This window comes from Stenotrophomonas sp. YJH_SMC_73, from assembly GCF_059370155.1.
The window spans coordinates 113059-170729 of the sequence record NZ_JCAFTJ010000010.1 but is presented as its reverse complement, the minus strand read 5'-3'; the positions used below and the strand labels follow the sequence as shown (position 1 = coordinate 170729).

The following is a 57671-nucleotide window of genomic DNA, read 5'->3' as shown; positions in this document are numbered from 1 at the left end:
CAGGTCTCGGCGGTCTCGCACGGTTCGTCCACCACCCGCTTCAACGGCATCAACATCATCAACACCGCGCGCAGTCTCGGCGCTTGAGCCACCCATCCTTCGACATGGAGAGCAGCCTTGCAAAGACGTGACTTCCTGGCCCTGACCGGGCTTACCGCGGGCGGGCTGATCGTGCCCTCCTTCTTCGGCAAGGTGATCGCCGCCGAGCAGCTGCAGTCCAGCCTCGACCCGGCATTGAAGAAGCGCCTGGCCGACGCGGCGCTGCAGGCGGCGCGCAGCGCCGGTGCCACCTACTGCGACGTGCGCATCGGCCGCTACCTGCGGCAGTTCGTGATCACCCGCGAGGACAAGGTGCAGAACGTGGTGAACACCGAGTCCACCGGCGTGGGCATCCGCGTGATCGTCAACGGCGCCTGGGGCTTTGCCGCCACCAACGCACTGGGTACCGCCGACGTGGCCAGGGCCGCGCAGCAGGCGGCGGCCATCGCCAAGGCCAATGCCGGCGTGCAGACCGCACCGGTGCAGCTGGCCAAGGCGCCGGGCGTGGGTGAGGTGAGCTGGCGCACGCCGATCCGCAAGAATGCGATGGAGGTGCCGATCAAGGACAAGGTCGGCCTGCTGCTGGACGTCAACGCTGCCGCAATGGGCGCTGGTGCCAGCTTCGTCAACTCGATGCTGTTCCTGGTCAACGAGCAGAAGTACTTTGCTTCCACCGATGGTTCCTATATCGACCAGGACGTGCACCGCATCTGGGCGCCGATGACGGTCACCGCCATCGACAAGAGCAGCGGCAAGTTCCGCACCCGTTCGGGCCTGTCCTCGCCGATGGGCCTGGGCTACGAGTACCTGGACGGCGCCGCCGCCGGCAAGGTGGTCAGCCCGAATGGCGTGGTCAACTACAGTTCTTCCTACGACATGAAGGAAGACGCCATCGCCGCCGCCCGGCAGGCGCAGGAAAAGCTGAAGGCCCCGTCGGTGAAGCCGGGCAAGTACGATCTGGTGCTCGATCCGTCGCATACCTGGCTGACCATCCACGAGTCGATCGGCCACCCGCTGGAACTGGACCGCGTGCTCGGCTACGAAGCCAACTACGCCGGCACCAGCTTCGCCACCCTGGACAAGCGCGAACAGCATTTCCAGTACGGCAGCGAGCTGGTCAACATCTTCGCCGACAAGACCCAGCCCGGCAGCCTCGGCGCGGTGGCATACGACGATGAAGGCGTGAAGTGCAAGCGCTGGGACCTGATCAGCAACGGCAAGCTGGTGGACTACCAGACCATCCGCGACCAGGCCCACATCCTCGGCAAGACCGAGTCCGACGGCTGCTGCTATGCCGACTCGTGGTCCAGCGTGCAGTTCCAGCGCATGGCCAACGTGTCGATGGCACCGGGCAAGACGCCGCTGAGCGTGCCGGACCTGATCAAGGACGTGGAGAACGGCATCTACATCATCGGTGATGGTTCGTTCTCGATCGACCAGCAGCGCTACAACGCGCAGTTCGGCGGCCAGCTGTTCTACGAGATCAAGAACGGCCAGATCACCCGCATGCTGGAAGACGTGGCCTACCAGATCCGCACGCCGGAGTTCTGGAACGCCTGCACCGCCGTGGCCGACGAACGCGACTACCGCCTGGGCGGTTCGTTCTTCGACGGCAAGGGCCAGCCCGGACAGGTCTCGGCGGTCTCGCACGGCTCGTCCACCGCGCGCTTCAACGGCATCAACGTCATCAACACCGCACGCAGCCTCGGCTGACCGGTCAGGAGCCCTTACACCATGAGTATCTTCACCGAAGCCCAGGCCAAGGCCATCCTCGACAAGGTCATCGCCCTGTCCAAGGCCGACGAGTGCACCGCCGTGCTGGCCGGCGCGATCAGCGGCAACATCCGCTTCGCGCTGAACAATGTCTCCACCAGTGGCATCGTCGACAACACCGAACTGGCAGTCACCGTCGCCTTCGGCAAGCGCGTCGGCACCGCCTCGATCAACGAGTTCGACGATGCCGCGCTGGAACGCGTGGTGCGCCGTGCCGAAGACCTGGCCCGCCTGGCCCCGGAGAACCCGGAGTTCATGCCGGCCATCGGCAAGCAGAGCTACCGCGCCAGCCCCACCTTCAGCGAATCCACTGCTGCCATCGATCCGGCGTTCCGTGCCAAGGTCGCCGCCGATTCGATCGCCCCGTGCCGTGGTCACGGCCTGATCGCCGCCGGCTTCCTCGAGGACGGCCAGGGCTTCCAGGCCACCGCCAACAGCAACGGCAACTTCGCCTACCAGCGCACCACCAACTTCGATTACACCTGCACCGTGCGCACTGAAGATGGCCGCGGCTCGGGCTGGGTCGGCCGTAACCTGAAGGATGCGGCCGACTTCAAGGCCGACCAGGACATCCGCATCGCCATGCGCAAGGCCACCGAGTCGGCCGAAGCCAAGGCGCTGGAACCGGGCAAGTACACGGTGATCCTGGAGCCGGCCGCAGCGGCAGGCCTGATCAGCTTCATGATGAACTTCTTCAGTGCGCGCTCGGCCGATGAAGGCCGCAGCTTCCTGTCGAAGAAGGGTGGTGGCAACAAGCTGGGCGAGCAGGTCTACGACCCGCGCGTGACCATGATCGCCGATCCGTGGCATCCGGACGCACCGGTGCTGCCGTGGGACAACGAAGGCCTGCCGCGCGAGCGCATGGCCATCATCGAGAACGGCAAGATCGCCAACCTGGACTACTCGCGCTTCTGGGCGCAGAAGCAGGGCAAGACCGCCAAGGCCTCGCCGGGCAACCTGCTGATGAGCGGTGGCGACAAAAGCACCGCCGAGCTGGTGCGTGGCACCCAGAAGGGCATCCTGGTCACGCGTACCTGGTACATCCGCATGGTCGATCCGCAGACGGTGCTGCTGACCGGCCTCACCCGCGACGGCACCTTCTACATCGAGAACGGCCAGATCAAGCACCCGGTGAAGAACTTCCGCTTCAACGAGTCGCCGGTGATCATGCTCAACAACATCGAAGAGCTGGGCAAGCCGGTGCGTGTGGCCGGTGATGAGTCCAGCTACGTGATGATGATCCCGCCGATGAAGCTGCGCGATTTCACCTTCACCTCGCTGTCCGACGCCGTCTGATGGATCGCCGGGCCTGCCTGCGCTGGTTGGCCGCTGCCGCTTCGGCGGCGGCGCTGCCGGCCTGGGCACAGGCAGGCCCGCGCAGTTCGCGCTACGACTTCTGGTTCACCCGCCTGCAGTACGACTCCGGTGACTGGGACGTGGACGCGCGCATGCCGTCCAACCTGATCACCTCGCTGATCGACTACACCTCGCTGCGCGTGGACCCGCAGGAGCACGTGGTGGCACTGGCCGACCCGCGCATGCTGGAAGCGCCGTTCTGCTACCTGGCCGGCCACACGCTGGTGGAGTTCAATGCCGCCGAGCGGCAGAACTTCGTGCGCTATGTGCGCAATGGCGGCTTCGTCTTCGTCGACGACTGCAACCACGATATCGATGGGCTGTTCGCCACCTCGTTCGAGGCACAGATGGGCCGCCTGTTTGGTCCCAGGGCACTGCAGAAGCTGCCCAACAGCCACCCGCTGTACCGCAGCTTCTTCCGTTTCCCCGATGGCCCGCCGGCCACCAGCTTCGAACTCAACGGCTGGGGCGACGACCTGGTGCACGACTACCTGAAGGGCATCGAGATCGATGGCCGCCTGGGGCTGCTCTACAGCAACAAGGACTACGGCTGCGAGTGGGACTACGACTGGCGCAACAAGCGTTTCCTGGCCGAAGACAACACCCGCTTCGGCGTCAACATCGTGATGTACGCGTTGAACAATTGATAGGACCGGCACGCCCATGACTTCCCCCGACCTCGATTCCCTGTTGCCACGCCTGGATGCGCTGCGCGCCGCGCTTGCACGCGCCGTGGTGGGCCAGCACACCGTGGTCGAGCAGCTGCTGATCGGCCTGCTGGCCGGCGGCCACTGCCTGCTGGAAGGCGCGCCCGGGCTCGGCAAAACCTTGCTGGTGCGCTCGCTCGGGCAGGCGCTGGAACTGCAGTTCCGGCGCGTGCAGTTCACCCCCGACCTGATGCCCAGCGACATCCTCGGCACCGAACTGCTGGAGGAAGACCACGGCACCGGCCATCGCCATTTCCGTTTCCAGCAGGGCCCGATCTTCACCCACCTGCTGTTGGCAGACGAACTCAACCGCACCCCGCCCAAGACCCAGGCCGCACTGCTGGAAGCGATGCAGGAACGCACGGTCAGCTACGCCGGCACCACCTACGCACTGCCGGCGCCGTTCTTCGTGCTGGCCACACAGAACCCGATCGAGCAGGCGGGTACTTACCCGCTGCCGGAAGCGCAGCTGGACCGCTTCCTGCTGCACGTGCTGGTGGATTACCCCAGCGAGGACGAGGAGCGGCAGATCCTGGAACAGACCACCGGCGGCGCCAACGACGCGGTGCCGAAGGTGATGGATGCAGAGGCGGTGATCGCGCTGCAGGCCGCCGTACGCCAGGTGCATGTCAGCCCGGATGTGCTGGCCTGGATCACCCGCCTGGTGCGCGCCAGCCGCCCAGGCGAAGGCGCACCCGCCGCGATCAACCAGTGGGTGAAGTGGGGCGCGGGTCCGCGCGCCGGGCAGTCGCTGGTGCTGGCGGCAAAAGCGCGCGCATTGCTGCAGGGCCGCTTTGCCGCCACCCGCGAGGATGTGCAGGCGCTGGCCGCGCCGGTGATGCGCCATCGCCTGCTGCTGTCGTTCGCCGCCGAGGCCGAGCAGAAGCGTGCCGACGACGTGGTCGCCGCCCTGCTGCAGGCCGTGCCGTTCCCGGGTTGAGCCACGCGTGAACGCCGGTACCCCGCTGACCTTGCCACCGGAACTGCGTGCGCGCCTGCGCACGCTCCGCGTGCGGCCACGCCTGGCCAGCGGCGCCAGTGGCATCGGCCAGCACGCCAGCCGCAGCCGCGGTGCCGGCCTCGAATTCGCCCAGTACCGTGCCTACGAACCAGGCGATGAGCTGCGCCAGATCGACTGGAAGCTGTATGCACGCTCGGACCGCTTCTTCGTGCGCGAATCCGAACGCGAAAGCCCGATCACGGTCTGGCTGCTGCTTGATGCCACCGCCTCGGCCGGCCAGGCCGATCGCGCGGCACCGCAGCGCACCCGCCTGGACCACATGCGCGGTGTGGCCGCCTGCGTGGTGGAACTGGCCCTGCAGCAGGGCGACCGTTTCGGCCTGCTGGCGATCAATGGCGATGGACTGCAGTTGGTGCCCGCAGCGAACGGCGCACGCCAGCGTGATCGCGTGCACCTGCAACTGCATGCGCTGCAGGCGCGTGGCGGCTGGCCTGTGGCCGATCGCCTGCGCCCGCTGTGGGAGCGCGTGCGCCCGGGCGACCTGCTGCTGGCGATCGGCGACGGTTTTGACGAGGCCGGCATTGTGCTGCTGGAACAACTGGCCAGCGCACGCCGCGAAGTGGCACTGCTGCAGATCCTCACCGCCGACGAGCGTGACTTCCCGTTCGGCGCAGGCCATCGCTTCCGCGATCCGGAGACCGGCGAGGAACTGCTGGGCGATGGCGCGGCGATCCGCACCGACTACCTGCAACGCTTCGCTGACGCACGCAACGCATTGCAGTCGCGCCTGCAGGCCAGCGGCATCGCCAGTGCCACTGGCTGGCTCGACCAGCCGCTGGACCAACCACTGCAGGCACTGTTTGGCCGCAGGGGCGGCGCATGACCCTGCTGTTCCCGTTGGGCCTGGCCGCGCTCGCTGCAGGGTTGCTGCCGCTGCTGATCCACCTCGCCCGCCGCCATCCGTACACACCGCTGGATTTCGCCGCGCTGCGCTGGCTGCGTGCACAGATCCGGCCGCGCCAGCGCATCCGCTTCGATGACTGGCCGTTGCTGCTGGTGCGCCTGCTGTTGCTTGCCGCGTTGGCCTTGCTGCTGGCACGACCTGCATTGACCGGGCCTGCGCCAGCCCCCACTGCGTGGACGGTCGTAGCCCCAGGGCTGGACGCGACCGCACTACGCGGCACCGCCGAAGCGGGCAACTGGCATTGGCTGGCGCCCGGCTTCCCGGCCATTGATGAAGTGCCACCCGCGTCCACGGCTTCCCTGCCCAGCCTGCTGCGCGAACTGGACGCACAGCTGCCTGCGGGCACCGCATTGACCGTGCACGTCCCCGATCGCCTGCCCGGCCTGGACGGCACACGCCTGCAGCTGTCGCGCAAGGTGCAGTGGCGTCCGCAGCCGATACCGGTGAGTGAGCAACCGAGTGCCGCAACGTTGCCGCGCCTGCGCGTGCACAGCGATGCTTCGGCCGCCGTCCAGCACTGGTTGAATGCACTGCAGCGCGCGTGGGGCAGGCAGGCGCCGCTCGCGCCTCTGGTGGCGGATGCGCTGCCCGAACGCGGCGAGATCGGCGTGTGGAGCCGCACTGGCGCACTGCCGGCGAACTGGCAGACGTGGCTGCAGGACGGCGGACGTGTAGTGACTGCCGGCAAGCCTGCCGCCGAGGCCAGCATCCTGCTGCGCAACACCGAGGGCTCCCCGCTGCTGTGGCAGCAACGCATCGGCCACGGTGTCCTGCTGTCTCTGCCCGGCGACTGGGATGCCTCAGGCAACGCTGCGCTGCGCGATCCGCAGTTGCCACGCGCGCTGCTGCTGGCTCTGCAGCCGCATCCGCTGCCACGCCTCGGCGATGCCCAGGACCAGGCCCCCCGCCAGGCAGCACTGCCTGCGGCAACGCCGCCGCTGCGCAAGCTCACCCCGTGGTTGCTGCTGGCCATCGTGCTGCTGTTCGCGCTGGAACGCTGGATGGCCAGCAGTCATCGACGCAGGGGGCCCGCATGAACACCCTGCAGCTCGCCTGGCAGCACGCGCGCCGCCGCCGTGCGCTCGTCACCCTGCTGCTGGGCCTGCCGTGGGCGCTGGCCGCAACGGTGCTGGCGCTGCGCCTGGCGGGCTTCGATATCGCCTGCGTGATCGGCACCATCGGCCTGCTTGCCTGCGCAGCGCTCGCCATGGCACGCTCCCGCCAGCTGGACCCGCAGTGGTTGCAGCGCCAGCTCGATGGCAGCGGCGCCAGTGAGGACAGTGCCGACCTGCTGTTTGCCGATGCGCTTACCCTCAATCCGCTGCAGCAGCGCCAGCGCGCGCATGTGCTGGCCACGCTGGAACGCGCGATGCCGGAACTGCGTCCGCGCTGGCCGCGTGGAGCATTGGCGCTGTGCTGGATCGCAGGCCTGGCCATCGTTGCGCTGGCATTCGGCTGGCCACGTTCCAGCCCCGGCTCCGCGCCGGCCCGTGCGTCGGCGCCTGGCAGCACGGCTGCCGCGGGCCCACTGCACCTGCAGTCCACCCGCATGCGCATCGACGCGCCGGCCTATACCGGCCAAGCCACGCTCACCCAGAACGCACTGGATGCCAAGGTCGCCGCCGACAGCCGGCTGTCGTGGTCGTTGCGCTTCGATCGCGCACCGGACAAGGCATGGCTGCAGTTCCACGATGGTCGCCGGTTGCCGCTGAACGAACACGATGGCCAGTGGCAGGCACAGGATGTGGCGCGCACGCCGGTGCTGTACCGCGTGGTGAGCGAGCCGGCGTTGGCCGGAACCGACCTGCATCGTCTGGACGTGGTCGCCGACCGCGCGCCCGGCGTACGCGTGCTGGAGCCGGCCGCCAGCCTGGTGCTGGGCACGCCCGGGCAACGCCAGTGGTCGTTGCGCTTCGAGGCCACCGACGACTATGGCGTAGCCGCGCAGGCAACGCTGTCGATCACCACCACCCAGGGCAGCGGTGAGAACATCACCTTCGTGAAACGCAGCGTGACGCTTGCCGGCAGCGGCGAAGCCACCGCGCGGCGTTTCGCCCACACGCTTGATCTGGCTGCGCTGGGCGCGCAACCGGGCAACGATGTCATCGCCCAGCTGGAAGTGCGCGACAACCACGCGCCAACACCGCAGACCGGGCGCAGCAGCAGCGTGATCCTGCGCCTGCCCAGCGCCGAGGTTGCACTCGGTGCCGAACTGGAAGGCCGCATCAAGAAGACCCTGCCGGCCTATTTCCGCAGCCAGCGGCAGCTCATCATCGATGCCGAAGCGCTGATCCGGCAGCGACGCAGCCTCGCCGCCGAGGACTTCGTGAAACGCAGCGATGCGATCGGTGTCGACCAGCGCATCCTGCGCCTACGCTATGGCCAGTTCCTGGGCGAAGAAAGCGAAGGTGCACCGAAGCCACCGCCGACCAGCGACCTGCCCACCAGCGATGCGCCGACCGCAGACGGCCACGACGACGAACACGATCACGACCATGGCGCCGAGGCCGGTGCGCACGACGCGCATGGCCACGACCACGGCGGCAAGGCGGCCAGTGCCGATGCGCCACCGGTGTTCGGCAGCGCCACCGATGTGCTGTCGGAGTACGGCCACACCCACGACCATGCCGAGGCCGCGACCCTGCTCGACCCACAGACCCGCGCCACGCTGAAGGCCGCGCTGGACCAGATGTGGTCGGCCGAAGGCGAGCTGCGCCAGGGCCGTCCGGAGCAGGCACTGCCGTTCGCCTACAAGGCACTGGGGTTCATCAAGCAGGTGCAGCAGGCCGAACGCATCTATCTGGCGCGGGTGGGGCCGGAGCTGCCGCCGATCGATGAAGGCCGCCGGCTGGGTGGCGATCGCGCTGGGCTGGCCAGCCGTGAACTGCCGTTGGCCGCCCGCACCCCGCCCGATCCGGCCATCGTCGAAGCGTGGCAGCGCCTCGGCGATGACACCAGCGTGCCCGACCTCGACGCACTCGCCAGCTGGCAGCAGCGCAATGCCGCCTACCTGCCCGACGCACTCGATCTGGCTGCCGCCATCGAGCAGCTGCGCATCGAACCCGGCTGCCGCGACTGCCGCCAGCGCCTGCGCGCACAGGTATGGCGCGCGCTGCAGCGACCCCTGCCGCAGGCAATGCGGCGCAACGCCGCCGATGCGATGGGGCAGCGGTACCTTGATGCGCTGGAGGTGCAGCCATGAACGCCTCCGCTGTGAACCTGTGGATTGCGCTGGCACTCGTCCTGATCGTGGTCATCGCCAGCGTGCGCCAGCTGCGTGGCAATGCCGCGCGTCGTGGCCGCCAGTGGATCGTGAATGCGCTGCAGCTGATCGCTGCCACGCTGCTGTACTTCTGCCTGGTCCCGCCCACCGGCCAGCAACCCGCGGTCGGCCTGGTCGTGCTGGGAATCGATGCCGACAAGGCCGGCGCGCTGCCGGCCAGCGCAGGCCCGCGGCTGCTGTTGCCTGAGGCTGCCGATGTGCCTGGGGGCCAGCGCGTGCCGGACCTGGCCACGGCGCTGCGCCAGCATCCGGCTTCCACGCTGACGCTGGTCGGTGCCGGCCTGGTCGCGCGTGACCGCGACGCGGTACTGCCACGCGACGTGCGCTGGCAGCCGGTAGCTCCGACGCGCGGGTGGATCGCGCTGCAGCCACCCGCCGACACCGCGCCCGGCGCACGCTTCGACGTGCATGCACAGGCGCGCGGCGTCGCCAAGGCCAAGGCGGAACTGCTTGACCCCGCCGACAGCGTGGTCGATCGCGTGGACGTTGCCGAGGACGGTCACGTGCAGCTCAGCGGCATCGCCCGCGCCGAGGGCCGCAGCGTGTTCCAGCTGCGCCTGCTCGATGCCGGCGGTCATGTGGTGGACAGCGCGCCGGTACCGCAGCAGACCCTGCCGGCGGCACCGCTGCGCATGCTGGTGCGTGCCAGTGCGCCGGGCCCGGAGCTGAAGTACCTGCGCCGCTGGGCCGCCGATACCGGCATCCGCGTGCAGGTACAGGCCGATACCGGGGCAGGTGTCAGCGTGGGGGATGGCGCGGTCGCGCTGGATGCAGCGTCACTCGCGCGCAGCGATCTGTTGCTGCTGGACGAGCGCAGCCTGACCGCATTGAGTGCCGGCCAGCTGGCTGCCGTGCGGCAGGCGTTGCGTGACGGCCTTGGCGTTCTGTTGCGCAGTGCAGGCGCACCTGCAGCCGGCGCGCGCCAGCGCCTCCGCGATCTGGGCCTGCCAGTGCAGGGCGATGGCAGCAGCCACGCCCTCGAACTTCCCGGCGATGGCGACAGCGCGGTCCTCGCCGCACGACGCGGCCCGCTCGCCGCCGGAACGCTGCCGACCGGCTACGGCGAGGAGGCTGACCGCAGCTCGCACAGTGCGCCCCTGCCCGCGCTGGAAGCACTGGCGCTGCAGGCGCCAGGCAGCAACGCCCTGCTGCGGGATGGGTCGGGCAAGGCCGTCGGCGGCTGGCGCGCTGCCGGCAAGGGTCGCATCGGCCTGCTGCCGATCACCGACAGCTGGCGCTGGGTGCTGGCCGGACGCGATGATCGCCACGGTGAACTCTGGAGCAGCGTCGTCGCCACGCTGGCGCGCGCGCAGGGCAGCGGTGATGCGCTGTGGTCGCCGCAGACGCTCGGCTGGGCGGGCGAACGGCAGGCGCTGTGCGGCGTGCAGGCGCCACTGCAGGTCTTCAACGCGCGCGGAGACAGCGTGCCCCTGATCGTTGACGGCGCAACGTCGACCCTGCGCTGCGCCGGCTGGTGGCCGCGCGAGGCGGGTTGGCAGCGCCTGCAGCACGGCGACACCACGGTCTGGCGCTATGTGTTCGACCCGAAGGCCGCACCTGCACTGCACCAGCAGGCGATGATCGATGCAACCACGCGGGCGTTGGCCGTCAGCGGGCCGACGAACACGGCGATGATGCAGCCCGTGCCGGGCTCGCGCTGGCCCTGGTGGCTGGCGTTCACGGTGTGCGCTTCGCTGCTGTGGTGGCTGGAGCGGCGGCGCTGACCCTGGGTCGGATCCCTTTCGCCCACGAAAGGGCTCTGACCCCTCCGTCATGCGGCCTTCAGCGTTTCCCCGCGCGCCGGTAAACGCCGTTGAAGCGCACGTTCATGCCACCGCATTCGCTGTTGTCGGCCACGATCAGCACCTCGCCCAGCGAGTGCACGCGCACCCGGCACGTGTCCTCGACGAACTCGACATCAGCACCACGCGGCGTCGCGCGCGCTTCCACCTGGCCCATGTTCGGGCCATACGGGCGCTGTTCCGGCGTGGGGTTGGCAGAGGGCCAGTAGGCGTCGCCATCCACATGCAGTTGTCCACCCTGCACGGTGATGCGCAGGCCGTTGTCGCCGTCTTTCCAGTGGCCCACCCAGTCCTGCAGCGTTGGCACGGCCACCGGCAACGGCTGCAGCTTGCTGCGGTCCACCCAGCCGGCGCTGCCACCCACCTTGTTCGGGAAGAACGCACAGCGGTAGCGGCCAAGGTCGCGACCGGTCACCACCGTATCGCCGTTGACCACATAGCTGCGCTGGCGGCAGGCCGGTTCGCCCTTGGCGGGGCACCCGTCCATGTCGCCGAGCAGATACAGGCGCGGTGCGTCGACCACCCGCGCCAGCGCGAACCGGCTCTGTTCGGAGGGGAACGCGCCATTGCGGCACGCGCCATCACCGGCGATGCCGGCAGCAAAGGCAGACGCGGGCAGCAATGCAGCCAGCAGGCAGAACGAACGCAGGAACATGGCAGCGCTATCGGTTGAGGAACCGGCAGGATATACCGGCCTACTTCACCGGCGGTGCATCACCGGCATCCTGCTGCTGGGAGAACCGCAGCGCACGCTGCCGCTGTTCGGCACTGAGCTCAGGCGGTGGCCGGGCGATGGCGGACTGGATCTGGTCGGGGCCACCGGTGAGCTTGTTCAGGCCCCGGCCCGCCGCCAGCACGCCCTTGACCACGCCCATCATGATGTAGCCGCCGCCCATGCTGACCTGCTCCGGTGACGGTGGCTCGCTCCAGTCGCGGCTGAAGCGGTTGTCGCCGAACTTCACCGGGTTCTTGAAGCGGTACAGGTCCAGCGGCTCGTCGTCGGGCTTGAGTGCACGCACCTCGCCGAGGGTGGTGACGTTGTCCTGCGGCAGGGCGGTGGAGATCGGCGCGGTGGCTGCTGCCGGGGCATCAGCAGGGGGAACGGGTGCAGGATCGGGCACCGACACCGGCGCGGCCTGCTGCGCCTGCGCGATGCCGGCCAGCAGCATGCCGGCCAGGAGTGCTCCCTGCGTTCCACGTCGTGCCACAGCCATCCGCCCTGTTGGTTGCGTCCAGCGCCCAAGGATACGGATGCCGGCTTCAGATTTCGTTGCTGCACTGGCAGCTGTTCAGCCAGGGGAGATGCGGCGGCGCCACGGGACGCGAGCACTGAACGGTTCACGCCCTCCGTGTGCGATGTCTCACATCCTGAGACGTGGATGTGGTGCCATGTGACCCCTCGCAATCCGTCCCGGCTCCACTTTCCATGGCTTACGAACTCGCCAAGCGCACCGCCGATGCCGAGCAGAAGCTCGCCACCCGCGATGGCCTGCCCGCCCGTGACGGCGCCCTGCTCAGCGCGCGCCTGCAGCGCCGCTACCAGGACCGCATCACCGGCAGCTTTGCCATTCCCGGCCGCGAGGGCCGCTATGCCCCCATTCCCGATGCGGTACCGCCGGCCCTGGCCGCGGCCCTGAAGGCACGCGGCATCGAGCAGCTCTACAGCCACCAGGCCGAGGCCTGGGAGGCCAGCCAGCGTGGTGAGCACGTGGCCATCGTCACCCCCACCGCCAGCGGCAAGTCGCTGTGCTACACCCTGCCCGTGGTCAGCGCGGCGATGCAGGACAAGGCCAAGGCGCTGTACCTGTTCCCGACCAAGGCGCTGGCACAGGACCAGGTGGCCGAGCTGCTGGAACTCAACCGTGCCGGCGATCTGGGCGTCAAGGCCTTCACCTTCGATGGCGATACCCCGGGTGATGCGCGCCAGGCGATCCGCCTGCATGGCGACATCGTGGTGTCCAACCCGGACATGCTGCACCAGGCGATCCTGCCGCATCACACCAAGTGGGCGCAGTTCTTCGAGAACCTGCGCTACATCGTCATCGACGAAGTACACACCTACCGCGGCGTGTTCGGCAGCCACGTCACCAACGTGCTGCGCCGGCTCAAGCGCATCTGCGCGTTCTACGGCGTGCAACCGCAGTTCATCCTGTGCTCGGCCACCATCGGCAATCCGCAGGCGCATGCCGAGGCGTTGATCGAGGCACCGGTCACCGCGATCACCGAATCCGGTGCGCCCAGCGGACCGAAACAGGTACTGCTGTGGAACCCGCCGGTGATCAATCCGGACCTGGGCCTGCGCGCCTCGGCACGCTCGCAGAGCAACCGCATCGCGCGCATCGCGATCAAGTCCGGGCTGAAGACCCTGGTGTTCGCGCAGACCCGGTTGATGGTCGAAGTGCTGACCAAGTACCTGAAGGACATCTTCGACCACGACCCGCGCAAGCCGCCGCGCATCCGCGCCTACCGTGGCGGCTACCTGCCCACCGAGCGCCGCGAGACCGAGCGTGCGATGCGCGCCGGCAACATCGACGGCATCGTCAGCACGTCGGCGCTGGAACTGGGCGTGGATATCGGCAGCCTGGACGTGGTCATTCTCAACGGCTATCCCGGCAGCGTGGCCGCCACCTGGCAGCGCTTCGGCCGCGCCGGTCGCCGCCAGCAGCCGGCGCTGGGGGTGATGGTGGCCAGCTCGCAGCCGCTGGACCAGTACGTGGTGCGGCATCCGGACTTCTTCGCCGAGGCCTCGCCCGAACATGCACGCATTGCACCTGACCAGCCGCTGATCCTGTTCGACCACATCCGCTGCGCAGCCTTCGAACTGCCGTTCCGGGTTGGCGATGGCTTCGGCCCGATCGATCCGGAAGTGTTCCTGGAAGCGCTGGCCGAAACCGAAGTCATCCACCGCGAAGGCGAGCGCTGGGAATGGATCGCCGACAGCTATCCGGCCAACGCGGTGAGCCTGCGCGCGGTGGCCGACGGCAACTTCGTGGTGGTCGACCGCAGCGACGGCCGCCAGCAGATCATCGCCGAGGTCGATTATTCCGCCGCCGCACTTACCCTGTACGAAGGCGCCATCCACATGGTGCAGTCCACGCCCTACCAGGTGGAGACGCTGGACTGGGACGGCCGCAAGGCCTATGTCACCCGCACGCATGTGGATTACTACACCGACAGCATCGACTTCACCAAGCTCAAGGTGCTGGACCGTTTCGACGGTGGCGTGGCCGGCCGTGGCGATTCGCACCATGGCGAAGTGCACGTGGTGCGTCGCGTGGCCGGCTACAAGAAGATCCGCTATTACACCCACGAGAACATCGGCTATGGGCCGGTTAACCTGCCCGACCAGGAACTGCACACCACTGCGGTGTGGTGGCAGCTGCCGCAGGCGCTGCTGCTGCGCGCGTTCGCCAGCAAGCAGGATGCGCTGGATGGCTTCCTTGGCGCCGCGTATGCCCTGCACATCGTCGCCACCGTGGCGGTGATGGCCGATGCGCGCGATCTGCAGAAGTCAGTCGGCAACGGCGATGGTGCCTGGTTCGCGATCGCCGACCAGAGCGGCCGTGGCCAGCTGCGCGGCAGCGAAGGCGACCCTGGCGCGGTGGAGCTGCTGCAGGAGTTCGTGCCGACCGTTTATCTGTACGACAACTTTCCTGGCGGCGTTGGCCTGAGCGAGCCGCTGTGGCAGCGCCAGGCCGAGCTGGTGCAGCGCGCGCGCGAACTGGTGCAGCGTTGCGACTGCAAGGCCGGTTGCCCGGCCTGTGTCGGCCCGGTGCTGGCTGCACAGGAGGAAGATGAAACCTCGCCGCGCGCGCTGGCGCTGCGCGTGCTCGACCTGTTCGACGCAGAAGCCTGCCAGCACGTGCGCGACCTGGTGGTGACCACGCGCGAGCCGATGGAGCTGCTGGCACCGTGAGCCTGAGCCTGGACAAGCTGCGCCTGCTGCGGAAGCAGGCCGGCGACCCGAAAGCAGTCACGCCGGTGGCACCCGAACCGCCCCCCCCGGCGCCGGCCCCGGTAGCCGCCAACGATGCACGGCAGCCACCGGCGGAGCGCTCGGTGTTCGCCTGGGTCGAACAGGAAATCCGCCACAAGCCGACCGGCGCTGCCGCGCCTGTGACGGCCGCCGCACCGTTGCGTCGACCGGAAGTGGGCAGCCTGCACCGCCTGCTCGGCCTGCGCTCGCGTGGTGGAGCCGCACCGGCACGCGCCAGTGCCCAGGATCGCCAGCTCCCCGGCGAGGAAATCGCGCCGGGACTGTTCCTGATCGAGTCGCTGCAGCCGCAATCGATTCCCGCGGAACCGCTTTCCCTGGCTTTCGCCAGGCGCGAGCACGAGCACGTCGCCGCGCGCGACCTGCTGTTCTTCGATACCGAGACCACCGGCCTGGCCGGCGGCACTGGCACCCGCGCCTTCATGATCGGCGCCGCCGACTGGCATGTGTGCCCGCAGCGTGGCGAAGGCCTGCGCATCCGCCAGTTGCTGATGTCGACGATGGCCGCCGAGGACGCGATGCTGGCCACCTTCGCGCGCTGGCTGCAGCCGTCCACCGTGTTCTGCAGCTACAACGGGCGCAGCTACGATGCGCCGCTGCTGAAGACGCGCTACCGGCTGGCCCGCCAGCGTTGCCCGATCAGCGCGCTGGATCACGTCGACCTGCTCTACCCGACCCGCCGCCGCTATCGCGGCACGTGGGAGAACTGCAAGCTGTCCACCATTGAGCGCCAGCTGCTGCGCGTGGTGCGCGAGGATGACCTGCCTGGCTCCGAAGCCCCGGGCGCATGGCTGCGTTTCCTGCGCGGCGGCGATGCGGTGAACCTGCGTCGGGTGGCCGACCACAACCATCAGGACGTGGTCACCCTGGCCCTGCTGCTGCAGCGACTGGTGCGCGAGGAGCAGCGCGAGCGCGAAACACTGGCGCTGGTCGGGCAGTAATGGCCAAGGGCCGCGTTGACATGCCCTGACGGTGGCAGCGGTGACACTGCCGCCACCATCCACGCCTGGAGCCCGACGATGCGCCTCAATCCGCTTGCCCTGCTCGCCATCCTGCCGCTGGCCGCCTGCAGCCACGCCGGCAGCAGCACCACCCACGATGCCGCACCGGCACCGGTGGCCGATGCCGCCCACGAATGCAGGCCGGAAGCGCTGGAAGCCTTCACCGGCAAGACCGCCGACGAGGCCACCATCAAGAAACTGGTCGCCGATAGCGGTGCCCGCAACGCGCGCGTGGTCAAGCCGGGCATGGCGGTAACCATGGACTTCCGCCAGGACCGCGTGACGGTGCAGGTGGACGGTCAGAACCGGATCGAGCGCGCCAGCTGCGGTTGATCAACCCAGTGGGTGCCGGCCACTGGCCGGCACCCCACATTGCCGGCCAGCGGCCGGCACTATCAGTCAGAGTCGCTCGGCCTTGCCGCTGGCCAGTGCGCGCGCGATCACCTGCTGCGCCTGCCGCGACGCCTGCTCATGCACGCGTGCCTGACGCTCACCCAACGCAGCCTGGCGGCTGGCCAGTTCAGACTGCTGGCTGGCCAGGCGCTGCATGCCGCGGGTGTGGGTGGCCCGCGCGGTTTCGTTGTCCACTTCCTGCATCGCACGACGTGCCTCTGCAGCAGCCTCACGTGCAGCCTCACGTGCAATGGCCGCATCGTTGGTCGCGCCCCGCGCCGCCTTCGCCGCTTCTGCCGCCGCTTCGCGGTTGATGTCATGCGCGGCCACCGCGCTGCGCGCAGCCTCGGCAGCGGCCAGTGCCATGCGGCGCGCCTCCTCGCCCTGCAGGCGGCCCATCTCGCCCATCTGCCTGCCGAGTTCGCCCTGCTGGCGACCCAGCGCACTCTGTTGGCGGCCCAGTTCGCTCTGCTGGCGGCCCAGATCCGCCGCGCCGCTGTAGGCACGCTGCAGGCTCTGGATCATCATCGGGTCTCGCACCACGTAGCGCTTGTCGCCCTTGCGGAACCACAGCGCCGGGCCCTTGCCGAGCTGTCTGCGGGCCACCGTCACGTCGTCCATGCCGCCGTTGGCGAAGGTCGAATCGCCATCTACCAGCACGAAGGCCTCCGGCGGCGATTTGCCCAGGTCCAGGCGGCCGTAGGTGGTGATGGAAGTGGTGCGGGAGGTCGTGTGTTCACTGTGCATGCCGGTATCGACATCGACATCCGCATCCACGTCGACCGCCACATCCGCATCGTCCGGACCTGACAACGCCTCGACATCAGCCGGCTCGGCGGGCGGCGCGGGCGCCACCGGCACGGCCGGAACGCGCGCGGACGAAGGCGGTGCGGGCGGCGCTTTCGGAGCCTTCGGCGGCGGCGGCGGCACGACCTTCGGCGCCGCAGGAGGCGCGGGCGGTGCCGGCGGCACCGGCGCTGCGACCAGCCGCATCGGCGCCACGCCCACCACCAGCACCACCGCAGTCAACGCCATCGCCAGGATGCGCGGGCAGGACCGGCGCGACTGCAGCGAGAGCAGGCGGCGCTTGAGGCTGGTGGTATCCGGTGCGGCACTGGCCACGCCCAGATGCGGCTGCGGTGCCACGCCCAGCTGCAGCAGCAGACGGCCATAGGCCTGGCGGCTGGCACCGTGCTGGCCAACCACCGCTGCATCCACCGCTTCCTCGCGCGCCTGTGCATATTCACGCACCGACAGGCGCAGCAGCGGGTGGAAGAAGAACAGGTGCTGGGCCAGTGCAGGCAGCAGGCCCCATTGCAGGTCACGCCGCTGCAGGTGCTGCAGTTCGTGGGTCAGGGCCAGGTCCAGCGCGTCGCCCTGCAGGGCGTTGTCGCCCGCCGGCAGCAGCAGCACCGGGCGGAACGGCCCGACCAGCTGCGGTGCGTCCACCTGCGTGCTCATCCACAACCGCGGCGCAGGACGCACGCCGTGCGCATCGGAGGCCAGCTGCAGGGCCTGCACCAGCGCCTCGTCCTCGCAGGGATAGGCCGCTGCCAGCAGCGCGCGGCAGCGACGCCACTCACCGAAGGTACGCAGGGCCATCAGCAGCACGCCGGACATCCACAGCGTGGCCAGTGCGACGGCCCACCATGCCACCGCCGGCACGTCCGCGGCGGGCATCGGCATTGCGGCCAACAGCTGTGCCGAGGCCTCCGGGGCCAGCGGGTAGACCATGTCGGCGGCCACATCGGTCGCGCTCATCGCCACCGCCTGCGGCGCCGGCAACCAGGCCAGCTGCAACGGCTGGCTCCAGAACAGGCCGAGCACAGCCTGCAGCGAGACCAGCCACCACAGGCGGCAGCGGGTTGCCGCCGACAGCGACGGCAGCGCGCGGCATACGCCATACACCAGGGCCACCAGCAGCACGGTCTGCAGGCTGGTCCAGCCCAGCCGTTCCAACATCGGGATCAGCATCGAGGTGTCCATGGCTCAGCCCTCGTGGCGGCGCGATTGGAGTTGGGCAACCAGCGCTTCCAGTTCGGCCAACTCGTTGTCGCTGACCTGCTGGCGCTGCGACAGGTAGGCCACGAACGGCGACACCGAGCCCTGCAGGGTGTTGTCGACGAACTGCGCCACCGCGCCCTGCAGCACGCTCTGCGGGCCACGCGTGGCCTGGTAGCGGTAGACACCGTCCTGCTGCTGGCGCTGAAGATACCCCTTCGCCCGCAGTCGCTCCATCATCGTCAGCACGGTGGAGCGGGCCAGCCCACGGGCCTCCCCGTAGCCACTGGCGACCTCGCCGACCGTGGCCGGCGCATGTTCATCGATGTACTGCAGCAGGGCCAGCTCCTGGTCCCCGATCGTCTTGCCACGCATGACACCACTCCCTTGACTACACGTGTCGCCACTGTCTGCGTGACGACAACTGTAGTCAACCCCCCGGAAGTCATGGGCCGACGAACGGTAGGCACCACCGAGCGCCTAAACCTTTGACCCGCCCGCTGCATCCGATCCGCAACGCCCCGCTGGAATTCCACATGTCCCGCCCAATGCTCCGTGCCCTGCTCATGCTCATCAGTGCACTGCCCTTCGCCGCCGTTGCTGCCAGCCAGGACCACGCCAACGACCAGACCCGCCGCCTGATCCGCCAGATCATGCTGGAGCAGCGCATTCCCGGATTGCAGGTCGCGGTGGTCAAGGACGGGCAGATCGTGCTGTCCGAGGCCTACGGTCTGGCCAATGTCGAGAACGGTGTGCGTGCCTCGCGCGACACCCGCTTCCCGCTCAACTCGGCCACCAAGGCATTCACCGGCGTGGCGGCTGCGCAGCTGGCGCAGGAGGGACGACTGGATCTGGACGCGCCGGCCTCGCGTTACCTGGATGATCTTCCGCCAGCGTGGAGAGACGTGCGCGTACACCAGTTGCTGGCGCATGCCTCAGGCCTTCCGGACATCCTTGATGCGAACGGACTGCTGGGCGGTGGCTCCGAAGCACAGGCGTGGACGGCGGTGACAGCGCGGCCGCTGGAAGCGGCGCCCGGGCAGCGCTTCGCCTACAACCAGACCAACTATGTCCTGCTGGCACGGATCATCGCGCAGCAATCCGGTATGTCCTACGAACGTTTCCTGGCCACACGCCAGTTCAGCAGCGCGCGCATGGCCCGCACCACCTTCGGCGACAGCTACGACCTGATTCCGGATGCGGCGACGATGTACAGCCTGGCCCCGCGTGCCACCGATGCTGTGGATGCACCGTCCCGCCTGTCGCACTGGTTCTACGACATACCGCCTTCGCTCTGGGCCGGTGGCGGCATCCTCACCACCGCCGACGACACCGCGCGCTGGCTGGTCGCGCTGACCGAAGGCCGTTTGCTTCAGGACCCGGCCCGGCAGCGGATGTGGAGCGCAGAGCGCCTCGCTGATGGCCGCGCCGGCCCGTGGGCGGGTGGCTGGGCGGTACTGCGCGCATCGCCCGACCTTCAGGTGGCCGGTATCGGCGGTGCGCGCTCGGCCTTCGTGGTCTATCCCGAGCGCGGCGTGGCGGTCGTGGTGCTGACCAATCTTGTCGGTGCCAATCCGCAGCAGTTCATTCCGCGCATTGCCGACTTCTATGTGCGCGATGCCTCAACGCCCCGTCACGAACGGGTCGGCCTTGCACGGCCGCAAGGGGCTGTCATCGCAGGGCCATAGCGCGGCGGGAACGGCCCTGGCCACTTCGAAGTGATCCTGGTTCCAGTGCAGGAAACCGCCGTGGATGGCATTGCCATGGTCGAAGCTGCGTGCATCGGCGGCCAGTGGCTGTTCGGGGTCGGCTTCGGCCACCCAGCGCAGTACTGGCACTTTGTCCAGCACGCCGATGAAGGCGAACAGATCGCCCGCGCCCTTGTCCTGGTAGGCCGTCATGGTCGCCGCATCGGGCAATCCGGCCTGCGCCAGGATGGATGCGGTGACATCCTGCAGCGGTGCGGCTCCCTGTGCGATGTAGGCGCGCATGCCCGTGGTGGTTGCCGGGCAGCCCTGCAGCTGCACCAGATAGCCGGTGGTACCGCCACTGCCGGAGAACGACCGCATCCAATAGCGGAAACGCGGCCCGCTGCGATCAGTAACCATCAAATCCTGCTGGCCATCTTGCGCGGGAATGGAGAGCACCTCCACCTTGCTGGCGCTCTCCACGTTGCACTTCAACTGCGCCAGCACCTGCCTGGCAGGTTCGGGCAGCGTAGCGTAGCGGCCGCCGGGATGGCCGCTGCCGGAAGCCTTCGGCAATGCGGGCAGTCCGCGGTCCGTGGGAAGGGTCTGCGCAGGCAGGGCCTCCGGTTTCGCGGCCGAGCTGGCAGTGGGCGCCACCGGCGCGACGCGCTCTCCAGCGGGCGCGCAGGCACTGCAGGCCAGCAGCAGCATCAATGGAACGCTCGGCGTCAGCTGCGATCGGATCATCGATCAACGCCCTCCCATCACCGGCGCGTCCTGCTGCTGTGCCGGCGCGGGCGCAGGTGCAGCCTGTTCGCGCGATTGCTGCTGCAGCTGGCGCAGGCTGGATTCCACCGCGGTCTCGCGCACCTCGGCCGCATTGACCCCTGCGCGCAGCGCCGCAGGATCGCCCGGGCTGCCCTGCACCAGGAACAGTGTCTCGCCAGCCGCACGGCCGGCGCTGGGATTGCTGGCCACGATCTGATCGACCCGGGTGATGCCCGCGGCCTTCGCTTCGCGCAGCATCACCAGGCTGTAGTCCTCGGCATGCTCGGCGTAGCGTCCGCCCAGGGCCTGCAGGCGCGTACTGATCTGCTGCTGCAGGGCATGATCGCGATGCTGCGGCTGACGGGGGTCATCGTTGGCCGCGAGCGGCACGTCCTGCCCAAATTCGCGCGTCTGGCCGGGTGCAACCGAGGTCAGCACGTACTGCCAGCGGTTCTGCCCAGGCGTGCCGCGCACCGTCGACACGAAGTCGTCATACTCGCCGCCACCGATGGTCTGGCAACCGGCCGAATCGGTGTTGGAACGGCTGCCACGATGGATCTTGAAGGTGTCGTTGAGGTCCTGCACGCCCTGGGTATCACGCGCATCGAACCAGCCATCGCCATTGCTGTCGCGCTCCACCCGTCCGGCGCCCGCAGTGATCGCGTCCTGCGAAGGACGCAGCGCGAACTCATCGGGATGGCCATTGCGCGGATGGGTGGTCGCGCGCATCTCGATGGTGCCCTCGCCCAGGCGCCCCAGATCCTTGACCCGGTCGCCGTTGACGTCCTCACCCTCGGTCTTGGCACGCGGCGCCACATTGCCAAAGCCCGGGCTGCGCGGCGCGGTCTTGGCATGGCCGTCGTACTGGGCGGTCGGCTCGGTCGTGGCCTGGTTGAACTCGCGCACATGGCCGCGGCCCTGCGCATCCTTCCACAGCACCACGATGCGGTCATCGTAGACCCCACGTCCGCGCGCCTCGGTCGTGCGGTTCTCATCGCGCAACCCCAGCACCACGCGGTCCTGGGTTGCCATTGCATCGTTCGCTGCGATGTTGCCGCGCTGGGCCACGATGCTGCCATAAACGTCGTACTGCTGGGCCTGGCTCAATCCCGCTGTCTCGGCAGCATCGAGCATCCGCGGCGGGCGCGTCGCCTCGCCCAAGCGATCCAGCATCGGATTCACCGTAGCTGCATCCGCTGCGGCCACGCCCCCGTTCCGGCGCAAGCCCTCAAGCTCGGCGGCCGCACGCGCCGAGATATAGCGATCCAGCGATTCCTGCACCACTGCGCTCTGGCCGTCGTGCAGGGCCTGGAGGCGGGTGGCGGCAGCACGCGCATCGTTCCGCCGCAGCAGGGCGACGACCTCGTTGGCTGCGGCATTGATATCCATTTCGGGCATGGTCGGTCCTTGAACATGGTCGGTACAGGATCAGCCTACCCCAATCGCACGGTGTGGGGCCTTTGACAGGCCGCACACCTTCGCTGCCGCCGGATCCAGGCGGGAACCGACACGACTCAGCCGCGCGGTCCACCCATCACCGGCAGGATCGCCCCGCTGATGTAGCTTGCACAGACCGGCGAGGCCAGGAACACATACGCCGGTGACAGCTCTTCAGGCTGTGCAGGCCGGCCCATGTCGCTGTCCTTCCCGAACTCGGCGACATCCCCGGCCTGCTTGTCGGCCGGGTTCAGCGGCGTCCATACCGGCCCCGGCGCCACGCAGTTGACCCGGATGCCGCGCGGCAGCAGCTGGCTGGCCAGGGCCTTGGTGAACGCATGGATCGCGCCCTTGGTGGCCGAGTAGTCGATCAGCGCCTTGCTGCCGAAGAGTCCGGTTTCCGAGCCGGTGTTGATGATGCTGGCGCCCTCGCCCAGATGCGGCAGTACCGCACGCGCCATCTGGATGTAGCCGCCGATGTTGGTCTGCAGCGTCTCCTGCAGGTGCGCGTCTTCCAGATCCTCCAGCCGCTCGCAGTGCAGCTGGAACGCGGCGTTGTTGACCAGGATGTCGATGCCACCGAAGGCCTTGGCCACCTGCTTGACCGCCTTGTTGCAGAAGCGCGGGTCGCGCACGTCACCGGCGATCACCACACAGCGGCCACCTTCGCGCTCCACGTGCTGGCGGGTGATGTCGGCATCTTCGGCCTCGTCCAGGTGCAGGACCGCCACATCGGCGCCTTCGCGTGCGAACAGCACGGCCACAGCACGGCCGATGCCGGAATCACCGCCAGTGACGATCGCGCGCATGCCCTGCAGCTTGCCGCTGCCGGTGTAGTCCGGCGCGAGGAAGCGCGGTGCCAGCTCCAGTTCCTGCTCGTGCCCCGGCTTTGCCAGCTGCTGGGCCGGCATGTCCTCCGGCTGGCGGCGTGCGCCGGCCTGGGTCGCGGTCTTTTTCGTGGCCTTCTTGGCCGCGCGGGCGTCCTTGGCCTTTTCCTGGTCCTGCAGGCGCCGCTGCCGGGCGGCAACGCGGGCGGCGCGGGGATCACCAGCCGCCGCCTTGCGGGTTGCGGTCTTCACCACCCGCGGGCGAGCGGGGTCGGCAGCGGTCTGGGTCGCGGTGCTGCCTTTGCGCACCTTGGGTGAGGCTTTGCGGCGGGCGGGGGTCTTTCGGGTGGTGGCCATGCAGGTCTCCTCGGGGGGGAATGGGATCGGCGGCCAGCGGCCGGCACTACCGGGCGCATGCGCCGCAGTACCGGGGGCGGCATCCGCCGCGACTGCAGTGTCTCCACCCAGGCTGTTGGCGGGGGTGAGCGCACCGTGTCCACGATGTGCACGGTGTTCATTCCGCCACCACGTGCGCCGTCGCACGCTGCACGCAACCACACCAAGGAACCCTTCCATGAAGCATGCCATCGCCACCGCCGCCGTCTGTCTCGCCCTCGCCGCCTGCAGCAGCACGCCGGTGGCCCAGGTGCAGCCGATCGACGGCGTGATTTCCGGCCAGTGCCACAGCGACAGGGTGCGTGGTGCGCTCGGCCTGGCCGCCTCCGCCGCAACCGTCGAGCGCGCGCGCGTGGACAGCGACAGCCTGCACGTGCAGGTGCTGCGCCATGACGGCCCGCGCGTGCCGCCGGCACACGAAGGCGGTGACCGCCTGACCATCGAGAAGGGCCGCACCAACAACATCACCGCGATCTATTGCGGCTGACGCCTGCGGCTGAGCCGGCGCGCCCTGCGCAGCACGCGCAGGGTGGCCTGTTCCCACTGGCGCGGCCCACGCAGGCCGGCCAGTTCCGCCAGTTCGCCGCGCTCCCAGCCGGCGAACACGCAGGGGTCGATGTAGGCCTTGCGGCACACCGCAGGCGTATTGCCCAACTGGGTCGCCACCTTGCACACCACCTCACGCTGTACCTTGGCCAGCGCACGCTGGCTGGCCGGTTCGGGCAACTCGGTGGCCGCGAACGCTTGCACCGCGGCCAGGGTGCCGCCCCAGGTGCGGAAATCCTTGGCGGTGAATTCCTCGCCCATCACCTCGCGCAGGTAATCGTTGACCGCACCGGAGTCGACCGGCTGGATGGCACCGTCGTCGTCGCGATACTGGAACAACGCCTGGCCCGGCAACTGCTGCACGCCGCGCACCAGCGTGCCCAGCCGGCGGTCACCTACCGTCACTTCGTGCAGCTGCCCGGATTTGCCGCGGAAGCGCATCCGTACGCGCCCGCCGCGCAGCAGGTCGAGGTGCCGGTTGCGCAGCGTGGTGAGGCCAAAGGATCTGTTTTCCTTGGCATAGGACTCATTGCCTACCCGCACCAGGGTGTCGGCCAGCAGCGCGACCACGACCGCCAGCACCTTTTCGCGGGGGAAGCCGCTGTGCTTGAGATCGCGGCTGAGCCGGCGCCGCAGCGCGGGCAGTGCTTCACCAAAGGCGATCACCCGGTCGAACTTGCCGGCGTCGCGCACTGCGGCCCAATCGGCGTGGTAGCGGTACTGCTTGCGCCCGCGGGCATCGCGGCCGGTGGCCTGCAGATGGCCATTGGCGTGGGCGCAGATCCATACGGCGGTATAGGCCGGTGGAATCGCCAGCGCGCGGATGCGCTGCAGGGTGGCGGCATCGCGCACCGCATGGCCATCGGCATCGCGGTAGCTGAAGCCCTTGCCGGCGCGGCGCCGGCTGATGCCCGGCTGGGTGTCATCGACATAGCGCAGGCCCGCAGCGCGCGCGGCCTGTCGTTCGGGGGTAGAGGGTGTCGGCATGCGTGCAGTGTCGCTGCCGCGCTGCCGCGATCCTGTCGATAACACAAGACAAACACGTGAGGATCGGTTCGCCGCTATGCTCGGGCTTTCACAATCCCTTCCGGAGTCATGATGTCGTTCCCGATTCGCGCCCGTTCGCTCTCCGCCCTGCTGCTGCCGGCCGCGCTGGCCCTGACCGCCTGCCAGGCACCGGCGCTGGATGAACAGGATTCGGCCACGGCCCATGCCCAGCAGGCTGCCGAAGCCGCCAAGGCACCGGCCGACGAAGCCGGCAAGGCCACCGAGGCACCGCCGGTCGGCACCTGCGATGCCAGCCAGGTGCAGAGCCTGGTCGGCCAGGCCTACGCCGACGCGCTGGGCAAGCAGGCGCAGGAAGATGCCGGTGCCCACCAGCTGCGCGTCATGAAGCCCAACGACGTGGCCACGATGGAATTCCTCGGCGACCGCCTGAACATCGAAGTGGACGACAAGGGCCTGGTCAGCGGCGTGCGCTGCGGCTGAGGCCGACCCCGCGCCGGCACGGGTTGCCGGCGCGTTCTGTTGCACCTGCAACCGTGTATTGCGGCGCTGCAGCAACCTGTGATCTAGTCGAGGCATCCGGTGGCCTCACGATGCGCTCCAGGGAATGAGCGGGGACGAGTGTCGCCGCCAACCCTATACGCATCGAGGTAGAGATGGCCCCCCGCAACCGCCAAGGGCTTTACGACCCGCGCTCCGAGCGCGATGCCTGTGGATTTGGCATGGTCGCCCAGCTCGACGATCAACCTTCGCGCCTGTTGGTTGATACCGCCATCGCCGCGCTTTCGCGCATGACCCACCGTGGCGGCGTCGCCGCCGATGGCCTGACCGGCGATGGCTGTGGCCTGCTGCTGCGCCGCCCCGATGCATTCCTGAAACTGCTGGCCAGCGAAGCCGGCATCACCACCGCCGCGCGCTTCGCTGCCGGCCTGGTGTTCCTGCCGCACGACAGCGAGGCCGCCGACGCCTGCCGTACCCAGCTGCAGGCGCAGGTGGAAGCGGTCGGCTGCAAGGTCGCCGGCTGGCGCGAGGTACCCACCGATGACAGCGTCTGCGGCCAGCTGGCGCGCGATACCCTGCCGCGCATCGAACAGGTGTTCGTCGATGCCGGTGTCGGCCAGGACGATGCCGGCTTCGCGCTGGCGCTGTTCCTGGCCCGTCGCCGCAGCGAACAGCAGCTGCGCGATCACGCTGATTTCTACGTCACCACCCTCACCCCCGATGCGATCAGCTACAAGGGCATGGTGCTGCCGGACAAGCTCAGCCGCTTCTATCCCGACCTGCAGCGGCGCGAACTGGCCTCCAGCGCGATCGTGTTCCACCAGCGCTTCTCGACCAACACGCTGCCGCGCTGGCCGCTTGCCCACCCGTTCCGGATGCTCGCCCACAATGGCGAGATCAACACCATCGAAGGCAACCGCCGCTGGGCCCAGGCGCGCAGCAAGGTGTGGAAGACGCCGCGCTTCGACATCGCCGAATTCGACCCGGTGATCTCCATGCACGGCTCGGACTCGCAGAGCCTGGACAACATGCTGGAACTGATGGTCGCCGGTGGCATGGAGCTGATCCAGGCGCTGCGCATCCTGGTGCCGCCGGCCACCCAGTCGCTGGAGTTCAAGGACCCGGACCTGGCCGCGTTCTACGAGTTCCACGGCCTGAACAGCGAGCCGTGGGATGGCCCGGCCGGCATCGTTGCCTGCGACAGCCGCTACGCCGTCTGCACCCTCGACCGCAACGGCCTGCGCCCGGCACGCTGGATGCTGACCGCCGACCGCCACTTCCTGGTTGCCTCTGAAGCGGGCGTGTGGGAAGTGCCCACCGAGCGGGTGGTGCGCAAGGGCAAGCTCGGCCCCGGCGAAATGATCGCGATCGACCTCAAGCGCGGCGACCTGCTCGACTCCGATGCGGTCGACCGCATCAACCGCGGCCGCGCGCCCTACAAGCAGTGGCTGCAGCAGGGCGTGACCTACCTGCAGACCGAACTGATCGACCCGTCGCTGGTGGAAGAGCCGTTCGACGAAGCCACCCTGCGCAGCTACCACAAGCTGTACCAGCTCAGCAGCGAGGAAGTGGAGCAGGTGCTGCGGCCGCTGGCCGAGACCGAGCAGGAAGCCACCGGCTCGATGGGCGACGACACGCCGATGGCGGTGCTTAGCCAGCGCAGCCGCCCGCTGTACGACTATTTCCGCCAGGCCTTCGCGCAGGTCACCAACCCGCCGATCGATCCGCTGCGCGAAGACTGCGCGATGTCCCTGTCCACCCAGCTCGGCAAGGAGACCAACATCTTCCATGCCGGTCCGGAGACGGTGAACCACGTCATCCTCAATTCGCCGGTGCTCAGCCAGCGCAAGCTGCGCCAGCTGCTGAAGATGGAGCAGTACGTGCAGGCCAACCGCCTGCTCGACCTGTCCTACAGCGAAGACGAGGGTCTGCGTGCCGGCATCGAGCGCATCTGCGCCGAGGCCGAACAGGCCGCGCGCGACGGCATGGTGATGCTGCTGCTGTCCGACCGCTACCCGGTGGCCGGGCGGCCGATGGTGCATGCGCTGCTGGCCACCAGCGCCATCCACCACCACCTCTCGCGGCTGGGCCTGCGCTGCGACGTGAATCTCATCGTCGAGACCGGCACCGCGCGCGACCCGCACCACATGGCCTGCCTGCTCGGCTTCGGCGCCACGGCGGTGTATCCGTACCTGGCCTACCAGACCCTGTTCGACCTGGGCCGTCGCGGCATCCTCAAGCTCAGCAAGGGCGGTGAGCAGTCGCAGATCGGCCGCCGCTACCGCAAGGGCGTCTACAAGGGGCTGTCGAAGATCATCTCGAAGATGGGCATCTGTACCGTGGCCAGCTACCGCGGCGCGCAGCTGTTCGAGATCATCGGCCTGGAACCGGAGGTCGTCGATCTGTGCTTCCCGGATACCGCCTCGCGCATCGGTGGCGCGGGTTTCGCGCGCCTGGATGCCGACGCGCGCGAGCTGTGCGCGCAGGCGTGGGACGCGCAGCAGGACGTGGATGTCGGCGGCCTGCTGAAGTACGTGCACGGCGGCGAGTACCACATGTACAACCCGGACGTGGTCACCACCCTGCAGCGCGCGGCGCGCAGCGGCGATCCGCGTGCCTGGCAGCAGTACTGCGATGCGGTGCATGCGCGCCCGCCCTCGGCACTGCGTGACCTGCTGGAACTGGTCCCTGCCGCCACGCCCGCACCGCTCGATGAAGTGGCCCCGGCCAGCGAACTGTTCCCGCGCTTCGATACCGCGGCGATCAGCCTCGGCGCCCTGTCACCGGAAGCGCATGAAGCGCTGGCGATTGCGATGAATCGCCTGGGGGGCCGCAGCAATTCCGGCGAAGGCGGTGAAGACCCCGCACGCTATGGCACCGCCAGGCGGAGCAAGATCAAGCAGGTGGCCTCCGGGCGCTTCGGCGTGACCGCCGAGTACCTGGTCAATGCCGAGGTGCTGCAGATCAAGGTCGCGCAGGGTGCCAAGCCCGGCGAGGGTGGCCAGCTGCCCGGGCACAAGGTCAACGAACTGATCGCGCGGCTGCGCTATGCGCGCCCGGGCATCGGCCTGATTTCGCCGCCGCCGCATCACGACATCTATTCGATCGAGGACCTGGCGCAGCTGATCTACGACCTCAAGCAGGTCAACCCGACCGCGCTGGTGTCGGTGAAGCTGGTCAGCCATGCCGGCGTCGGAACGATTGCGGCGGGCGTGGTCAAGGCCGGTGCGGACCTGATCACCATCTCCGGCCATGATGGCGGCACCGGTGCCTCGCCGGTCAGCTCGATCCGCTATGCCGGCGTGCCGTGGGAGCTGGGCGTGGCCGAGGCGCACCAGGCGCTGCTCGCCAACGACCTGCGCGGCCGTACCCTGCTGCAGACCGATGGCGGCCTGAAGACCGGGCTGGACGTGGTCAAGGCCGCATTGCTGGGCGCCGACAGCTTCGGCTTCGGCACCGCGCCGATGATCGTGCTGGGCTGCAAGTACCTGCGCATCTGCCACCTCAACAACTGTGCCACCGGCGTGGCCACCCAGGACGAGCGCCTGCGCGAGAACCACTTCACCGGGCAGCCCGAGCGCGTGGAGAACTTCTTCCGGCTGCTGGCCGAAGAAGTGCGCGGCTGGCTGTCCTACCTGGGCGCGCGTTCGCTGGAAGAGATCGTCGGCCGTACCGACCTGCTGCGCCAGATCGAATCTGCGCCGCGCGACGGCGTGCGCGTGGACCTGTCGCGCCTGCTGGCCGACAGCCGCTACGAGGGCAGCCACTGCGCCGCGCAGCGCCTGTACGAATCGCCGGACAGCCTGGCCACGCAGATGGATGGCCTGCTGGCGCCGTCGATCCAGCACAAGCGCGGCGGCGAGCATCGCTTCCTGATCCACAACACCGACCGCAGCATCGGTACCCGCCTGGCGGGTGCGGTGGCACGCGCGCACGGCAACCAGGGCATGGCCGAGGCACCGCTGGAACTGCGCTTCCGTGGCAGCGCCGGGCAGAGCTTCGGCGCCTTCAATGTCGGTGGCCTGCACCTGGAAGTGGAAGGCGAAGCCAACGATTACGTCGGCAAGGGCATGGCTGGCGGCCGGCTGGTGGTGCGGCCGCCGCGTGGCGCGCGCTTCGAGGCACGCAGCACCGCCATCATCGGCAACACCTGCCTGTACGGTGCCACCGGCGGTGAGCTGTTCGCTGCCGGCCGCGCCGGCGAGCGCTTCGCGGTGCGCAATTCCGGCGCGCTGGCCGTGGTCGAAGGTGCCGGTGACCACTGCTGCGAGTACATGACCGATGGCGTGGTGCTGGTGCTGGGCAAGGTCGGGCTGAACTTCGGCGCCGGCTTCACCGGCGGCCTGGCCTACGTACTGGACGTGGACCGTGATTTCGTCGACCGCTACAACCACGAGCTGATCGACATCCATCGCGTGTCCGCCGAAGGCTTCGAGAACTACCGCCAGCACCTGCACCGCCTGATCGGCCGCCATCGCGAGCTGACCGGCAGCATCTGGGCACAACAGATCCTGGACGAGTTCCGCGATTACATCGGCAAGTTCTGGCTGGTCAAACCCAAGGCCGCCAGCATCGAGTCGCTGACCGAAACCCTGCGACGCGCCGCGTAGCGGTAGTGCCGGCCGCTGGCCGGCAACTCAGGATCACGTAGTGCCGGCCGCTGGCCGGCAATCGCAAAACATCACAGAGCCCGCCATGAGCCGCAAGCACGCCTTCCAGTTCCTCGACCTGCCCCGCACCATGCCGCAGCGCATCCCGGTGGAACTGCGCACGTCCGGCGACTGGGGCGAGCTGTACGGAAAGTTCGGCAAGGAGGACGCCCAGTACCAGGCGGGCCGCTGCCTGGACTGCGGCAACCCGTACTGCAGCTGGAAGTGCCCGGTGCACAACGCCATTCCGCAGTGGCTGCAGCTGGTGCAGGAGAACCGCATCCACGAAGCCGCCACGCTGTGCCACAGCACCAACCCGCTGCCGGAGGTGTGCGGCCGGGTCTGCCCGCAGGATCGCCTGTGCGAGGGCAGCTGCACGCTGGAAGAGTTCGGTGCGGTCACCATCGGTGCGGTGGAGAAATACATCGTCGATACCGCGCTGGCCAGCGGCTGGCGCCCTGACCTGGGCGCGGTGCAGCCGACCGGCCGCAGCGTTGCGGTGATCGGGGCCGGTCCCGCGGGCCTGGCCTGCGCCGACCGCCTGGCCCGCGCCGGCATTGCCGCGGTGGTCTATGACCGCTACGAGCAGATCGGCGGCCTGCTGCAGTTCGGCATTCCCAGCTTCAAGCTGGACAAGGACGTGATCCACCGGCGCCGCGGCGTGCTGGAGGGCATGGGCGTGCAGTTCCGCCTCGGCGTGGAGATCGGCCGCGACCTCAGCGTGCAGCAGCTGCTGGACACCCACGATGCGGTGTTCATCGGTACCGGCGCCTACCGCTACACCGATGGTGGCCTCGACGGCCAGGACCTGAAGGGCGTGCTGCCGGCGCTGCCGTTCCTGGTGCAGAACAGCCGCATCGTCGGCGGCGATGACCCGAAGGGCCGGCCGATTGCCGGCTGGGAAGACACCATCGCCCTGCCCGACCTCAACGGCAAGCGGGTGGTGGTGCTCGGTGGTGGCGATACCGGCATGGACTGCGTGCGCAGCGCGGTGCGCCTCGGCGCGGCCAAGGTCACCTGCGCCTACCGGCGCGACGAAGCCAACATGCCCGGCAGCGCTCGCGAAGTGGCCAATGCGCGCGAAGAGGGCGTGCGCTTCCTGTTCAACCGCCAACCGCTGTCGATCGAAGCCGGCGCCGACGATGAAGTGATCGGCGTGACCGTGGTCGAAACCCGGCTGGGCGAACCCGATGCCAATGGCCGCCAGAACGCCGTGCCGATCGAAGGCAGTGAATCCCTGCTGGAAGCGGACGTGGTGATCATCGCCTTCGGCTTCTCGCCGAGCGTGCCGGCGTGGCTGGCGGACCTGGGGGTGGAAGGCCAGCCCAACGGCCGCATCGTCGCCGGGGGCAAGGACCGCCTGCCATTCCAGACCGCGCATCCACGCCTGTTCGCCGGTGGCGACGCGGTACGCGGTGCAGACCTGGTGGTGACCGCCGTGGCCGAAGGCCGCGATGCCGCTGCCAGCATCGTCCGCCTACTGGCGCACTGAGTCCGGCAACAGCAGCTCCTCCAGCAGCGCGCGCAGTTCGCACGGCGCCACCGGCTTGGCCAGGAAATGGTCGATGCCCGCATCACGGCAGGCCTCGCGCGTGCGTTCCAGCACACTGGCAGTCAGCGCGACGATCGGCACCTGCGCACGGATGGCACAGGTATCGCCACGGATCGCCCGTGCCAGCGCGAAGCCGTCCATGTGCGGCATATGGCAGTCGGTGATGACCAGATCAAAGGGCTGCGCCTGCCAGGCCTCCCATGCCTGCTGGCCGTCGTCGCAGGCGTGTACCTGCAGCCCCAGCTCGCGCAGGCGCTGCACCAGCAACTGCAGGTTGGTCGGATGGTCTTCAACAACCAGTGCCCGCGCCGGCGGCAGCGGCCGTTGCACGGCCGTCGTGAGCACCGGTACCACCGTCGGTGCCGCACAGGCCGCCAGCACCAGTTTCAGCCATACGGTGGTTCCCTTGCCCGGCGCGCTGCGCAGGTGCAGCTGGCCCCCCATCGATGCCGCCAGCTCGCGGCAGATCGACAGGCCCAGCCCACTGCCACCAAAGCGGCGCGTGGTCGAGGTCTCGGCCTGCTCGTAGGCAGCGAATACCGCCTGTTGCCGCTCCATGCTGATGCCCACGCCCGTATCGGTCACCTGCAGGCGCAACCGCTGCCCGCCATCGCGCTGCTGCAGCACATGGGCCTGCAGCACCACGCTTCCCTGCAGAGTGAACTTGAGTGCATTACCGGCCAGGTTGAACAGGACCTGGCGCAGGCGCAGCCCATCGGCCAGCGACCACTGCTGCAGCATGGGGTCGATCTCGCTGTGCAGGTGCAGGCCGCGGCTGGCCGCGACGGGCATCAACAGCTGCTGCACCGCGCGCACCAGCGCCGCAAGATCGGTCGGCCGCAGCTGCAGTGGCGCTGGCTGCAGGCGCTGGCTGTGCAGCACATCGTCCAGGATCTGCCGCAGCATCTGCGCGGCATCACCCACGGTGGTCAGCACCTGCCGCTGGCCCGCATCCAGGTCACTGGCAGCCAATCGCTCCAGCATGCCCAGCAGGGTACTCATCGGCGTGCGGATCTGGTGGCTCATGGTCGCCAGGAAATGGCTCTTGGCCAGCGCCGCCTGCTCGGCCGCGCGGCGCGCCTCGGCCAGCGCTACTGCACGCGCCTGTGCTTCACTGACATCCAACCAGTAGCCGCTCCACTCCACGCTGCTGTCATCGCACTGCAGCGGTCGTCCCTGTGAGCGGACCCAGCGCCAGCCCTGCGCCGACCGGGTGCGGAACGTAACGTCGATGGGACCGCGCACCAGCGCGGCCGCTTCGATGCACGCCATCACCCGGCTGCGGTCGTCGGCATGCACCGCGGCCAGCAGTTGCAGATGGTCGATCCGCGCAGTCTCCACGCTTACCCCGAACAGCGCCTGCACGTCACCGGCGATCTGCGCCAGGCTGTAGTGGCCGGTTGCCGAACGGCGGGCCTGGTAGACCACCGCCGGCAGGTTCGCGGTGACGTCGTGCAACCGCTGCTCCAGCACGCGGCGGCGCACGCTCTCGCGATGCACGCGCCAGTAGCCGAAGGCATGCAGCAGCACGAGCGCGAGCAGGATCAGCGACGCCGGCACCAGCCAGCGCAGCGCCGAACCGGTGAGCCGCGCGCGTGGCCGGTCCGGCAGCCAGGCGCTGCGGCTCGACGCGCGACGTGCATCGCTCTCCTGCAGGAGCCGCTGGTCGAAAGCAGCGACCACCTCGGCACAGGCCGGCACGGCCGCGAGTACCAGTGCATCGCCGAAGCCTGCGGGTGCCGCGATCACCACAGCATCACCTGGCTCCGCGCGGAGCGCGGCCTCCAGTTCAGCGAGATTGGCGACCACGGCGTCGACCAGCCCGGCACGCAGCAGTGACAGCGCGTGGTCCAGCGGCGCAGGGGCCAGCAGCTGCGCCCCCGGGGCCTGCTCGGCCAGCAATGGCTCCAGCGGCAGCCGGTCCGGGCTGGCCACGCTGCGGCCACGCAGGCCCTCCAGCCCCAGCACCGCAGCGGCGCCCTCGCGCCGCACGATCACCTGCGGCACCTCCAGGTAGGCCCTGCTGGCCACCCAGCCTGTCGGCAGCTGTGCGCGCGGCCAGCCCAGCAGCACCTGGGTGCCGGCCGGCAGTGCTCCCTCGGTAAGTACCGTCGCAGGCAACGGCTTCGCATGCTGCGCCGCCTGCATGCCCAGCAGCGGCAGGTAATCCGCGGCCAGTCCCGCAACCTCGCCCTGCTGGCTGTATGACAGGGGCGGCCGGTCGGAGCGCCATGCCACCTGCAGGGGGCCCGTACAACCGGATGCAGCGGCGATGCCGGGCAGCAACAGCGATGCCATGACGGCGGCGACGGCGCGGCGGCCGGCGACATTCACGGTAGACGTCCTCATTTCGCGGGCAGGAACCACGGCCGCGCAGCGGTACCGCTGCCAGCCACGCTAGCGAGGCAGGCTTCCGCGACAATGAGAAAAATTGGAAAAGCATCCGCATCGGCGAATGCCGACATACACTGCCGCTTCTACCCGTCCTACGGAGCGCTCGATGCGTATCGGCCTGGCCGCCAACCGTCTCCATCACCACGATGCGCGCGCGGCGCTGTTCCGCTGGCTGCGTGCCAGCGAGGCAGGCCTGCGCGAACTGGGGGCGTCACTGCATGCGGTCGGGCGCACCCACGATGCGATCGAACGGCAGGGATTCCTGGCCGGCTACGGCGGCCTGCACCGGTATCCCTACGGGCGCGAGGGGGGCCTGATGAAGCTGGTGGCCGAAGTGGTCGGCATGGGGCCGGAGCGGACACTGGACGGTGCGATCTACCTGATCGACCCGGTCGATCCGTCCTCGGTGTTTCCGGAAGCAACCGCGCTCAAGCGGCAGTGCGTGATCCACGGCAAGCCGTTCATTTCAACCGTGGCCACTGCACGCGACTGGATCGAGGTGGAGCGCATCCACGCCGGGCTGGCTGCCGACACCGGTGCCGACGACCTGCATGCCTTCCAGGGGCAGACGCTGGCGCTGATCGCGCATGATGCGATGAAGCCGGCGATGCTGGCCTTCGCCGATGAACACTTCGATGTGCTGGCCCGGTTTGGCCAACGCGTTGCGACGGGCACCACCGGGCAGCGCTTGAACGAGCTGGCCTGGAGCCGGGGTTGGCCCAGCGATACGCCGTGGGTGACGCGTTACCAGAGTGGCCCGATGGGCGGCGATGCACAGATTGCCGACCGGGTGCTGGAGGGGCGCTGCCAGCGCGCGATCTTCTTCGAGGACCCGCATGTGGCACGCCAGCACGAGGCCGATATCCAGCTGCTGGAGCGCGCGGTGACGACGGTGACCGACCAGGCGGTGTGCATCACGGCGCCGCGGGTGGCGGCACGCTGGGCGGCAGCGGCGGCGTTGCGGGCGGGGTGAGGGTTTCGGCCAACGGCTGAGCCCCTCGTGGTGGGTCGTTCAAATCAGAAGCCGTGCTCTGCCGGGCGGGGTGGATTGCGCAGGGGTCGCTGCAAGTACGTCCTTGCAAGCTCGGTCGCCGCATCCATGCGGCTCACGCTCCTGCGCAACCCACCCCGCCCGGCCACGGACAGTTTCCTGTGTGCCCATCACGGAAGAAAGAAGGGAGAGCAGGAGCGGGTCGCGCGCTGCGCGCGCTTTTGTAGAGCCGAGCCATGCTCGGCTGCTGTCGATCGCGAGGGCTGGATATCCGCGCCACGCGCGTCAGCCGAGCATCGGCTCAGCTCTACAGCAGCTGGCGAAGCATCGCCTTCAGCCTGCGCCCTTCCAGCTGGAAGTAGTCGCGCTGCTCGCGCCACGCGGGGAAACGTTGTTCCACTTCGTGCCAGAACGCGGGCGAATGATTCGGCTGGATCAGGTGGCAGAGTTCGTGCACCAGCACATACTCGAATGCTTCAGGGCGCCCCAGCACCAGTGCCAGGTCCAGTGCCATGCTGCCGTCCGGCGCCAGCGAGCCCCACTGCGAAGACATCACCTTCAGCCGCAGGCGGCTGGGTGCACGTGGCAGGGTGGGCAGGTACTTCGGCAGCCAGCGGCCGACATCGGCGCGGGTCTGTGCTTCGTAGAACTCGCGCAGCAGGCGGCGCAGGGTGGCATCGCCGGCACGGGTCGGCCACTGCACGCAGGCGCCGTGTTCGTCGATCTCCAGCCGCGCATAGCGGCCTTCCTGCCAGCGCAGCGGCAACAGGTCGCCGCGCAGTGGCAGCACGCCGTCCTCGCCCGGCTGCAACGGGGCGGGCAGGCCCTGGCTCTGGTACTGGCGCAGCTGCAGCGCCAACCAGTCGCGGTGCTGTTCCAGGAATCGCTCGCCCATCACCAGGCTGGCCCGCGGCGGCAGCGTCAACCGTGCGCCGCGCTCGTCCACGCTCAGCTTGATCCGGCGCGCGCGCGGATCGCGCACGCGCAGCACCTCGATCTCGGCATCCTCCAGGCGCAGGCGAACGGTGTCGCGCTGCACGGTAGCGGGCGGGGTCGGGCTGATCAGGCGGCGCAGCAGACGGCTCATGCGCCCAGCATAGCGCTGCTTCGGGCCGCCGGATGACCGGCGGCCCACAGGGTGCCTGTTCAGTCAGCCTTGCTGAGCTTGAACGCTTCTTCCAGCAACAGGAACAGGCGGCGGATCTCGGCGCTCTGCAGGGCGAAGCGGGCGTCGAACTCGGCGCGGCGGCCGTCTTCGTCGGCATGCTCCAGCTGGTCCAGTGCGCCGTCGAGGAACTTCAGCTTGCGCACGATCAGGTCGTCGCCGATCACGAAGGACAGGTTGTCCTCGAAGATCAGCGCCAGCTTGGTCACCTGCTTGCCGGCGTCCAGGTGCTTGTCGATCTCGTCGCAGCGCAGTTCCTGGTGCTGGCACTTGACCACGGCGCCGCCTTCCACCGGATCCTTCATCTCGCACTCTTCGCCCAGGCTCAGCCCGGTCGGCAGCGGCTCGCCGGCGATCCAGCCGGTCAGGATCGAACGCGGTGCGACTTCGGCGTTCAGCGGCATCGCCGGGAAGCTGCCGAGCAGGCCGCGGATGTCGGACATGAAGTACTCGCCGGTCTTGCGGCTGGAGGTATCCACCGCCACGTAGCCGTGCTGCAGGTCGATGAAGGCATCATTGCGCGAGGACTTCACGAAGGCGCGCGGCAGCAGTTCATGCAGCAGGTCGTCCTTCATCCGCTTGCGCTCGCGGCCACCCGGGCGGCGGCCTTCCTTCTCCTCGATCTCCTCCAGCTTGCGCTCGAGCAGGTCGTTGACCACCGCCGCCGGCAGGATCTTGTCCTCGCCGCCCACGGTCAGCCACAGGTGTTCGGCGATGCGGTGGGAGAGCAGTTCCTTCTCCTCGCGGCCGAACGGCGAGATGAAGCCGCGCGAATTCATTTCCAGCGCGCCGACCGGCTTCAGCAGGGCGTGCGGCAGCAGGGTGTCGACTTCGGAAAAATCGGTGGTGGTCGGGAAACGGAAGAACGTCAGGTTGCGAAAGAACATGGAATTCCGGATGGCGAAGAGGAAGGGCGCCCGACCTTAAACGGTGGGCGTCTCGGGATCTGCGTCGGCGTCGGCCGGGGAGCCGGCCAGCCAGGCATGGGCGTCGGGCAGCGGCGCGTCGTCGCGACGGCCCAGCGCCATGAAGTCGAACAGGGTGGTGTCGGCCAGCTGCGAGGGCCGGACTTCACCCATGGCGCGCGCGATCTGCTCGATGCGGCCCGGGTGGTCCTTTTCCCATTGCTTCAGCATCAGGCCGACCTGGCGGCGCTGCAGGTTCTCCTGGCTGCCGCACAGGTTGCAGGGAATGATCGGGAACCGGCGTGCCTGCGCGTACTCGACGATGTCACTCTCGCGCACGTAGGCCAGCGGCCGGATCACCACGTGCCTGCCGTCGTCGCTGCGCAGCTTCGGCGGCATGCCCGACAGCTTGGCGTGGTGGAACAGGTTCATGAAGAACGTGGCCACCATGTCGTCGCGGTGGTGGCCCAGCGCGATCTTGGTGAAGCCGTGGGTCTCGGCGTAGTTGTACAGCGCGCCACGACGCAGGCGCGAGCACAGCGAACACATGGTCTTGCCCTCCGGGATGACCCGGCTGACCACCGAATAGGTGTCCTGCTCGATGATGTGGTACGGCACGCCCAGGCCTGCCAGGTATTCCGGCAGCACGTGCTCGGGGAAGTCCGGCTGCTTCTGGTCCAGGTTCACCGCCACCAGCTCGAACGGCACTGGCGCCTTCTTCTGCAGCTGCAGCAGCACGTCCAGCAGGGTGTAGCTGTCCTTGCCGCCGGACAGGCACACCATGACCTTGTCGCCGGCCTCGATCATGCCGAAGTCGGCAATCGCCTCGCCGACCTGGCGGCGCAGGCGCTTGGCCAGCTTGTGCTGCTCGCGCTCGGCCACGCGCGGATCGCGGGCGGCGCGCGGTGGGGGATCGGGAAGGGAAATCACGGCACTCATGGGTTCCATTCTAACGGCTCGGAGCCGCCCCGGCCGGGGATCGGGATTCCCCTCTCCCGGCGGTCATCATCGCTGTGTATGCTCGGAGGCTGTGGACACCTACAGCCCCGCCGAGATCGTCGAGCGCCTCGTCGCCCTGCGCGCCGAGCACCGCCTGCTGGATGAACAGATCACCCGCATGGCCGCCAACGGCGAGGACGAGCTGGAGTCCAAGCGCCTGAAGCGGCGCAAGCTGCAGCTGAAGGACTGCATCGCCAGGCTGGAAAGCCTGCAGATTCCCGACGAGCCGGCCTGAGCGGTGGCCCATCCACGCATGGCGTGGACCTACTGCTTCGCCCCGGTAGATGCCAACCTTGGTTGGCATGCCGTTCGCCGGGCAGGACCCGGCGCTGCCTTCAATCCTGCGGCGCAGGCTCGTCCGGGCGGGCCGCTTCCGGGCTGACCCGTTCGATGGTGTGGCGCAGCTCACGGCCCAGGATGAACTTGGCATCCTTGGCCCAGGCATCCAGGCGCTCGTCGAACAGCAGCTTGCTGTTCTCGTCCGGCCACACCAGGCGCAGTTCGCGCAGCTTCTGGATGAAGCCACGGAACAGGGACTTGTCGAAGAACTCCGGCGCGGCCGGCGCATAGAGCAGGCTCAGCCGCTGCGCGGCCTGCTGGCACAGGCTTTCCAGCTCGGCAGCGCCGAGCACGCCGGGGCCGTTCTTCACCAGCACCGAGATGGCAATGTAATAGCGCTCGAACGCCTGCTGCAGCGAATGGCCGATCGCGCGCAGGCGGAACACCTCGTCGGTCTGCCCGGTGTTGCGCGCCAGGATGCCGCCGTCGTCATCGTTGACGTTCTGCAGCAGGCCCTCGCGCACGAACACATCGATGGTCCGGTCGATGCGCTGGGCGAACTCGTCCTCGCTCCACGGCAGGAACAGCTCGGCCTGGAGGAACGGGTACACCGTACGGCCCAGCTGGACCAGGCCGGTGCGGCTCATGCGGCGGTTGTTCTGGAAGCAGCAGGCCACCCACGACGAGGCGGTGAACAGGTGCACCACGTTGTTGCGGAAGTAGCTCAGCAGCACTGCGGTGTCGCCGCTGACGCTGAGCACATCGCCCAGCGGGTGCTTGATGCGGGTGAGGACGTTGATCTCCTCGGCGTGGGCGATGATCCGCTCCGGCGAGTGCGGCGTCACCGTCACCCGGTCCGAGTACGGCATCTCGACCAGCAGGGTCTTGCACAGTTCGATCTGCGCGATCAGGTCGGCCTCGCCCATCGCGTGCTTCGGCGTGGACAGCAGGGCCAGCGCCAGCAGGTTGATCGGGTTGACGTCGGCGGCGCCATTGATGCGCACCTGGATGCGTTCGGCCAGCGTGTCCACCGTGGTCGACAGCCAGGCAGGCTTTTCGTCCTCGGACACCGCCTCGCCCTTCCACTCCGGCGCCTTCTCGGCCAGCACGTCGTTCAGCGCGATCGGCTCGCCGAAGTTCACCACCACCTGGCCGTAGTTCTGCTTGAGCACCTTGGGGATGCCCCACAGCAGCGACCAGATCGATTCCTTCTCCTTCGGCCGGCCGGACAGTTCGTCCAGGTAGCTGCCGCCTTCCATCAGCTTCTCGTAGCCGATGTAGATGGGCTGGAACAGCACCGGCTTGCGCGGCTGGCGCAGGAACGCGCGCAGCGTCATCGAGATCATGCCGCCCTTGGGCTGCAGCAGCCGGCCGGTACGCGAGCGGCCGCCTTCGACGAAGTACTCCAGCGAGTAGCCGCCGGCCACCAGCTGCGCGACGTATTCGCTGAGCACCGCCGAGTACAGCGCGTTGCCACGGATCGAGCGGCGGATGAAGAATGCACCGCCCTTGCGCAGCAGGGTGCCGACCACCGGCAGGTTCAGGTTGATGCCGGCCACGATGTGCGGCGGCACGATGCCACGGTCGTACAGCAGGTAGGACAGCAGCAGGTAGTCCATGTGGCTGCGGTGGCTGGGCACGTAGACCACTTCGTGCCCCGGCGCGGCGGCCTTGAACTTGTCCAGGTGGTGCACCAGCACGCCCGCATAGATGCGGTTCCACACGTGGCTGAGCATGAAGCTGGCCGAGCGCACTACCGGGCTGGAATAGTCCGCAGCGATTTCCCAGGCGTAGGCGTGTGCCTTCTTCCAGGCATCGGCCGGCTTTGAGTTGTCGCGCTTGGCCTGTGCGGCGATCGCTTCGCGTACCGGCTCGGCGGCCAGCACCTGGTCCACCAGCAGGCGCCGGGTCGACAGGTCGGGGCCGATCACCGATTCACGGATGCGTCGGAAGTGCGTACGCAGCACGCGCTGCAGCTTGCGCACCGTGCGCTCCGGCTCCAGGCCTTCATCCACGGTGTTGCGCAGGGAGATCGGCGGGGCGAAGCGGACGATGGTGCTGCGGCCGTTGAGCAGCACCGCCAGCAGGCGACGGAAGCGGCCGACCAGTGCCCAGTTTTCCGAGAACAGCACCGCGAACCAACCGCTCTGCTTGTCCGGGGCGCGGCCGACGAAGATCGACACCGGCACCAGGTGCACGTCCAGGTCATCGCGCACGCGGTGCGCCTGCAGGACCTTGGCCAGCGAGTCGGAGTGGGTCTTGGCGCCGCGCTGCTCGGGAATCAGCGAGTTGCTGGAGCTGCGCCGCGACAGCGCCAGGTAGGCGCGCTTGCGGCCGGTCGGGTCACCGGCCAGCGGCACCAGCGGCGACGGCAGGCCCGCCTGGCGGCAGGCCTTGTCCAGGATCAGCGCGTTGGACAGGCCGTAGTCTTCCAGCACGTACATGACCGGGCGGCCATCGTTGTACTGGCCCGGGTCTTCCGGTTCGATCTTCAGCGACAGCCACGGCTCGACCAGACGGCCGAGCAGGCGAGCCCACAGCGGGCGGCGGCCGGCCGGACGCGCGTGCGCGGGCGGCGGTACCGGGTTCGGGCCGGTACCGGTCGAGGGGGACGCCGGCACCGTATCGGCGGGCGTCGACTGGGATTCTTCGCCGGGGAACGGCAGCGGGTTCTGTTTCGACATCGGCGCCATTATGGCTTAGGCGGCGGCGTTGCCGCTTCCCCACCTTCGGCGGGGGCTTCAGCGGCTGCCGGCGACGCGGCCGCGCGGGCCGCGTCGGCCTTGCGCAGCAGCGCGTCGGTGTCGGCCAGGGTACGGGTCAGGTACCAGTGGCCCTCGCGCCGGCTCAGTGGCAGCTGCAGGCTCATCTCGCGGCCGGCCAGGTCGTAGTGCAGGCGTACCAGCGCATTGTCGCCTTCCACCGAGAGCAGCTCGCCCCGTACGCTGCGAAGCGCGTCATCCACGCCCAGCCCGTAGCTGCCAAGCACCGCCTTGAGGGTGTGGATGAACGGCGCCAGCTGCTGCAGGCTGCCCTCCATGCCAGCCGCCTGCAGGCCAGCCTCGTCATCGAAGCCGACCTTGCCGGCCGCGCCGACCAGCGCGGCGATGGTGCTGCGTGCACGGGCGCGGTCACTGATCGGCGCGCCCTGCGCCCAGACAGCAAGGGTTTCGACCAGGGCGATGTAATGGGCCTGCTGGCCGGGCGTGTAGCCCTTCTGATGGCGCAGGTACTGCACCCCGAAATTGCCCATCGACTGCGCGGCCTGGCGCACGGCGCTGGCCTGGCCGGCCAGCTGGCGGTCGAAGCTGCGCTGCAGTTCGGTGCTGGCATCGGGCTTGCGCAGCGCGGCCAGCATCGGCAGCAGCTGGTCCCCCAGCGGCAGCTCGGTCAGCGGCCACTGGCTGTGTCCCTCCGCCCAGGCCTGCTGCAGCCGCTGATACTGGCCTGGCGGTACCGACAGCTTTGCGTAGCCGACCAGATCATCTTCGGCCAGGCGCAACGCCATCGCCTGCACCGCAGCCACCGGTTCGGCCGCCGGCCTGGCCGGATCGTTCACAGACTCGCGGCATGCCGCAACGGCCAGCAGCAGCATGGCCGCCAGCCCCCATCCACGCGCAGACCTTCCTCGCACCGCCACGCTCATGCACTCGGACTCCCCGGACCGGCCCGCATCTTGCGGCCTGCGACGTGACAGCGGCAAGCCGTGCGGTCACGTTTCCAACCAAGGGGGTCAGATCCCTTCTGCCGGCAGGCAGAAGGGATCTGACCCCAGAACCACCAGCGGGATAAAAAAAGAGCCCGGATCACGGGGATCACAGGCTCTTCAAACCGGCACGGGGCCGGAGGACAGTGTTGTGGCACATGTCCGGTCCGAGGACCGGATGGCGGCGATCCTACGCTGCCCTTCAAGTTAAGGCAACACTTCACGTAATGCCATGTATGTATTTGATTTTATTGAATCAATCGTGCTGCCAGACGGATTCAATGAAATCTACGGCGTGTTTTTCGGCGATTCGGGCATAAATCCCCGGATAGCCGGCCAGCGCGCAGCCCTCGCCCCAGCTGACGATGCCGAACTGGGTCCAGCCTTCACGCAGGCGCAGCAGCAGCGGCCCGCCGGAGTCCCCCTGGCAGCTGTCGATGCCCTCGCGGCCGGCGCAGATCACCTTGCCGCGCGACAGTTCCCCACCGTAGGCCTGCTGGCATTCATCGAATGCCACGAACGGCACCTGCACGGTCTGCAGCTGGATCGGGTAGACCCGGCCATCGCCGATGTCGGTGTCGCCCCAGCCGATCACGGTGAATTCGCGGCCCGGCTTGAGATAACTGGCGTCGGGCCGCAGCCGCAGCGCCACCGGCTGTGCACCGTCCAGGGGGGCGTTGAGCTGGATCAGGGCCACGTCGTGCTCCAGCGAGTTGCCGCTGTTGAATGCCGGATGGACGTGGATCGCCTTGACGTTGGAGGCGCGGGGCGAGGCTTCGGTGGACAGGGCCGCGGCGTTGCCGACGACGGCGATGCCGCCCGGCGCTTCCCCCTGCATGCAGTGCGCGGCGGTCAGCACCCACGAAGGCGAGATGAGGGTGCCCCCGCAGAAGTGGCGGTCATGATCCGAATCGCCGTCGAAGATGCCCTGGATGCTGACCATGAACGGGTACTCGCCAGCCGGCGCTGCTTCACCGCCGATGATGCGCGATGCTTCGCGCACCTGTGGCGCAGCGAAGGCGGGTACGGCGGACGCGGCCAACAACAGGCCGATGAACAAAGAGGTGCTGCGATACATATCCCTGTACTCCTCTATCAATGGTTGGAACCGGCGCGGCCGCGGTCCGTGCCGGTGCATCGATTGGGAAGCAGGGATGAAGCCTGCAGCGCGAACGCGCGCACAGTTTCGGTGCAATGCGCTGCCTGCGACAGTCGCAGGCCAACAATTGCGAACGCCATCCCGCATGGATCGGAATGGCGTTCGTGGTGCCGGCGTGACCGGCGTCAGCGGTGGGCTCAGCGTGCAGCCAGAGCCGACGCGATTTCCTGCTGGATTGCCTGCGCAGCGGCCTGCGGATCAGCCGCCAGGCGGATCGGGCGTCCGACCACGATGGCGTCGGCGCCATCGGCGAAGGCCTGGGCCACGCCAACGGTGCGCTTCTGGTCATCGCCAACCGGACCACCGGGACGGATGCCCGGACAGACGATCGAGAACCCGCTACCGGTCGCGGCACGGATCGGTGCAGCCTCCTGGCCCGAGGCGATCACGCCATCGACGCCCGCTGCCTGGGCGGCCAACGCGCGTTCGACCACCACGTCCACCGGCTCGCGGTCGACGCCCATCTGCGCCAGATCGGCGCGCCCCATCGAGGTCAGCACGGTCACCGCCAGCAGGCGCATGTCGCTGCTGTTGGCGGCCGCGCAGGCCTCCATCATCGCCGGGTGCCACCCATGGATGGTGGCGTAGCTGACCGGCCACTGCGACAGGCGCTTGATCACCGCTGCAGCGGTCGCCGGGATGTCGAAGAACTTCAGGTCGACGAACACGCGCTTGTCGCGGCGGGCCAGCTCATCCAGCACCTGGAAGTACTCGCCGGAGGCGAGCAGTTCCATGCCGATCTTGTAGAACGCCACGCTGTCACCAAGGCGATCGACCCAGTCCAGTGCCTGCACGCGATCAGGCACGTCCAGCGCGAAGATCAGGCGCTCATCGGCGCGCAACGGCAGCGGTGCGCGGCTCACGGGGCGTAGTCCAGGGCGGCGCGCTTGGCGTCGTGGCGGGCCTGGCGCGACTGGCTGTAGTCGTTGTTGAACTGCGCCGGCTCGAAACCGCCGTAGGTCGGGTTCGGCAGCATCCACCAGCGCTCGCCGAACCAGTCGTGGTAATGCTGCAGCAGCGCGTCACGGCCGTCGTTGGTGTTGGCGGTCACTTCGACGAAGTCACCCAGCTGGTCACCGAACTGCATCAGCACGCGGTACTTCTGCCCTGCCAGGCGGCGGCGGCAGTTCTTCTCGCTGCCGGCCTGCTCGCAGCCCGGCACCACCGTGCCCAGGCCAAGGAACACGCTGTCGTCGGCCACCGGCAGGCCCTGCTCGCGCAGGTTGGCCAGGGTCGCGTCCTTCAGGTGCACGGCGCGGTTGGAGATGTAGAGCAGGGTCACGCCCTTGGCATTGGCGGCCTTGGCGAAGTCGACCACGCCCGGGATCGCCTTGGCCTTCTTTTCGGCTACCCACTGGTCCCAGGTCAGTTCGTCGTATTCCTTGCCATCGCGCACCAGGCGCGCCTGGTAGGGCGAGTTGTCCAGCACGGTCTCGTCCACGTCCAGCACCACGGCCGGCTTCAGGCCCTTGGCGTCGTTGCCGCGCTCTTCCGGCACCAGCGCATCCCAGTGGGCTTCCTTCAACGCCGCATCCAGGTGGTCGGCGGCGGCGCGGTAGGTCTGCTCGGTGATCGCCCTGTACTCCTGCGCGCGCTGCATCCACAGCACTGCGTTGAGGTTGTCGTTGGCGGTGGCATCGAGCGCGCCGTCGGCCTTGGCGGCGGCAGCGGGCGCCTGCGGGGCCGCGGCTTCGGCGGCGGGCGCCTCCACGCGCTTGCAGGCGGACAGGCCCAGCGCCGCAGTGGCGAGCAGGGTCAGGGACAGGGAAACGGGACGACGCATGGATTCACCGGCAATCAGATATACCGGCGCATTTTACCGGCAAAGCCGGCCCCGGGACGGCTATGCTTGGCGGTTGACCCGTTGCCCTTCAGGAGGCCGCCATGACCGATTCCGCCCAGACCCCTGACGTCCCCCTGCTCGACGCCGTGCAGGCCCGCCTGCTGGGCTGCCTGGTGGAGAAGGAGGCGACCACCCCGGACACCTACCCGCTGACGGTCAACGCGGCCCAATCGGCGGCCAACCAGAAGACCGCGCGCGAGCCGGTGATGAACGTGGACGCTGGCAGCGTGCAGCACGCGCTGCGCCAGCTGGAGGCGTTGGGCCTGGCCCGCCAGCACTTCTCCTCGCGCGCCGATCGCTACGAACACCGCCTGCAGGCCGCGCTGGACCTGACCCGGCAGCAGACCGTGCTGCTGGCGCTGCTGCTGCTGCGCGGTCCACAGACGCTGGGCGAGCTGGTCACGCGCAGCGAGCGCCTGCACCGCTTCGCCGACACCGACGAAGCCCGCCATGCCATCGAGCGCCTGCAGCAGCGTGCCCTGCTGGTGGTGCTGCCGCGTGCCAGTGGCCAGCGCGAAGACCGCTACATGCACCTGCTGTGCGGTGAAGTGGATGGCGCGGCGCTGGCGGCGAAGTACGCCAGCAGCAGCGGCAGCAGCGATGCGGCCGAACCGGGCCTGGCCGAGCGCGTGGCCCAGCTGGAAGCGGCCGTGGCCGAGCTGCAGGCACAGCTGGCCGAACTGCGCGGTTGAGGCAATCTACTGGGGTCGGATCCCGCAAGGCGGGCTCTGACCCCAGTGCTATCCCGGGTTGCCGGCCAGCGGCCGGCACTACCGGATGTCCTGCCGATGCAGTGCAGACCAACTGTCGGCACCCACTATGATCAAACCTCGGCCGCGCCCGGCGTGGCATACAGCCGGCTCGGGCTGTCCACGCCCGGCAGCTGGATCACCCCGCGTTCCTGCATGCCCAGGCCCAGCAGGATCTTTCCGGACACCACGTTGTCCAGGTCGGTGATGCCATACAGATCGTGCAGGCCCAGCGCTCCGCGTGCATGCGCGAACACTGCCCGCGCCGCCTCGCCGGCATAGCCCTGCCCGGCAAATTCCGAAAGCACCGCATAGCCGATATCCGGCCCCGGCAGGCCATCCCGCCGCACCAGCCCGGCATTGCCCAGCCAGGCACCGTCGGACAAGCGCTCGATGGCATACATGCCGAACCCGTTCAACGCATAGCTGTGCAGCACCCGCAGCGCGATGTACTCCCGCGCCTGCGCCTCACTGCGCACATCACGGTCGCCGATGAAGCGCACGAAGCCCGGATCGTTCAACAACGCCAGCATCTGCACGGCATCACGCTCCGGATCGATCCGGCGCAGCCGCAGACGTTCGCTTTCAATCGGATGCACGCCCAGACCCTCCAACAGAAAGCCCGATTGTGCCCCAGCCCCCGGCTGTTGCTTTTGATTTTCTCTGCGTTGCCGCGGTAGGACGCGCCCGGAATCCTTCAGAGGCCGGGTGGGGCGGGTTCGCGGGGGTACCGGCGCCATGGATGGCGCGAAAGAGGATGCTCTGAACAACTACCCGGGTAGTGCCGGCCGCTGGCCGGCAACCCGAGAGACAATGCGGCTCATGTTGAGGAGCCATCCATGGCATTGCATGAGATCGCCTCGATGCGGTTGTTCGCCCGGCCCGGCGGTCCTGATGCGATTCCGGATGAAACCAAGATCCTCAATGTCCGTCGTCTGCTGGAGCTACACGGCCTGGCGGCGAAGATGCTTGAAGCGGTGAACGCGCACCTGCCCGAAAGGGCCAGAGCCTGCGCGCAGGCACGATCGTGGATCGCCTCCATCATCCACGGGGCAGCTCAACCAAGAACGCCGCAAGGGCGGGAGATTCTGAGATGCACGAGACCCGCAAGGGCAACCCGTGGTACTTCGACATGAAGGTCCATATCGGTGTAGATGAGTTTTCAGGCCTGGTGCATCACGTGAAGTGTACTGCGGCCGATGTCGGTGACATGACGGTCACCCATGAGCTGCTGCATGGCAAATAAGACTGGGTGTTCGGCGACAGTGGCTATACCGCCGCAGACAGGCGTGCTGAGCAGCACGTATGGAATGTCGGGATTGTCCAGGCGGCTCTTATGTATTTCCTGCTCGACTTTACAGAACCTTCAACCGATATCACACCCAATCCTTCGTGCAACTTCCATGGATCTATCACTCCAGTCCCCACGCGCTTTCTCATGCACCTTACGAAGAATAGCGCATGCACTTTGAATGTCCCCGCCTTGGCATTTGAGGATCGCCAGATAGATCTTCGGCAGGGGGTAATTTCCATGTACGGCTTCCAAGAATGCCTCCATTGCCTCTTGAGTTCGCGACCTTTCCAAGAAAGGGAGAACATGTGTTCCCAGTGTCATGGCGACGTTCTTTGGAGTTTGGTCATCATTCAGAGGCCACCAGAGATCGTGATTGTTGACGATCTCTCCAACGCGAGCACGCACGATGCAAAAGGGCTCTTCCACAAATCCTTGAGGCTTGTAGCCCCATGCTTTCTCGAAGGCGTCGACTTGCAACACACCGGCATTAATCGTCGCAGTATCGCCAGACTTACCTACCTGAATATCAATAACCTCAACAATTGAATCAATCGTGCGATTCCAAAGTGCGCCCTTTCGGTTGAATCCAAGGGGTGCAAGGACCTCATCTGTGCGCGCAATGAGTTTCTTTATTGTCATGGCTTTTTAAATTTATCCGGGTCGTAATAGATGACTCGTGCACGCATGCCGAGCTGCTTTTCGTAATTTGCAGTTTGCCGAGCGCCCGCTGCCATACCAGAAGGTGTATTCGGCTTCAACTCGAGGATTCGACCATTCGGTGTGACTGCATCAGGTTTGTAGACCTTACCGTCAGCTCCAATCATTCGCGGCTCAGACTGCCAGCCAGGTTTCGCTGCAATCCTTTGGGCTAGAGCGGCGTGAGCTGCGCGTCCAGTTGCAGCGGCAGCATTCTCTCCGCCGCGCGTAGCCCGAACAGCAAGTGTACCCCCAGTGGCAGTGCCCGTCACACCAGCTGCGTCAGCCGCAACGTTCGCTGCAGTGGCGACTGTTCCTGGGTTAGCGAGGGCTATCATGCCAAGCTCCCACACGACGGGAGCTGCCATTGCAGCTGTTACGACGAATGCGGGTATGATAAAGCCAGGGTGATCGAAAGCCTTAGAATCCTTAGCAAATGTATCGCTAAATCTATCACACGATGGGCACCGGCCATCTGGGTCCCTGAATCTGTACGGATTGTTGTAGGCATAGACATAGCGGTTGAAATGCCGCATGTCTCCGTGATCCAGTGCTGTAACAGGATCAACCGACAGAAATCTACCAATGACGGGTTCGTAATAGCGCTGCCCCATGTAGATTAGGCCTGTATCTGAATCCGCAAGATGCCCTGAATAGCCCGGGATCTTTGCGCTAGGTGCAGCATCTACTTCACCATACGGCGACCAGAAGTGGCGCGTCAGCACAATACCGTTGGCGCCGCTGGTCGCCGTTAGGGTATTGAGTGCATCGTGATGAAGATAGGTGAGCGTGTTGCCCGTGGCGGAGCTGGTGCGAATAGCCAGCAACCGCTTGCCGAGGTAGATGTAGTCGGAGGTTTCCTCGCCCTCGGTGGATTCGATCAGCTCCCCGCCCACCAAGTACTGCCAGGTGTGGTCTAGATTTCCGACCGAAAGATCCGGCAGACCTACATCGCCTCCAGGGATGGACACCTCCCAGTCGTGGGCAACATTTATCAACTCCTTGCCTGAGATGGGCGGGGCAGTGGGTACTGAAGAATGTGCACGCCGTCCTGCTCCATCGTAGAAGTACTTCTGCACATCTCCCACTGAACGGAGCTGGCCGCCTATATCGTAGGTGAGCGCCTGACCGTTACGCGTCACCAGATTGCCCGCAGAATCGTAAGAGAAGCCAGAGACGCCATTGCCACCGGGGTCCCGCAGCAACTCCAGGCGATTGCGGGCGTCGTAGTGGAACGTACGCTCCCGCTTTCCCGGCAACCGCATCGAGACGATGTTGTCCAGCGTGTCATAGCCGAACGTGTATTGCCCACTGCCACCATAGGCTGGAGCACTGGCTTGAATCAGCCGGTCGAGGCGGTCGTAGCCCAGGCTGATCGTCCCGGAGTCGCCGCGCACGCCATCGCGGATCTGGGTGATGTTTCCTGCTGCGTCATAGCTATACTTCAGATCGATCACACCACCGTCGACGATACGGTCGGTCAACTGTCGCGCGTTCTCGATTACGCCACGTACGATGCCGTTGCCGTAGGTCAGCGCGGTGGTTTCGCCACTGGGGGCGTAGGCGACGTTGCTGGCGAGCACGGCGCCGGTGCCATCTTGCAGCTGTACGGGCTGGCCCAAGGCGTTCAAGGACTGCCGGACGGAGTAGCCATCGGGATAGTCCGTACGGATGTGTTGCCCCATAGGGTCGTAGCCAAATGCCAGGGACCGGGCGCTAGCGCTACCCACCACACGGCTCTGACTTGTCACCGCCCCGAGTGAGTTGTAGGTACGAGTGGTGACAACCGCAATCCGATCCTGATTAAAGACCTTTTCGATCTTCAATTGGCCAGTCGGGGTGTACTCAAGCTGTTGATCCCCAAGACCATCGGGATATACAACAGCCTGCAGACGATTGCTGGCGTCGTAGTCACGCGAAACACGGCGAGAAGCAATCTGGGGCGCGTCGCGATTGCATTCCGTCACGCTGGGCAAATCCAGCCCGGTTGCGCTCCAGGAGAGATTCCCCGCCGCGTCGTAGCCGAATACGCTCGACCCAGTCTCAGGTTCGATGACCTTGCACAGCCGGAGGTTGTCGTCGTAGACGTATCTCCGGGCAACCGTCGGGGCCGGATTGTCTGGATTGACGGGCACGACAGGAGCGGCCTTGGCGGTGGCAACTGCCGTGGCAACCGCGTCGCCGGTGACCGAGAGCGTAAAGCGGCTCGTTCCGGCACCGATTGGCACAACAACGGAGCCGCTGGCTCCACTGCCTACCACCGAGCCGCCATCACGCTTTAGCTCCGCGCGCGAATCCGTGGCCGACCAGACCAAGGTGATGTTGCAGGTCTGGGCATCCGATGCAATCTGGCACGTGGCCGGAGTTGCGGAAAGCGTGCCACTGGGCGCCTCAGGCACTACAACTGATCCGGAGCCGTCAAGGGTGTTGTTGGGTTGTCCAACGGGGGAAATTCCATGGACATAGATCGGTTGCCCAGCCTGCAGGCGGCGCTGCTCGTTGCTCATCTGAAGCGAGAAGCGATGATTGCCTCCAGCCTTGCAGGACGTAGCCACGGCCGGCTCACTCGCCAAGTCGGCCTTGCCGGTCAGGAAGATCGTCCCACCACTGCCGGCGGCTCCACCGGTGTAGGCATGAATGTCAATCGACGAATCAATGCCCGTCGAGCACGCCCAGCCTCGAATCTGACCGTCGCTGGTGACACCATCGATGTTGCCGATTACCTTGGACGGCGGCCCGTTGACCGTGACCTGAACATTGTCGCTTTCCCGACCAAACCATTCTTTGCCCTCTTCCAGCAACCGCCATTGGAAGCTGTAGACACCTGGCAATGAAGGAGCTACCACGTCGAATTCAAAGAACGCAGGCAGCTGTGGACTGACGTCATTCGGCATTGGAACCCGCGCCCTGCCCCAGCGGACATTGTCATTGGGATTCCAGGACCCCAATGCATAGCCCGCCGACGCCGACCACGTCGTGTTACCCGTGTTGGTGAACTTCAGCTTGACTCGATAGGTCCGCCCGGTCTCCATGCTGGTCGGGACCTCTTGCTCATACATGACGCCGCGATTGAGCCTTCCGGTCGTCTCAAAGATCTGCTCGCTGCTGGTGCTACCGAAGCGAGCACCATTCCGGTTCATTTGCCATTGGAGCGTTGTCGGTCCGTTTTCACTGGCCGCTACTCCGCTGAACGCAAACGTTGCTGTGCCACCAGGAGCCACGTCGTGGGGTACGGCAACCTCGGCAATTCCGAGTTTCGTGGCGCCGGAAACGTAGCGCTCGGCCTGACCCAGTCGATAGCCTTCCCCTGCTCGCCACGTTGTGTTGCCCGTGTTCCGGAAGGTGACAGTACCGCTGAACGGGGTTCCTCTATCGGCCGAATTAGGCCAGCTTGCGGAAACGTACTCCGCGCCGTCAAATGGGGTTGGCGGTGCCGCCACCGTGATCGTGATCGTGGGTGAGATCAGCTGTCTGTAAGACTCATTGCCGTTGAAGTTGCGCACGCCAAATGCCTTGTAGACATACTGATACGTACCCGCCGACAGGCCGTTCTCGGTATAGGTCCCGTTCGGAAGTCGGGAGATCACTTGGCCATTGCGCGTGAGCTGTATGTCTTCCAGATACTCAGCTTTGGGGCCAGTGCTTGTGACGCCACTTTTGAGCTGCAACTGATAGGTTGCTGGTGCCGTGTAGGAGATTTGGGCTGGCCCAGTGAGTTCAATCCAAGCGTCAGCGTGTGCCACCTGGCACAGGAAGATGATCATCAGCCCCAGCAGAACCGCCGCGGCCATGCGCAGTTTTTCAGTGTTCACGAATGCCATCCTTGACGTGGTTTCAGTTTGCGGACTGGGCCACTTCGGTAGTGAGGCCAAATGCATTCCGTTTTATGCTGACTTTGCTTCCGTCGGCACGAATGATCTGCGCAGGCCGTTCATAGTCCGGTCCTTCAAAGGCATCAAACCGGGTAATCGTCTGATGGCCGAGCGGATCAACGACGGTAGTCGTAGCATTGCTGCTGTAGGCAATGGTCGTGATCAGCAGGCCTTGCTCGCTGTCCTGGGCCGAGGAAGTTTTCCTCCCAAGTGCGTCGTACTCAGTCCAGGTGCCGGTCGCCACATTGCTATCCTTTGAAGGGTAGGAAGTGAAGATCGGGCGACCCTCGCTGTCGTAGCTGTTCCTGACCCACCGTTGGGTCCCCGCGATGTCGTTTGCATCGTATTCGCGCACCAGGAGCGGCTGCCAAAGCGCATCGAGATAGGTTTCCTGACGCCGTGCCCCTTGAGCGTTATCGACTCGCCAGTGTCCCGGCGAAAGGCCGTACTCATCGGCCGCGACCTGCTGGAACGAGATGGTTGTCTTGGTCCACTGGTTCTCATCGACTGGTGGCTGGACCTCCTTCACGCGACCCATCGAATCGTGCTGATAGGACGTGGTCCTCTGCAGCGCATCCGTGGTTGAGGTGATCCACCCGTTTCCGTCGGCCGACATGCTGTTGGTGGTGCCATCAGGATTGGTGACCAGTCGCGGTACACCCCGATACCAGTCCTGGATTTGGGTCGTATTTCCCTTTCCGTCACGCACTGTACTGATCGTGCCATCCGCGGCATAAGTCACACTCTGCAGTAGCGCTCCAGCGCGATAGACGGCATTCGGCTTGGCCATGGCGTCATAGCTATATCGCGTGGTGACCTTCCCGGACGCAACCTCCTTGACGCTCAACACCTGATCCAAGACCCAAGGGTTGGGCGTATCAAGATGCTCTCGTATCTCGGCCTTGGATCCGGAGGGGCCAGTGTAAGTCACGCGTGCCGGACGGGCATTGCGATTGAAGTCGCTGTAGACCACGCGATAGGTATCGCCATCCTGACTGAATTGGCTCTCGCTCAGCGCACTCAGCGTGCCCGCCAAGAACTGGCCTGACTGAAGTCCAATTGACCGTCCTACCCGGACGGCAAACGGACCTGTCTCGGAACCAAAGGTGTAGGTGCTTAGCTCATCACGTTGCACCTGGCCGGCCGCATCCAGAATCTGCTTTTGGAGGAGCTTTCGTTCGTTCAAGCCCGGATCTGCGCCATAGCGTTCGCGAATCTGCGTGCCATCCGGCTTGGTCAGGCTGGACCAGCGCCCACCTCCCGGCAACTGCAGGTTGTAGCCTCGCGTACTCACCATCGAAGGCAGTCCGGGCCCCATGATGCTGCGCTTCTTCAAGGACCATGCATCGTAATGCGACGGAAGGAGTCCGTTGCAAGGATCAGAGCGGATAAACAGCTCCATTTCAAAGTCGAAGATGCCTTGAGCACCTGACGGAGAGGTTACCGTCATCTGCGTGGGTGGAGGGGCATTGCCCGCGCGGATCTCGCACCCGCCCCCATCGTCACCGCCACGCAAAGGAAGGCTTGATTGAAGCCGCCCGCGATGACTGTAGGTCCAAGCAGAGCCATCCGGGAGTGTCACTTGGGACAAGCCGCCGTCATTTCCCTCCGTATCGCCCACATAGGCATACCGCCAAACTCGCCCATTGGCCGTGACTGTGGTCACCCGGCCGTCGCCATCGTAGCTCAGGTCAATCCGGCGTCCATCGCTGGACTCAATCCTGGTGAGCCGGTACCCGTCGTAACTATAAGACACCCAGTTCCCATAACGATCCTCAACACGCGATGCCAGAAGGTAGACGCGCTTACGCGCCATCATGCGACTCCCGGCCTTGGCTGTGGCGTAGGGCTTTTCCGCTCCCCAGTCAAAGAAGTACTTCTTGCCATCGGGCGTATGCCCCACGAACGCCTCGCCTGGGTATCCGTTGCGCGTTGCAGACAGACAAGTGAATCGCGCTCTGGACGCTGTCATCCACTTGGGTACCTCAAGGCCTGGCGCAGAGGCATAGGACGGGTCATCGGCAATCAGAAGTTCCTCGCCGGTTCCGCCATTCCACTTCACATCGATGCCAAAGCCGATGTCGGTGTAGCCCCAGGTCTCCAGCAGCAAGGGCGCGGTGTTGACCGAACAACGCTGCGTGGTCTGAGCCCCTTGGTCACCCGTGATCCATCCAGCGCCTTTGGTCCACACGCCCGACATATAAGGCACGACGATTTCCCAATCATCGAACAGTGTCAGACCCTTGGTCTCGCTATCGCGAAATCCTCGGTTAGTCGCCTCCACCGAAAAGCGTCGAGCGACGCTCACAGGAAGGTCAAAATTGCCGGGAATGGACACGTCCTCAATGAAGAACTCCGTACTACCGTCGAAGCCTGCGGTCCGATCGCCAAACACCTCATCGGTAGAGATAGCGGCGAGCGACTGCGCGCTCTTTATCCGCTTCTCATATTCTTGGTAATTGAAGAGCCCATCTTGCGCGGAAGCGTGGAACCCAGCCCCCAACGTAAGCGCTGCGCCCGTGATGATCGAGCAAAGTCGCGAATTAAGATAATTACTACGGGGGGATTTTCCCTCCCGCCTGTCCTTGGCAGAAATCATCTTCGCTACATCCTTGGATAAGGAGTGAAAGGAAAATCAGCTGCTGTTTGAGCAAAGAACTACGCCTATAGCTTCGCGTTGTCAAACCCCTATTGAGCGGAGCTGTAATGACCCACTAATTTTCCGATCAGGAGCTACGGCAATCTCCTACGGATTGGCCGCAGCCAGAAGTGAAACATCCTCTCAACCTATTCCGAGGCGATCTCGTGAGGAATTCACGATTCATCAAATTTCCTGCTGCACTTCCGCAAACCGATGCGCCAAAAACGCCACCAGGCGTCTTTTGCCTGCTCATCCGGGTGATGCGGCAAGATCGGGAGGTTGAGGCTCTTCTACAATCGCCAGCCATATCGGAGTGAAACCCTTTTCATCAACACCACCCCATCAGATAGCTCTCCATAGGATTTGAGCTCATTAACTGACGCGTCATGCCAGGTCGCCCCCGATGGCACCCGACCCCACACCCACTATTGTGCCAACCCCCACACGGACGAGGCGGCACACATGCCCTATATCGGAATCGGATTCCACGTACTGGCAGCCATCTACTTCGCGGTGCGCGCCATTCGCTCGGGCCAGAGCCTCTACTGACTCATCCTGCTCTTCTCGTTTCCGCTGCTCGGCAGTGTCGTCTACTTCCTCGCGATCTACTTCCCGGAAGCCCGCAACTCGCGCGGCGCCCGCCAGGCCATTCGCTCTGCCAAGCAGTTGATTGAGCCGGGTCAGGACCTTCGCAACGCTCGCGCCGAACTTGCGCGCACGCCCACCGTGCAGAACCGCGTTCGCTTGGGCATGACGCTGCTGGATGCCGGCCAGGCAGACGAAGCCAGGACCCTGCTCGAGCAGGCGGTCAGCTCGCCATTGGGCGACGATCCCTACATCCTGACATGCCGTATGGCTGGAGCTGATCAAAGCCGCGCTGAAGAGGTGCTGAGACCAAACAGTCTCAGGCGCCCCTGTCGCATCCGCCTCGTTTATGACCCCGCCGGGCGGATGTCGACAGTCCGCTGGCATCCACAACCAACATCGCCGATAGCCTTGCAGCGCTGGGCTCCGGCCCCGTTACACCATATGCAACGATTCTGAAAATGTTGAAAGTGATGACGGCATCGGCCCTACTGCATTGGCATCACGCATAGGTCCGCGTATTCCTTGCCGTGCCACCGAGCACTGGTGGTCGGGATTCGAAACCCCGGTTGTGTGGATGTTGTTTGCACGTTGCCAGCCGGCACCGCCTCGTGCGGTGCCGGCTGGCAATCCGTCGGCCGGCTATGGCGGGCGATGCGTGGAGGCCTAGAGCCTGCCCGGTCATCCACACACGGGGTTTCGAACCATGCATCGTCCGCCACCTTTATCGGTGGCGGCTTCTGCCTGCACGCAAGGAGCCCAGCCATGACCCAGCCCCACTCCCCTGCCCCGCACCCAATCCACGACGTGCCCGCGAACGGGCCGGCGCTGGATCCGAGCACCCTCATTGCCCTGCTGCACAGCATCGGCTCCGGCGCTGCTTCCGATGGCCAACCCTGGCCGGAACGGCATCAGATGCCCGGCCGACGATTGGCCCTGGCCGACACCGACTGTTCGTTGGCGGGCCTGCGCGTGGTGCTGGAGATCCTGCTGGCCGCTCAGCGCGCCCGCGAGAACGGCGAACTGGAGCAGTACGTCGGCCCGCGGGTCATGGAAGGTCTGATCATGGCCGGGCTGGGACTCACCGCGCACGCCAGCACGCGCCTGCAGCCGGAGGGCTGAGTGGTGCGGCACCCGTGGGTGGCGATGGCGCTGTGCCTCGCCCCAGTGATTGCGGTACCGCGCCAGTGGTCGGTACCGTCCATACCCTCACCTCTCGCGTTCCAGAGCCTCTCTGGCGTGCGCTATTCGCAACTGCGTCGCCAAGCGGTCCAGTTCGTGAAGGCACAGCCGAGGCAGGGATTCCAGCTCGTCGAACGACATGCAGACGGCGCTTTCCGGATTCACTGCAGAGACGTTCCAGTGCTGTGGTTGGATAGGCGCTCGCAGCATTTGCTGCTGCGGGTTTCACTGGATGCGAAACAGCGAGCGCCCGACGTTCTGCAGTTACGGGCGCTGCTGCAACGACAGATGCATCCATTGGACTACCTGGAACAGGTGCTTGCTGGCGTGCCGGAGCCTGTTTTGATGGATCGGGTGCGGTGGATACTTGCCGGTGGGTGCCCGATGGGGCGCGATGTGGCACGCAATAGTCGAGCGTGGCTCGACTCTAAAGAGGGAATGCTGCGCTCAACGAGGAGTGTTCAGACCCCACTTAGTCGAACAACGCCTCGATCGCCGCCAACCCGGCACTTGCCCGCTCCTTCTTCCGCGCCGCATCGGCCACCGGGTCCGCACCATCGCGCTGGATCTCCTCGGCCGGGATCTCATCGAAGAACCGGCTCGGCTTCAGCCGCACGTGCTCGCCAAACTTGCGCGTGAGCTTGCTGTAACTCATCCACAGCTGGATCTTGGCGCGGGTGATGCCCACGTACAGCAGGCGACGTTCTTCCTGCAGGTTGCCCTCGTCCAGGCTGACCTGGTGCGGCAGCACGCCGTCCTCGCAGCCGACGATGAACACGTACGGGAACTCCAGGCCCTTGGAGGCATGCATGGTCATCATGCGCACCTGGTTGCCGCCCTCGTCCTTGTCGCTGCGCGACAGCAGCGCCAGCTGTCCGGCCAGGTCGGCCGCAGTGGCACCGCGCGGGCCGCCCTCGAACCACTGCGCCAGTTCCTCGATGTTGTTGGCACGGCGCTGGTAACTGGCTTCTTCCTTGGCCTGCTGGCGAAGTTCGCTGAGCAGGCCGGACTCCTTGGCCACCTTGCGGATCATGTCGCCGGAACTGACCTGGCGCATCTGCGCACGCAGGTCGCGCAGGATGTCGGTGAAGCGCGCCAGGCTGTTGGCCGCACGCGGCGGCAATTGCTGCAGGGCGCCGATCGCCTCGGCGGCCTGCGCCATCGGCATGTCCTTTTCCTGCGCCAGTTCGGCCAGCCTGGCCAGCGTGCCGGCACCGACATCGCGCTTGGGTGACTGCACCGCACGCATGAACGCGGTGTCGTCGTCCGGGTTCACCAGCAGGCGCAGCCAGGCCAGCGTGTCCTTCACTTCCTGGCGCTCCAGGAACATGGTGCCGCCGGTCAGGTGATAGGGAATGCGCAGCAGCTGCATCGCCTTTTCCAGCGGGCGCGACTGGAAGTTGCCGCGGAACAGGATGCAGAAGTCACTCCACGGCACGTTGCGCGATTGCGCCACGAAGGCGATCTCGGCGGCGACCTTCTCCGCTTCATGTTCGCTGTTGCGGCATTCCCACACGCGGATGCGTTCGCCGTCGGCCTGGTCGCTCCACAGCTTCTTCAGGTGCTCA

The 57671-nt window shown here is 66.9% G+C and carries 43 protein-coding genes and 2 pseudogenes (2 of these 45 only partly in view); 23 read left to right on the top strand and 22 right to left on the bottom strand.

Going from position 1 to position 57671, the window contains the following annotated elements:
• The 9 genes in view from AC5P8R_RS16595 to AC5P8R_RS16555 are tightly spaced (at most 30 nt apart) and all read left to right on the top strand, a layout consistent with a single transcriptional unit that may run on beyond the window.
• Positions 1–87 carry the 3' portion of a TldD/PmbA family protein gene (locus tag AC5P8R_RS16595; protein ID WP_032957606.1) on the top strand. Its footprint begins 1545 nt before the window's first position, so only the last 87 of its 1632 coding nucleotides appear in the window; its start codon lies beyond the left edge, outside the window; its stop codon occupies positions 85–87.
• Positions 88–117: 30 nt separating this feature from the next.
• Entirely contained in the window at positions 118–1752 is a 1635-nt protein-coding gene (locus tag AC5P8R_RS16590; protein WP_014645477.1) for a TldD/PmbA family protein, read from the top strand.
• A 21-nt stretch (positions 1753–1773) separates the two neighbouring features.
• Positions 1774–3108 (top strand): TldD/PmbA family protein, encoded by a 1335-nt coding sequence (locus tag AC5P8R_RS16585; RefSeq protein WP_014645476.1) that lies wholly within the window; start codon positions 1774–1776, stop codon positions 3106–3108.
• On the top strand, positions 3108–3815 hold the full coding sequence (locus tag AC5P8R_RS16580; protein ID WP_032957605.1) for a DUF4159 domain-containing protein: 708 nt from the start codon (positions 3108–3110) through the stop codon (positions 3813–3815). Before AC5P8R_RS16585 ends, AC5P8R_RS16580 begins: the two co-directional genes overlap by 1 nt.
• 16 nt (positions 3816–3831) lie before the next feature.
• Complete coding sequence (locus AC5P8R_RS16575; protein WP_049404208.1) at positions 3832–4815, top strand: AAA family ATPase; 984 nt, start codon at positions 3832–3834, stop codon at positions 4813–4815.
• 7 nt (positions 4816–4822) lie between these two features.
• A complete protein-coding gene (locus AC5P8R_RS16570; protein WP_046427741.1) occupies positions 4823–5719 on the top strand; it encodes a DUF58 domain-containing protein in 897 nt (298 codons plus the stop codon).
• Positions 5716–6837 carry a BatA domain-containing protein gene (locus tag AC5P8R_RS16565; RefSeq protein ID WP_495223643.1) on the top strand — a complete coding sequence of 374 codons (1122 nt, stop codon included), beginning with the start codon at positions 5716–5718 and terminating at the stop codon, positions 6835–6837. The genes AC5P8R_RS16570 and AC5P8R_RS16565 overlap by 4 nt, the downstream gene beginning before the upstream one ends.
• Positions 6834–9002: a hypothetical protein gene (locus AC5P8R_RS16560; RefSeq protein WP_495223642.1), complete on the top strand. Its 2169-nt coding sequence runs from the start codon at positions 6834–6836 to the stop codon at positions 9000–9002. Before AC5P8R_RS16565 ends, AC5P8R_RS16560 begins: the two co-directional genes overlap by 4 nt.
• The gene (locus AC5P8R_RS16555) at positions 8999–10807 is read left to right on the top strand and encodes a hypothetical protein (RefSeq protein WP_495223641.1); all 1809 of its coding nucleotides are present in this window, start codon (positions 8999–9001) and stop codon (positions 10805–10807) included. The genes AC5P8R_RS16560 and AC5P8R_RS16555 overlap by 4 nt, the downstream gene beginning before the upstream one ends.
• Positions 10808–10865: 58 nt before the next feature.
• On the opposite strand, the gene AC5P8R_RS16550 is transcribed toward AC5P8R_RS16555, so the two are convergent.
• Positions 10866–11540 (bottom strand): hypothetical protein, encoded by a 675-nt coding sequence (locus tag AC5P8R_RS16550; RefSeq protein ID WP_014645470.1) that lies wholly within the window; start codon positions 11538–11540, stop codon positions 10866–10868.
• Positions 11541–11580: 40 nt separating this feature from the next.
• Complete coding sequence (locus AC5P8R_RS16545) at positions 11581–12099, bottom strand: hypothetical protein (RefSeq protein WP_032957598.1); 519 nt, start codon at positions 12097–12099, stop codon at positions 11581–11583.
• A gap of 212 nt (positions 12100–12311) precedes the next feature.
• On the opposite strand from AC5P8R_RS16545, the gene AC5P8R_RS16540 reads away from it, so the two are divergent.
• The 3 genes from AC5P8R_RS16540 (at position 12312) to AC5P8R_RS16530 (ending at position 16213) form a co-directional block, all read left to right on the top strand.
• A complete protein-coding gene (locus tag AC5P8R_RS16540) occupies positions 12312–14801 on the top strand; it encodes a DEAD/DEAH box helicase (protein WP_126411570.1) in 2490 nt (829 codons plus the stop codon).
• Positions 14798–15820, top strand: a complete 1023-nt coding sequence (locus AC5P8R_RS16535) for a ribonuclease H-like domain-containing protein (protein ID WP_014645467.1) — start codon at positions 14798–14800, stop codon at positions 15818–15820. The genes AC5P8R_RS16540 and AC5P8R_RS16535 overlap by 4 nt, the downstream gene beginning before the upstream one ends.
• A gap of 78 nt (positions 15821–15898) precedes the next feature.
• Positions 15899–16213, top strand: a complete 315-nt coding sequence (locus tag AC5P8R_RS16530; protein WP_014645466.1) for an I78 family peptidase inhibitor — start codon at positions 15899–15901, stop codon at positions 16211–16213.
• 66 nt (positions 16214–16279) lie between these two features.
• Here the strand turns inward: AC5P8R_RS16530 and AC5P8R_RS16525 are convergent, their stop codons facing one another.
• Positions 16280–18259, bottom strand: coding sequence for a M56 family metallopeptidase (locus tag AC5P8R_RS16525; RefSeq protein WP_495223640.1), 1980 nt, complete (start codon positions 18257–18259; stop codon positions 16280–16282).
• A 3-nt stretch (positions 18260–18262) separates the two neighbouring features.
• Positions 18263–18649: a BlaI/MecI/CopY family transcriptional regulator gene (locus AC5P8R_RS16520; RefSeq protein ID WP_014645465.1), complete on the bottom strand. Its 387-nt coding sequence runs from the start codon at positions 18647–18649 to the stop codon at positions 18263–18265.
• Between the two features lie 191 nt (positions 18650–18840).
• Here AC5P8R_RS16520 and AC5P8R_RS16515 point away from each other — a divergent pair, with 191 nt between their 5' ends.
• A complete protein-coding gene (locus tag AC5P8R_RS16515) occupies positions 18841–19962 on the top strand; it encodes a serine hydrolase domain-containing protein (protein ID WP_169412550.1) in 1122 nt (373 codons plus the stop codon).
• On the opposite strand, the gene AC5P8R_RS16510 is transcribed toward AC5P8R_RS16515, so the two are convergent.
• The 3 genes from AC5P8R_RS16510 to AC5P8R_RS16500 form a co-directional block, all read right to left on the bottom strand.
• Complete coding sequence (locus tag AC5P8R_RS16510) at positions 19897–20709, bottom strand: hypothetical protein (RefSeq protein WP_041862920.1); 813 nt, start codon at positions 20707–20709, stop codon at positions 19897–19899. The two genes, AC5P8R_RS16515 and AC5P8R_RS16510, sit on opposite strands and share 66 nt — an antisense overlap.
• A gap of 3 nt (positions 20710–20712) precedes the next feature.
• Complete coding sequence (locus AC5P8R_RS16505) at positions 20713–22128, bottom strand: XVIPCD domain-containing protein (protein WP_495223639.1); 1416 nt, start codon at positions 22126–22128, stop codon at positions 20713–20715.
• 116 nt (positions 22129–22244) lie between these two features.
• Entirely contained in the window at positions 22245–23351 is a 1107-nt protein-coding gene (locus AC5P8R_RS16500; protein ID WP_495223638.1) for an SDR family oxidoreductase, read from the bottom strand.
• Between the two features lie 217 nt (positions 23352–23568).
• Between AC5P8R_RS16500 and AC5P8R_RS16495 the strand changes: the two genes are divergently transcribed.
• Positions 23569–23877, top strand: a complete 309-nt coding sequence (locus AC5P8R_RS16495; RefSeq protein WP_014645461.1) for a hypothetical protein — start codon at positions 23569–23571, stop codon at positions 23875–23877.
• Here AC5P8R_RS16495 and AC5P8R_RS16490 read toward each other — a convergent pair.
• The gene (locus tag AC5P8R_RS16490; protein WP_014645460.1) at positions 23865–24923 is read right to left on the bottom strand and encodes a DNA topoisomerase IB; all 1059 of its coding nucleotides are present in this window, start codon (positions 24921–24923) and stop codon (positions 23865–23867) included. The two genes, AC5P8R_RS16495 and AC5P8R_RS16490, sit on opposite strands and share 13 nt — an antisense overlap.
• 111 nt (positions 24924–25034) lie before the next feature.
• On the opposite strand from AC5P8R_RS16490, the gene AC5P8R_RS16485 reads away from it, so the two are divergent.
• The 3 genes from AC5P8R_RS16485 to AC5P8R_RS16475 all read left to right on the top strand — a co-directional run bounded on the left by AC5P8R_RS16485 (position 25035) and on the right by AC5P8R_RS16475 (position 31583).
• Complete coding sequence (locus AC5P8R_RS16485) at positions 25035–25424, top strand: I78 family peptidase inhibitor (RefSeq protein ID WP_197574336.1); 390 nt, start codon at positions 25035–25037, stop codon at positions 25422–25424.
• Positions 25425–25597: 173 nt separating this feature from the next.
• Positions 25598–30052, top strand: coding sequence for a glutamate synthase large subunit (gltB, locus tag AC5P8R_RS16480; protein ID WP_401746007.1), 4455 nt, complete (start codon positions 25598–25600; stop codon positions 30050–30052).
• An 85-nt stretch (positions 30053–30137) separates the two neighbouring features.
• Positions 30138–31583 carry an FAD-dependent oxidoreductase gene (locus tag AC5P8R_RS16475; protein ID WP_041862916.1) on the top strand — a complete coding sequence of 482 codons (1446 nt, stop codon included), beginning with the start codon at positions 30138–30140 and terminating at the stop codon, positions 31581–31583.
• Here AC5P8R_RS16475 and AC5P8R_RS16470 read toward each other — a convergent pair.
• Entirely contained in the window at positions 31569–33977 is a 2409-nt protein-coding gene (locus AC5P8R_RS16470) for an ATP-binding protein (RefSeq protein WP_495223637.1), read from the bottom strand. The genes AC5P8R_RS16475 and AC5P8R_RS16470 overlap by 15 nt on opposite strands.
• A 166-nt stretch (positions 33978–34143) precedes the next feature.
• Here AC5P8R_RS16470 and AC5P8R_RS16465 point away from each other — a divergent pair, with 166 nt between their 5' ends.
• A complete protein-coding gene (locus AC5P8R_RS16465; protein ID WP_197621083.1) occupies positions 34144–35010 on the top strand; it encodes a methylglyoxal synthase in 867 nt (288 codons plus the stop codon).
• A gap of 325 nt (positions 35011–35335) precedes the next feature.
• On the opposite strand, the gene AC5P8R_RS16460 is transcribed toward AC5P8R_RS16465, so the two are convergent.
• From AC5P8R_RS16460 to ttcA, 3 genes are read right to left on the bottom strand one after another with little or no spacing between them, the layout of a single operon-like run.
• Complete coding sequence (locus AC5P8R_RS16460; protein WP_032962385.1) at positions 35336–36115, bottom strand: M48 family metallopeptidase; 780 nt, start codon at positions 36113–36115, stop codon at positions 35336–35338.
• 59 nt (positions 36116–36174) lie between these two features.
• A complete protein-coding gene (locus tag AC5P8R_RS16455; RefSeq protein ID WP_005411825.1) occupies positions 36175–37080 on the bottom strand; it encodes a recombination-associated protein RdgC in 906 nt (301 codons plus the stop codon).
• Between the two features lie 36 nt (positions 37081–37116).
• Positions 37117–38037 carry a tRNA 2-thiocytidine(32) synthetase TtcA gene (gene ttcA, locus AC5P8R_RS16450; RefSeq protein ID WP_032962383.1) on the bottom strand — a complete coding sequence of 307 codons (921 nt, stop codon included), beginning with the start codon at positions 38035–38037 and terminating at the stop codon, positions 37117–37119.
• 91 nt (positions 38038–38128) lie between these two features.
• Between ttcA and AC5P8R_RS16445 the strand changes: the two genes are divergently transcribed.
• Positions 38129–38332 (top strand): YdcH family protein, encoded by a 204-nt coding sequence (locus AC5P8R_RS16445; RefSeq protein WP_032962381.1) that lies wholly within the window; start codon positions 38129–38131, stop codon positions 38330–38332.
• Positions 38333–38432: 100 nt separating this feature from the next.
• On the opposite strand, the gene plsB is transcribed toward AC5P8R_RS16445, so the two are convergent.
• The 5 genes from plsB to AC5P8R_RS16420 form a co-directional block, all read right to left on the bottom strand.
• Positions 38433–41069, bottom strand: coding sequence for a glycerol-3-phosphate 1-O-acyltransferase PlsB (gene plsB, locus AC5P8R_RS16440; RefSeq protein WP_032962379.1), 2637 nt, complete (start codon positions 41067–41069; stop codon positions 38433–38435).
• Entirely contained in the window at positions 41069–42022 is a 954-nt protein-coding gene (locus AC5P8R_RS16435) for a hypothetical protein (RefSeq protein WP_014645453.1), read from the bottom strand. Before AC5P8R_RS16435 ends, plsB begins: the two co-directional genes overlap by 1 nt.
• A 316-nt stretch (positions 42023–42338) precedes the next feature.
• Positions 42339–43160 carry a S1 family peptidase gene (locus AC5P8R_RS16430; RefSeq protein ID WP_495223636.1) on the bottom strand — a complete coding sequence of 274 codons (822 nt, stop codon included), beginning with the start codon at positions 43158–43160 and terminating at the stop codon, positions 42339–42341.
• A gap of 218 nt (positions 43161–43378) precedes the next feature.
• Complete coding sequence (pyrF, locus tag AC5P8R_RS16425; protein ID WP_014645451.1) at positions 43379–44104, bottom strand: orotidine-5'-phosphate decarboxylase; 726 nt, start codon at positions 44102–44104, stop codon at positions 43379–43381.
• Positions 44101–45024: a 5'-nucleotidase, lipoprotein e(P4) family gene (locus tag AC5P8R_RS16420; protein WP_495223635.1), complete on the bottom strand. Its 924-nt coding sequence runs from the start codon at positions 45022–45024 to the stop codon at positions 44101–44103. Before AC5P8R_RS16420 ends, pyrF begins: the two co-directional genes overlap by 4 nt.
• 101 nt (positions 45025–45125) lie before the next feature.
• On the opposite strand from AC5P8R_RS16420, the gene AC5P8R_RS16415 reads away from it, so the two are divergent.
• Positions 45126–45776, top strand: coding sequence for a YceH family protein (locus AC5P8R_RS16415; protein ID WP_445978593.1), 651 nt, complete (start codon positions 45126–45128; stop codon positions 45774–45776).
• Between the two features lie 131 nt (positions 45777–45907).
• On the opposite strand, the gene AC5P8R_RS16410 is transcribed toward AC5P8R_RS16415, so the two are convergent.
• Positions 45908–46432, bottom strand: a complete 525-nt coding sequence (locus AC5P8R_RS16410) for a GNAT family N-acetyltransferase (RefSeq protein ID WP_014645448.1) — start codon at positions 46430–46432, stop codon at positions 45908–45910.
• Positions 46433–46672: 240 nt separating this feature from the next.
• Between AC5P8R_RS16410 and AC5P8R_RS16405 the strand changes: the two are divergent.
• Positions 46673–47076 (top strand): annotated as a pseudogene (locus tag AC5P8R_RS16405) (transposase); the annotation flags it as partial.
• 123 nt (positions 47077–47199) lie between these two features.
• On the opposite strand, the gene AC5P8R_RS16400 reads toward AC5P8R_RS16405, so the two are convergent.
• The 3 genes from AC5P8R_RS16400 to AC5P8R_RS16390 are packed head-to-tail and all read right to left on the bottom strand — an operon-like array spanning position 47200 to position 54294.
• Complete coding sequence (locus AC5P8R_RS16400; protein ID WP_080052954.1) at positions 47200–47766, bottom strand: DUF4304 domain-containing protein; 567 nt, start codon at positions 47764–47766, stop codon at positions 47200–47202.
• Complete coding sequence (locus AC5P8R_RS16395) at positions 47763–51644, bottom strand: RHS repeat domain-containing protein (RefSeq protein ID WP_495223634.1); 3882 nt, start codon at positions 51642–51644, stop codon at positions 47763–47765. Before AC5P8R_RS16395 ends, AC5P8R_RS16400 begins: the two co-directional genes overlap by 4 nt.
• A 13-nt stretch (positions 51645–51657) precedes the next feature.
• Entirely contained in the window at positions 51658–54294 is a 2637-nt protein-coding gene (locus tag AC5P8R_RS16390) for an RHS repeat domain-containing protein (RefSeq protein WP_289213838.1), read from the bottom strand.
• Positions 54295–54798: 504 nt separating this feature from the next.
• Between AC5P8R_RS16390 and AC5P8R_RS16385 the strand changes: the two are divergent.
• Together AC5P8R_RS16385 and AC5P8R_RS16380 are read left to right on the top strand one after the other, a co-directional pair.
• A pseudogene (locus tag AC5P8R_RS16385) lies at positions 54799–55182 on the top strand (hypothetical protein); the annotation flags it as partial.
• Positions 55183–55686: 504 nt separating this feature from the next.
• Complete coding sequence (locus AC5P8R_RS16380; RefSeq protein WP_014645445.1) at positions 55687–56043, top strand: hypothetical protein; 357 nt, start codon at positions 55687–55689, stop codon at positions 56041–56043.
• Between the two features lie 532 nt (positions 56044–56575).
• Here the strand turns inward: AC5P8R_RS16380 and AC5P8R_RS16375 are convergent.
• Positions 56576–57671, bottom strand: partial view of a UvrD-helicase domain-containing protein gene (locus AC5P8R_RS16375; RefSeq protein WP_197574340.1) — the 3' portion only. It continues 881 nt past the right edge of the window; 1096 of the gene's 1977 nt are visible here — the last part of the coding sequence; its start codon lies off the right edge, out of view; the stop codon is at positions 56576–56578.

Excerpts from the sequence above, each read along its gene's own strand:
- AC5P8R_RS16585 (WP_014645476.1), top strand. The coding sequence starts at position 1,774 with ATGAGTATCTTCACCGAAGCCCAGGCCAAGGCCATCCTCGACAAGGTC.
- AC5P8R_RS16580 (WP_032957605.1), top strand. The coding sequence starts at position 3,108 with ATGGATCGCCGGGCCTGCCTGCGCTGGTTGGCCGCTGCCGCTTCGGCG.
- AC5P8R_RS16575 (WP_049404208.1), top strand. The coding sequence starts at position 3,832 with ATGACTTCCCCCGACCTCGATTCCCTGTTGCCACGCCTGGATGCGCTG.
- AC5P8R_RS16565 (WP_495223643.1), top strand. The coding sequence starts at position 5,716 with ATGACCCTGCTGTTCCCGTTGGGCCTGGCCGCGCTCGCTGCAGGGTTG.
- AC5P8R_RS16560 (WP_495223642.1), top strand. The coding sequence starts at position 6,834 with ATGAACACCCTGCAGCTCGCCTGGCAGCACGCGCGCCGCCGCCGTGCG.
- AC5P8R_RS16555 (WP_495223641.1), top strand. The coding sequence starts at position 8,999 with ATGAACGCCTCCGCTGTGAACCTGTGGATTGCGCTGGCACTCGTCCTG.
- AC5P8R_RS16550 (WP_014645470.1), bottom strand. The coding sequence starts at position 11,540 with ATGTTCCTGCGTTCGTTCTGCCTGCTGGCTGCATTGCTGCCCGCGTCT.
- AC5P8R_RS16545 (WP_032957598.1), bottom strand. The coding sequence starts at position 12,099 with ATGGCTGTGGCACGACGTGGAACGCAGGGAGCACTCCTGGCCGGCATG.
- AC5P8R_RS16540 (WP_126411570.1), top strand. The coding sequence starts at position 12,312 with ATGGCTTACGAACTCGCCAAGCGCACCGCCGATGCCGAGCAGAAGCTC.
- AC5P8R_RS16530 (WP_014645466.1), top strand. The coding sequence starts at position 15,899 with ATGCGCCTCAATCCGCTTGCCCTGCTCGCCATCCTGCCGCTGGCCGCC.
- AC5P8R_RS16525 (WP_495223640.1), bottom strand. The coding sequence starts at position 18,259 with ATGGACACCTCGATGCTGATCCCGATGTTGGAACGGCTGGGCTGGACC.
- AC5P8R_RS16520 (WP_014645465.1), bottom strand. The coding sequence starts at position 18,649 with ATGCGTGGCAAGACGATCGGGGACCAGGAGCTGGCCCTGCTGCAGTAC.
- AC5P8R_RS16515 (WP_169412550.1), top strand. The coding sequence starts at position 18,841 with ATGCTCATCAGTGCACTGCCCTTCGCCGCCGTTGCTGCCAGCCAGGAC.
- AC5P8R_RS16510 (WP_041862920.1), bottom strand. The coding sequence starts at position 20,709 with ATGATCCGATCGCAGCTGACGCCGAGCGTTCCATTGATGCTGCTGCTG.
- AC5P8R_RS16505 (WP_495223639.1), bottom strand. The coding sequence starts at position 22,128 with ATGCCCGAAATGGATATCAATGCCGCAGCCAACGAGGTCGTCGCCCTG.
- AC5P8R_RS16500 (WP_495223638.1), bottom strand. The coding sequence starts at position 23,351 with ATGGCCACCACCCGAAAGACCCCCGCCCGCCGCAAAGCCTCACCCAAG.
- AC5P8R_RS16495 (WP_014645461.1), top strand. The coding sequence starts at position 23,569 with ATGAAGCATGCCATCGCCACCGCCGCCGTCTGTCTCGCCCTCGCCGCC.
- AC5P8R_RS16490 (WP_014645460.1), bottom strand. The coding sequence starts at position 24,923 with ATGCCGACACCCTCTACCCCCGAACGACAGGCCGCGCGCGCTGCGGGC.
- AC5P8R_RS16485 (WP_197574336.1), top strand. The coding sequence starts at position 25,035 with ATGTCGTTCCCGATTCGCGCCCGTTCGCTCTCCGCCCTGCTGCTGCCG.
- gltB (WP_401746007.1), top strand. The coding sequence starts at position 25,598 with ATGGCCCCCCGCAACCGCCAAGGGCTTTACGACCCGCGCTCCGAGCGC.
- AC5P8R_RS16475 (WP_041862916.1), top strand. The coding sequence starts at position 30,138 with ATGAGCCGCAAGCACGCCTTCCAGTTCCTCGACCTGCCCCGCACCATG.
- AC5P8R_RS16465 (WP_197621083.1), top strand. The coding sequence starts at position 34,144 with ATGCGTATCGGCCTGGCCGCCAACCGTCTCCATCACCACGATGCGCGC.
- AC5P8R_RS16460 (WP_032962385.1), bottom strand. The coding sequence starts at position 36,115 with ATGAGCCGTCTGCTGCGCCGCCTGATCAGCCCGACCCCGCCCGCTACC.
- AC5P8R_RS16455 (WP_005411825.1), bottom strand. The coding sequence starts at position 37,080 with ATGTTCTTTCGCAACCTGACGTTCTTCCGTTTCCCGACCACCACCGAT.
- ttcA (WP_032962383.1), bottom strand. The coding sequence starts at position 38,037 with ATGAGTGCCGTGATTTCCCTTCCCGATCCCCCACCGCGCGCCGCCCGC.
- plsB (WP_032962379.1), bottom strand. The coding sequence starts at position 41,069 with ATGGCGCCGATGTCGAAACAGAACCCGCTGCCGTTCCCCGGCGAAGAA.
- AC5P8R_RS16435 (WP_014645453.1), bottom strand. The coding sequence starts at position 42,022 with ATGAGCGTGGCGGTGCGAGGAAGGTCTGCGCGTGGATGGGGGCTGGCG.
- AC5P8R_RS16430 (WP_495223636.1), bottom strand. The coding sequence starts at position 43,160 with ATGTATCGCAGCACCTCTTTGTTCATCGGCCTGTTGTTGGCCGCGTCC.
- AC5P8R_RS16420 (WP_495223635.1), bottom strand. The coding sequence starts at position 45,024 with ATGCGTCGTCCCGTTTCCCTGTCCCTGACCCTGCTCGCCACTGCGGCG.
- AC5P8R_RS16415 (WP_445978593.1), top strand. The coding sequence starts at position 45,126 with ATGACCGATTCCGCCCAGACCCCTGACGTCCCCCTGCTCGACGCCGTG.
- AC5P8R_RS16400 (WP_080052954.1), bottom strand. The coding sequence starts at position 47,766 with ATGACAATAAAGAAACTCATTGCGCGCACAGATGAGGTCCTTGCACCC.
- AC5P8R_RS16395 (WP_495223634.1), bottom strand. The coding sequence starts at position 51,644 with ATGGCATTCGTGAACACTGAAAAACTGCGCATGGCCGCGGCGGTTCTG.
- AC5P8R_RS16390 (WP_289213838.1), bottom strand. The coding sequence starts at position 54,294 with ATGATTTCTGCCAAGGACAGGCGGGAGGGAAAATCCCCCCGTAGTAAT.
- AC5P8R_RS16380 (WP_014645445.1), top strand. The coding sequence starts at position 55,687 with ATGACCCAGCCCCACTCCCCTGCCCCGCACCCAATCCACGACGTGCCC.